40 protein-coding genes (1 of these 40 cut by a window edge) are annotated in these 44,282 nt (G+C 69.7%); 19 read left to right on the top strand and 21 right to left on the bottom strand.

What is annotated here, in order from left to right; translation table 11 throughout:
- Positions 1–179 precede the first annotated feature (179 nt).
- A complete protein-coding gene (locus LZ199_RS21495; RefSeq protein ID WP_253995599.1) occupies positions 180–1,544 on the top strand; it encodes an IS701 family transposase in 1,365 nt (454 codons plus the stop codon).
- Positions 1,545–2,146: 602 nt separating this feature from the next.
- Here the strand turns inward: LZ199_RS21495 and LZ199_RS21490 are convergent.
- Together LZ199_RS21490 and LZ199_RS21485 are read right to left on the bottom strand one after the other, a co-directional pair.
- Positions 2,147–3,601 (bottom strand): metallophosphoesterase, encoded by a 1,455-nt coding sequence (locus LZ199_RS21490; RefSeq protein WP_253995598.1) that lies wholly within the window; start codon positions 3,599–3,601, stop codon positions 2,147–2,149.
- Between the two features lie 288 nt (positions 3,602–3,889).
- Complete coding sequence (locus LZ199_RS21485; RefSeq protein ID WP_253995597.1) at positions 3,890–5,266, bottom strand: hypothetical protein; 1,377 nt, start codon at positions 5,264–5,266, stop codon at positions 3,890–3,892.
- A gap of 276 nt (positions 5,267–5,542) precedes the next feature.
- Between LZ199_RS21485 and LZ199_RS21480 the strand changes: the two genes are divergently transcribed.
- From LZ199_RS21480 to LZ199_RS21465, 4 genes are all read left to right on the top strand, one after another.
- Positions 5,543–6,571, top strand: coding sequence for an AAA family ATPase (locus LZ199_RS21480; RefSeq protein WP_163864002.1), 1,029 nt, complete (start codon positions 5,543–5,545; stop codon positions 6,569–6,571).
- Between the two features lie 6 nt (positions 6,572–6,577).
- Positions 6,578–7,456 carry a DUF58 domain-containing protein gene (locus LZ199_RS21475; protein WP_253995596.1) on the top strand — a complete coding sequence of 293 codons (879 nt, stop codon included), beginning with the start codon at positions 6,578–6,580 and terminating at the stop codon, positions 7,454–7,456.
- Complete coding sequence (locus tag LZ199_RS21470; RefSeq protein ID WP_253995595.1) at positions 7,453–9,555, top strand: BatA domain-containing protein; 2,103 nt, start codon at positions 7,453–7,455, stop codon at positions 9,553–9,555. Before LZ199_RS21475 ends, LZ199_RS21470 begins: the two co-directional genes overlap by 4 nt.
- A 146-nt stretch (positions 9,556–9,701) precedes the next feature.
- The gene (locus LZ199_RS21465; protein WP_253995594.1) at positions 9,702–10,457 is read left to right on the top strand and encodes a hypothetical protein; all 756 of its coding nucleotides are present in this window, start codon (positions 9,702–9,704) and stop codon (positions 10,455–10,457) included.
- 91 nt (positions 10,458–10,548) lie between these two features.
- Here LZ199_RS21465 and dbpA read toward each other — a convergent pair whose 3' ends face one another.
- Together dbpA and LZ199_RS21455 are read right to left on the bottom strand one after the other, a co-directional pair.
- Positions 10,549–11,931 carry an ATP-dependent RNA helicase DbpA gene (gene dbpA / locus LZ199_RS21460; protein ID WP_253995593.1) on the bottom strand — a complete coding sequence of 461 codons (1,383 nt, stop codon included), beginning with the start codon at positions 11,929–11,931 and terminating at the stop codon, positions 10,549–10,551.
- A gap of 88 nt (positions 11,932–12,019) precedes the next feature.
- Positions 12,020–12,415 (bottom strand): DUF488 domain-containing protein, encoded by a 396-nt coding sequence (locus LZ199_RS21455; protein ID WP_253995592.1) that lies wholly within the window; start codon positions 12,413–12,415, stop codon positions 12,020–12,022.
- 265 nt (positions 12,416–12,680) lie between these two features.
- On the opposite strand from LZ199_RS21455, the gene nagZ reads away from it, so the two are divergent.
- Entirely contained in the window at positions 12,681–13,745 is a 1,065-nt protein-coding gene (nagZ, locus tag LZ199_RS21450; RefSeq protein ID WP_256569313.1) for a beta-N-acetylhexosaminidase, read from the top strand.
- A gap of 167 nt (positions 13,746–13,912) precedes the next feature.
- On the opposite strand, the gene LZ199_RS21445 is transcribed toward nagZ, so the two are convergent.
- From LZ199_RS21445 to LZ199_RS21430, 4 genes are all read right to left on the bottom strand, one after another.
- Positions 13,913–14,398: a hypothetical protein gene (locus LZ199_RS21445; RefSeq protein ID WP_253995590.1), complete on the bottom strand. Its 486-nt coding sequence runs from the start codon at positions 14,396–14,398 to the stop codon at positions 13,913–13,915.
- A gap of 99 nt (positions 14,399–14,497) precedes the next feature.
- A complete protein-coding gene (locus LZ199_RS21440) occupies positions 14,498–14,992 on the bottom strand; it encodes a hypothetical protein (RefSeq protein WP_253995589.1) in 495 nt (164 codons plus the stop codon).
- A 376-nt stretch (positions 14,993–15,368) separates the two neighbouring features.
- A complete protein-coding gene (bcp, locus tag LZ199_RS21435) occupies positions 15,369–16,514 on the bottom strand; it encodes a thioredoxin-dependent thiol peroxidase (RefSeq protein WP_253995588.1) in 1,146 nt (381 codons plus the stop codon).
- 58 nt (positions 16,515–16,572) lie between these two features.
- Positions 16,573–17,067, bottom strand: a complete 495-nt coding sequence (locus LZ199_RS21430; protein WP_253995587.1) for a hypothetical protein — start codon at positions 17,065–17,067, stop codon at positions 16,573–16,575.
- A 56-nt stretch (positions 17,068–17,123) separates the two neighbouring features.
- Between LZ199_RS21430 and LZ199_RS21425 the strand changes: the two genes are divergently transcribed.
- Positions 17,124–17,771 (top strand): hypothetical protein, encoded by a 648-nt coding sequence (locus tag LZ199_RS21425; protein ID WP_253995586.1) that lies wholly within the window; start codon positions 17,124–17,126, stop codon positions 17,769–17,771.
- Positions 17,772–17,826: 55 nt separating this feature from the next.
- Here the strand turns inward: LZ199_RS21425 and LZ199_RS21420 are convergent, their stop codons facing one another.
- A complete protein-coding gene (locus LZ199_RS21420; protein WP_163864013.1) occupies positions 17,827–19,155 on the bottom strand; it encodes a response regulator in 1,329 nt (442 codons plus the stop codon).
- Between the two features lie 114 nt (positions 19,156–19,269).
- Here LZ199_RS21420 and LZ199_RS21415 point away from each other — a divergent pair, with 114 nt between their 5' ends.
- The 6 genes from LZ199_RS21415 to LZ199_RS21390 all read left to right on the top strand — a co-directional run bounded on the left by LZ199_RS21415 (position 19,270) and on the right by LZ199_RS21390 (position 25,041).
- Positions 19,270–19,635 (top strand): MXAN_6627.5 family MYXO-CTERM protein, encoded by a 366-nt coding sequence (locus LZ199_RS21415; RefSeq protein WP_253995585.1) that lies wholly within the window; start codon positions 19,270–19,272, stop codon positions 19,633–19,635.
- Positions 19,636–19,646: 11 nt separating this feature from the next.
- On the top strand, positions 19,647–20,690 hold the full coding sequence (locus LZ199_RS21410) for a methyltransferase (RefSeq protein WP_253995584.1): 1,044 nt from the start codon (positions 19,647–19,649) through the stop codon (positions 20,688–20,690).
- A gap of 83 nt (positions 20,691–20,773) precedes the next feature.
- Positions 20,774–22,219 (top strand): UbiA family prenyltransferase, encoded by a 1,446-nt coding sequence (locus tag LZ199_RS21405; protein WP_253995583.1) that lies wholly within the window; start codon positions 20,774–20,776, stop codon positions 22,217–22,219.
- A gap of 13 nt (positions 22,220–22,232) precedes the next feature.
- The gene (locus LZ199_RS21400; RefSeq protein ID WP_253995582.1) at positions 22,233–23,624 is read left to right on the top strand and encodes an FAD-binding oxidoreductase; all 1,392 of its coding nucleotides are present in this window, start codon (positions 22,233–22,235) and stop codon (positions 23,622–23,624) included.
- 24 nt (positions 23,625–23,648) lie between these two features.
- Complete coding sequence (locus tag LZ199_RS21395; protein ID WP_253995581.1) at positions 23,649–24,386, top strand: SDR family oxidoreductase; 738 nt, start codon at positions 23,649–23,651, stop codon at positions 24,384–24,386.
- Positions 24,387–24,450: 64 nt separating this feature from the next.
- A complete protein-coding gene (locus tag LZ199_RS21390; RefSeq protein ID WP_253995580.1) occupies positions 24,451–25,041 on the top strand; it encodes a Uma2 family endonuclease in 591 nt (196 codons plus the stop codon).
- Between the two features lie 124 nt (positions 25,042–25,165).
- On the opposite strand, the gene LZ199_RS21385 is transcribed toward LZ199_RS21390, so the two are convergent.
- The gene (locus LZ199_RS21385) at positions 25,166–26,281 is read right to left on the bottom strand and encodes an aldo/keto reductase (RefSeq protein WP_253995579.1); all 1,116 of its coding nucleotides are present in this window, start codon (positions 26,279–26,281) and stop codon (positions 25,166–25,168) included.
- 90 nt (positions 26,282–26,371) lie between these two features.
- On the opposite strand from LZ199_RS21385, the gene LZ199_RS21380 reads away from it, so the two are divergent.
- Positions 26,372–27,283, top strand: a complete 912-nt coding sequence (locus LZ199_RS21380; protein WP_253995578.1) for a LysR family transcriptional regulator — start codon at positions 26,372–26,374, stop codon at positions 27,281–27,283.
- Between the two features lie 110 nt (positions 27,284–27,393).
- On the opposite strand, the gene LZ199_RS21375 is transcribed toward LZ199_RS21380, so the two are convergent.
- Positions 27,394–27,957, bottom strand: coding sequence for a regulatory protein RecX (locus LZ199_RS21375; RefSeq protein ID WP_253995577.1), 564 nt, complete (start codon positions 27,955–27,957; stop codon positions 27,394–27,396).
- A gap of 105 nt (positions 27,958–28,062) precedes the next feature.
- Entirely contained in the window at positions 28,063–29,775 is a 1,713-nt protein-coding gene (locus tag LZ199_RS21370) for an alkaline phosphatase family protein (protein ID WP_253995576.1), read from the bottom strand.
- 106 nt (positions 29,776–29,881) lie between these two features.
- Here LZ199_RS21370 and LZ199_RS21365 point away from each other — a divergent pair, with 106 nt between their 5' ends.
- Both LZ199_RS21365 and LZ199_RS21360 read left to right on the top strand, forming a co-directional pair.
- On the top strand, positions 29,882–30,814 hold the full coding sequence (locus LZ199_RS21365) for a LysR family transcriptional regulator (protein ID WP_253995575.1): 933 nt from the start codon (positions 29,882–29,884) through the stop codon (positions 30,812–30,814).
- A gap of 86 nt (positions 30,815–30,900) precedes the next feature.
- On the top strand, positions 30,901–32,256 hold the full coding sequence (locus LZ199_RS21360) for a hypothetical protein (protein ID WP_253995574.1): 1,356 nt from the start codon (positions 30,901–30,903) through the stop codon (positions 32,254–32,256).
- A 5-nt stretch (positions 32,257–32,261) separates the two neighbouring features.
- On the opposite strand, the gene LZ199_RS21355 is transcribed toward LZ199_RS21360, so the two are convergent.
- Together LZ199_RS21355 and LZ199_RS21350 are read right to left on the bottom strand one after the other, a co-directional pair.
- Positions 32,262–33,371 (bottom strand): MBL fold metallo-hydrolase, encoded by a 1,110-nt coding sequence (locus LZ199_RS21355; RefSeq protein ID WP_253995573.1) that lies wholly within the window; start codon positions 33,369–33,371, stop codon positions 32,262–32,264.
- Between the two features lie 96 nt (positions 33,372–33,467).
- Positions 33,468–34,511, bottom strand: a complete 1,044-nt coding sequence (locus tag LZ199_RS21350; protein WP_253995572.1) for an SDR family oxidoreductase — start codon at positions 34,509–34,511, stop codon at positions 33,468–33,470.
- A gap of 89 nt (positions 34,512–34,600) precedes the next feature.
- Here LZ199_RS21350 and LZ199_RS21345 point away from each other — a divergent pair, with 89 nt between their 5' ends.
- Positions 34,601–35,242, top strand: a complete 642-nt coding sequence (locus LZ199_RS21345) for a TetR/AcrR family transcriptional regulator (RefSeq protein WP_253995571.1) — start codon at positions 34,601–34,603, stop codon at positions 35,240–35,242.
- A gap of 6 nt (positions 35,243–35,248) precedes the next feature.
- On the opposite strand, the gene LZ199_RS21340 is transcribed toward LZ199_RS21345, so the two are convergent.
- The 5 genes from LZ199_RS21340 to LZ199_RS21320 form a co-directional block, all read right to left on the bottom strand.
- A complete protein-coding gene (locus tag LZ199_RS21340) occupies positions 35,249–36,346 on the bottom strand; it encodes an NAD(P)/FAD-dependent oxidoreductase (RefSeq protein ID WP_253995570.1) in 1,098 nt (365 codons plus the stop codon).
- 150 nt (positions 36,347–36,496) lie between these two features.
- Positions 36,497–38,209 carry a fatty acyl-AMP ligase gene (locus tag LZ199_RS21335; RefSeq protein ID WP_253995609.1) on the bottom strand — a complete coding sequence of 571 codons (1,713 nt, stop codon included), beginning with the start codon at positions 38,207–38,209 and terminating at the stop codon, positions 36,497–36,499.
- Positions 38,210–38,253: 44 nt separating this feature from the next.
- The gene (locus LZ199_RS21330; protein WP_163864032.1) at positions 38,254–38,532 is read right to left on the bottom strand and encodes an acyl carrier protein; all 279 of its coding nucleotides are present in this window, start codon (positions 38,530–38,532) and stop codon (positions 38,254–38,256) included.
- On the bottom strand, positions 38,525–39,100 hold the full coding sequence (locus LZ199_RS21325; RefSeq protein ID WP_253995569.1) for an isoprenylcysteine carboxyl methyltransferase family protein: 576 nt from the start codon (positions 39,098–39,100) through the stop codon (positions 38,525–38,527). The genes LZ199_RS21330 and LZ199_RS21325 overlap by 8 nt, the downstream gene beginning before the upstream one ends.
- Positions 39,094–40,179 (bottom strand): type III polyketide synthase, encoded by a 1,086-nt coding sequence (locus tag LZ199_RS21320; RefSeq protein WP_253995568.1) that lies wholly within the window; start codon positions 40,177–40,179, stop codon positions 39,094–39,096. The genes LZ199_RS21325 and LZ199_RS21320 overlap by 7 nt, the downstream gene beginning before the upstream one ends.
- Before the next feature lie 263 nt (positions 40,180–40,442).
- Here LZ199_RS21320 and LZ199_RS21315 point away from each other — a divergent pair, with 263 nt between their 5' ends.
- The gene (locus LZ199_RS21315) at positions 40,443–41,588 is read left to right on the top strand and encodes an energy transducer TonB (RefSeq protein ID WP_253995567.1); all 1,146 of its coding nucleotides are present in this window, start codon (positions 40,443–40,445) and stop codon (positions 41,586–41,588) included.
- A gap of 86 nt (positions 41,589–41,674) precedes the next feature.
- Here LZ199_RS21315 and LZ199_RS21310 read toward each other — a convergent pair whose 3' ends face one another.
- Both LZ199_RS21310 and LZ199_RS21305 read right to left on the bottom strand, forming a co-directional pair.
- Positions 41,675–43,201, bottom strand: a complete 1,527-nt coding sequence (locus LZ199_RS21310) for an MXAN_6640 family putative metalloprotease (RefSeq protein WP_253995566.1) — start codon at positions 43,199–43,201, stop codon at positions 41,675–41,677.
- Positions 43,198–43,998, bottom strand: coding sequence for an HmuY family protein (locus LZ199_RS21305; protein WP_253995565.1), 801 nt, complete (start codon positions 43,996–43,998; stop codon positions 43,198–43,200). The genes LZ199_RS21310 and LZ199_RS21305 overlap by 4 nt, the downstream gene beginning before the upstream one ends.
- 116 nt (positions 43,999–44,114) lie before the next feature.
- On the opposite strand from LZ199_RS21305, the gene LZ199_RS21300 reads away from it, so the two are divergent.
- A protein-coding gene (locus LZ199_RS21300) for a siderophore-interacting protein (RefSeq protein ID WP_253995564.1) crosses the window boundary here: on the top strand, positions 44,115–44,282 show its beginning. The gene runs 540 nt beyond the window's last position; the window shows 168 of its 708 coding nt (coding positions 1–168); its start codon is at positions 44,115–44,117; the stop codon falls past the right edge of the window.

The raw sequence follows: 44,282 nt of genomic DNA, 5'->3' as shown, positions 1-44,282 counted from the left end.
ACGGCTCGATAAGGGCCCACTGCTCGTCCGTCAGGTCGCTCGGATACGGCGTGCGCGAGGGCATTGGGAGGTCCGGCATCTTGTTTCTTCAACGCCCTGGCTGGCTCGCTCCATTTCAACAGGCTCTTAGTACTACCCGGTCACTTGAATCCAGGTGGCGGTCATGATCTACGGTCGGGATGACACCCGCACATCTGCGCAAGCTGGATGAGGCACTGAGCGCCTACCTCGATGAGATGGTGGTCGGCATGGGACGGCTGGAGCGGCGCCGGGCCATGGAGGCCTATGTGACGGGCCTGCTGCTGGACGGGGAACGCAAGAGCATCGAGCCGATGGCGTCCCGACTGGTCGAGGACGCCCGCGAGGTGGAGGCGATGCGCCAGCGGCTACAGCAGTGCATCTCGCAGGGGACGTGGAGTGACGAGGCGCTGCGAGAACGACTGGCGAGGAAACTGGAAACCGAGGTGCCGGAGTTGGAGGCCCTGGTGGTGGACGACACGGGGTTTCCCAAGAAGGGGCAGCACTCGGTGGGGGTGGCCCGGCAGTACTCGGGCACGTTGGGGCGCACGGACAACTGCCAGGTGGCCGTCAGCCTGCATCTTGCGGGGCCGCGAGGCAGCGGATGCATCGGCATGCGGATGTACCTGCCCGAGGAATGGGTGACGGACACGGCGCGGCGCAAGGCGGCGGGTGTCCCGGAGACGGTGGGAGCAGCGCGCAAATGGGAGCTGGCGCTGGAGCAGTTGGATGACGCACTGAGATGGGGCGTGCGGCGGCACGTCGTCCTGGCGGATGCGGGGTATGGCAACTGCCGAGAGTTCCGCGAAGGACTCACGGCCCGGAGACTGCCCTACCTCGTCGGCGTGCCAGGGCAACACAAGGTATGGCCTCCAGGAGCTGCGCCGCACCTGCCCGTGAAGAAGGAGGGCGAGTACGGGCGCCCCCGGACGCGCTTCGTCACCGACAGCGGCGTGCAGCCCTGGACGATTGAAGAGCTGGCGCGCCAGTTGCCCGAAGAGGAGTACCGCCGTGTCAGCTGGCGCGAGGGCAGTCGTGGCACGCAGTCGTCCACCTTCGCCGCGGTGCGAATCCAGGTCGCCGAAGGCCACGTCGCCCGCAAAGCACCAGGCACTCCCGAATGGCTGCTGTGTGAGTGGCCGCAGGGGGAAGTCGCGCCGACGAAGTTCTATCTCTCGTCATTGCCGGCGGATACGCCTCTCAAACGCCTCGTCACCCTGGCAAAGCTGCGCTGGCGCGTGGAGCGGGACTACCAGGAGATGAAGGGCGAAGTGGGGCTGGACCATTTCGAGGGCCGCACCTGGAGAGGCTTTCATCACCACGCCACGCTGTGCATGGTGGCCCACGGTTTCCTCGCGCTCCGTCGAGCGCTTTTCCCCCCGGAGCAAGACGCCGTGGACGCTGCCCCAGGTTCGACGTCGCCTTCAGCACCTGCTGTTGCGCCGCATCGGCCATTGCCCGCTGTGCCTCCGCAGACTCGGAGCTCGCGCTCCTCCTCTCGGGCCATCCCGCATCTGATCAAGTAGTATTAGGCCTGCTCAGCGGCTACACGTCGAAACACTCATACCTGCGCCCCGTGGTTTCCTTGCAGATGCACACACCAGGCCTGGAACTGCTGAAACAGCAATCCACCCGCGCCCCAGTCGTGCTGCAAGTCCTGCTCGCATAAGCAGAGCACCGAGGCAGGGAGTCGGAGCAAGCTGGACTCGCCACACATGGGTAGAACGTCCCGTCACACGTCACTCCGACATTGTTGGTCGCGGAGCAGGAAGTCGTCGAGGCCGGACAACTGACCGTGCCCGTGGGACACGTGGCCGAACACGCCGTGAGCTCCTCGGAGGATACCGCGAGCTCCTCACCAGCGACGTCACCTACCGCGCCACCACAGCCGAACCACGACAGACCGACGAACGCAGCCATCATCACCAGGACACGACGCATCAGTGAACCTCCAGACCGAAGTTGAGCACCCCTCTTCGGCCCGGGCTGTGGTTCGTGGAGAGTCGCCGTGCGAGGTGCGTCTCCATCATTCCCCGACAAGGTGCGGGACCGCCAGCACTCCCTCCCTGGCGGCGGGACGACGGCTCCGCGGAAGGGGCCGACCTGCTCCGCCGGCCCCTTCGCTTCGTCAGCGCACCCAGTTCACGTTGGAGATGGTGAACTTCGTCCCATCCTGCTTCTCCACGTTGGTGTACGGCAGGTACACCCGCGAGGAGAACGTGTTCGCCGCGGTATCAATCTCGATGAGCCGCGTCGGGTTCGACGACCCGTCATGGTACGTGGTCAGCATCTGGTAGATTTTGTTCCCCTGCGTGCCCGTGACTTCGCTGTACGCCGCCGTGCCCACGTGCCCGGAGAAGATGAACCGCACGTTGGCGTACGGCTTCAGCGCGGTGTCGAACACGTACTGCGGGCTGTTGTTTCCATACCCGCCATTGCCCTGCTCGATGCCGCCTCCGCTCGTCTGGTGCGAGTGCGTCAGCACGATGACGTTGTGACGCGGGTGCTGCTCCACCACGCTCTTCACCCAGTTGACCGCGTTCGTCCGCGCCCAGAGCTCCACGTTGATGACCAGCCAGTTCAGCCCGCCCGCCACAAACGTATGATAGGCATTGTCGCACTTGCCCGCCTCGAACACGCCCGCCAGCGCGCGGAACCGCGTCGTCGGGAAGTACGTGTTGAACGTGGTGGTGTTGCGCAGGTTCGCATTCACGTTGCCAGGGCACGCGCTGCCACCGGGGCACGTCGCCGCGGTGTCATGGTTGCCAATGGCGATGGCATAGGGAATCTGCGCGGCATCCAGCTTCTGGAACGCGTTGCTCGCGCGGACGTACTGGATGTGGTCCGCCGTGTCCCAGTTCGCCATGTCTCCCGTGTGGCCCACGAAGCGGATGTCGAGCGCGTTCTTGTTGTCCGCCAGCCACTGCATCCGGTGGTCAATCAGCGTGGACTGCGTGACGAGCTCGTTCTGCGTGTCCGGGATGATGACCAGGGTGAACTTCGTGTCCACGGGCTGCGCCGTCGTGGGCGCCGCGTGGAACTTGATGCCCTCGTCCACCCAGCCCGCCGCGCTCAGCGCCGAGCGCTCCGCCGCCGTCGTCGCGAAGCGGTGCTTGCGGAGCGTGTCATTCGCATAGCGGTAGACGGGCACCAGGCACGGCTCCGCCGTCGTCGACGCGAAGAAGCCCGTCCCCTCGTCCGTGGTGAACCCGCCCTGCGTCGCGAGCTGCTGCTTCTCCGCCGCGTCGATGGTCCAGAAGTGCTCGTTCCGGCTCGGGCTGTACAACCGATACACCGGGGACAGTCCCGTGCCCGGGATGCCGGAGGCTCGGAAGGCCACGCCCCGGTCATCGGTGTAGCCGTAGTTCGTCGCGGCGTTGGCGGCCTCGTTCGCGTTGAGCGTGTAGAGGCTGTCGCCGTTGCTCACCCGGATGCGGTGATAGACGGGCGTGCTCAGGGCGGCGCAGTCCAGCGCGGCCTTGCTGGAGGCTGTCTCGGAGACCTCTTCGGGCAACGGACCGCCGCCACAGGCTGACAGCACGCCCCACAGCGACAGGGATGCAACGACTCTCAAGGGACTCATGGTGTCTCTTTCCAGGATGGGATGAAAACAGGGCTCGTCGGCTTCGATTCGGCTTTTACCTCGAAATACCGAATTCCAGCCTGAGCTATCACTCAAGCTCCATCCCAGGAACTCCATGTGTCCGACTGCGAGCAACACACCACACCGTCACGACGGAACAGCGAGCAATGTCTCTCGAATTTTACACAAACATCCGAGCAACCCCGAGCGTGTTGCACGGCGCCTGGGTCTGCTTCGGATTGATACGAAGACGTGGAGGGACGCTCGCCGACGAACGTCCGGGCCCGCTCACTCCGGTGTCACCACCCGCAGGAACGCATCCTGGTTCCACGTGTCCCCGGCGCCATCGCGTTGCCAACCGGCGACCGCCAGTCCGCGCCCGGGCACCACCGCCAGCCCCGTCACCGCGAGCGAGCACTGTCCGCTCGCGCAGCCCTCCACCGGGACCTTCCGCTCGCCCTGCTGCGTCCCATCCGCCGCGTAGCGCGTGAGCACGTCACCGCACGCCGCCGTCACCGCGCCCGCGTCATCCACCGCCGCCGCGACGCCTTCCTGGGCCTGCTCGCCGCACTCCGGCTGCTTCAGCCAGCGCACCTCACCCTCCGCGCCCACGCCGAGCACGAACGGCCCCTGCGTCCCCAGCGACGTGCCGCCCCACACCAGCAGGCCCGCGAAGTCGCCCGCCACCGTCACCGCGCCGTCCGGCCCCACCGCCACCGAAGACACCCTCCCCTTCGCGCCCGGCAGCTCGCGCCCCCACACCAGCTTCCCGGCCTCGTCGAACGCGAGCACCACGAAGCCGCGTCGGCCCTTCGCGCCGAACGACTCGCCATCCACCTCCAGCGTGTCGGAGAGCTGCCCCGCGAGCACCGTCCGCCCCGACGGCGCCAGCGCCACCGCGTGCAGCGCCGTGCCCTCTCCCGTGCCGGTGAAGCGCCGCGTCCAGCGCACCGAGCCGTCCGCCGCGTAGTGCGTCAGCACCGGGTCCTCCACCTGGCCCTCCCACTCCTCCCCCGCCACCACCACGCCTCCGGCCGGGTCAGCGGCCACAGCGTGCGCCTTCTGCCCCACGCGCTGCTGCCACGTCGCGCGCCCGTCCCCGTTGAAGCGCACCACGAAGCCGTCCTGCGTCGCCCCCAGCCCGAAGTTCGCCGGGTAGAGGAACGCATTGCCGGTGAGGAACACCGCGCCGTCCGTGCCCGGCGACGCCGCCACGCGCAGGTCCGACAGCCGCTCCCGGGGGAAGTCCTGCACCCAGCGAGACGTGCCCTCCGGCGCATACCGCGCCAGCTCCACCCCCAGCAGCTCCCCCTCCACCGGCTCGCGGTCCGAGTCCTGCCGGGGTGTCTGGGACACCACCATCACCACGTCCCCGCCACGGCCCACGGCGACACCGGTGGGCGTGTCGTCCTGAGGGCCTCCCACCCGGGTCTCCCAGAGGGTGCCCTGGGGCAGCACCCCGTCGGACGGCGAGGTCGACTCCGTGGGGGGCGCTCCGGGCCCGGAGGGCGACACCCCGCCGGGGCCCGGTGGGGCGGTCTCCTCGGAGGAGGGCTCGGGGGCGTCCTGCTCCGAGCCACACGCCAGCCCGGCCCCCCAGAGGAGGGCCACGGGCCCCAGCACCCGCCAGCCGTGGAACCAACGCCCCGCTCGCCTTGACCGCATGCGACCTCCCCGGAGCCGGCCGCCTTCCGTCGGAGGCCGGATCTCCGGAGACGGTAAGCAGCATGTCCTCGAAGCGGCATTCCCCCTGTCCCTCGGGGGCCTGGCCCTGCTCGGGGGGCGTGCAGGCGCGAGGGCCAAAGGCCCCGGGCGGCCTGATTCGGAGTGTGTGACAGCGGAATAGCCCCCCGCTCCAACGGTTGCCACCTCACGACTCGGCTGCTCGGAAGGAGGAAACCGTTGGTCCGGGCGCCGCCCGCGAATTAAGAGACTCCTTCCATGGAAAGCGCCGCCCCCGCCCCACGTCCCGTGCCCGACCCCTCGAGCGACGACCTCCGCGCAGTCGAGGAGCTCGCCGAGGCTCGCAACGCCATCGTCGGCCAGATTGAGAAGCGCGTCGTCGGCCAGCGGGAAGTCGTCGAGCACCTGCTCATCTCGCTCTTCAGCCGAGGCCACTGCCTCTTCGTCGGTGTGCCGGGCCTCGCCAAGACGCTGCTCATCTCCACCCTGGCGGACGTCCTCAACCTCTCCTTCAACCGCATCCAGTTCACCCCGGACCTGATGCCGTCGGACATCACCGGCACGGACATCCTGGAGGAGGACCGCAACACCGGCCGCCGCAACTTCCGCTTCGTGCAGGGGCCGCTGTTCGCCAACATCATCCTCGCGGACGAAGTGAACCGCACGCCGCCCAAGACGCAGGCCGCGCTGCTCCAGGCCATGCAGGAGTACCGCATCACCGCGGGCGGCCGGACGTATCCGCTCGACTTGCCCTTCCTCGTGTTCGCCACCCAGAACCCGATTGAGCAGGAGGGCACGTACCCGCTTCCGGAAGCGCAGTTGGACCGCTTCATGTTCCTGGTCGACGTGGGCTACCCCACGGCCGAGGAAGAGGTGCAGATCGTCAAGAGCACCACGGGCGGCGAGCAGCCGAAGCTGGAGAAGATTCTCTCGCCCGAGCGCATCCTCGCGCTTCAGGAGCTGGTGCGGCGCGTGCCGGTGCCGGACCACGTGGTGCGCTTCGCGGTGGAGCTGGTGCGCAACACCCGTCCCAAGGAGCCCGGCGTGCCGGACTTCGTGGCGAAGAACGTGTCCTGGGGCGCGGGGCCTCGCGCGAGCCAGTACCTGGTGCTCGCGGCCAAGGCGCGCGCGATTCTCCACGGCCGCTTCGTGGCCACGGTGGAGGACGTGCGGGCGCTGTCGAGGCCGGTGCTGCGCCACCGCGTGCTGCCCAACTTCACCGCGGAGAGCGAGGGCATCACCTCCGTGAAGCTCATCGACCAGCTCCTCACGGTGGTGAAGGGCTAGCGCCGCGTGCTGCTCGATGCCCAGACCCTGGCCCGCCTCAAGGGCGTGAAGCTGCGTGCCCGCGCGGTGATGGAGGGCGTGCTGTCCGGCCTCCACAAGAGCCCCCACCAGGGGCAGAGCGTGGAGTTCGCCGAGCACAAGGAATACGCCCCCGGCGACGAGCTGCGCCACCTGGACTGGAAGGCGTACGGCAAGTTCGACAAGTATTACGTGAAGCGCTTCGAGCACGAGACGAACCTGCGCTCGGTCATGGTCGTGGATGCGTCCGCCTCCATGGGCTACGGCAGCGGCGCGATGAACAAGCTGGAGGTCGCCACCACGCTGGCGGGGGCGCTGTGCTACCTGCTGGTGCGTCAGCAGGACGCGGCGGGGCTGGCGCTGCTCACCGGCGGCAAGTGGAAGGACGTGCCGCCGCGCGCGTCGGCGGGTCACCTCAACGTGCTGCTGGAGACGCTGGACGCCACGTCACCGGGCGGAGGCACGGACCTGGGCAGCGCGGCGGACCACCTGGCGGAGGTGCTGCCCCGCCGGTCCACCGTCATCGTCCTGTCGGATTTGCTCGACGAGAAGCAGGACGCGCTCAAGCGGGTGCTCGCGCTGCGACAGCGAAAGAACGACGTGTCGCTGTTCCATGTCGTGGACCCGGCGGAGCTGACGTTCCCCTTCGATGACCCCACGCTCTTCCTTGACATGGAGGGCGAGGGCCGCATCGAGGTGAACCCGCGCGAAATCAAGGAGAGCTACCTGGAGGAGTTCCACGCCTTCCTGGCCAGCGTGAAGGCCGCGTGCGCGGAGGCGGACGTGGACTACGAGCTGGTGCGCACCGACGAGAAGCTGGATGACGTGCTGCTGCGCTACCTGGGGCGACGCGGGAGGCGCAAGTGACGTTCGGCAATCCGTGGATGCTCCTGGGCGCGCTGGGCGCCTTCATCCCCCTGCTGGTGCACCTGTTCGACCGGCGTCGGCCGCGTCCCCATCCGTTCGGCCCGCTGGCCTTCGTGCTGCGCAGCCAGAAGCGCACCGCCAGCCGCCTCAAGCTCAAGCGCCTGCTGCTGTACGCGCTGCGCACGCTCATCCTGCTGGCCATTCCGATTGCCCTCGCCCGGCCGGAGCTGAGCCGCGACGCGCAGGCCGCTCAAGTCGTGAAGGGCCCGGCCGCCACGGCCATCATCCTGGATGCGTCGCTGTCCATGCGCTGGACGGACGGGACGTCGCTCTTCGAGCGAGGTCGGGACGAGGCGCGCGACGCGCTCAAGGACCTGCTGCCCGAGGAGCCGGCCACGGTGCTGGTGTGCACCAGCTCTCCCGCCGCGCCTCCGCCGCCGGGGTTCGACCGCGCGCGGTTGCGGGGCCTGGTGGATGAAGCGAAGCCGACCTACGGGGCGGCGGACCTGTCGCGGTGCATGGAGATGGCGTCGCGTTCGCTGGAGGAGAACCCCATGGCCGCCAAGCGGCTGGTGGTGGTCTCCGACATGGCGGCCTCGGCGTTCCGGCTGGAGGCACCGCCGCCCACGGTGAAGGGCCCCACGGGCGCGCCGGTGAAGCCCGAAGTCGTGCTGCGCGACGTGGCCGAGGGACGCGAGGCGCTCAACAACCACGCGATTGTGGACCTGAAGGTGGAGCCCGCGCTCCAGGCGGGGCCGCGCTCGTTCCAGTTCACCTTCACGGTGCGCAACTTCGGGACGGAGGCGGCCAAGGACCTGGAGGCCGCGGTGCGCACGGGCGAGACGACGCTGGCCAAGGGCTTCGTCGACGTGCCCGCGGGTGGCACCACGCAGAAGGCGCTGACGGTGCGCTTCCCGCAGGGCGGCACGGTGGTGGGTCAGGTGACGTTGGCGTCGGACTCGCTGGTGGAGGATGACCGACGGGCCTTCGTGCTGCCGGTGCCCAAGGCGCTGAAGGCGCTGGTGGTGAATGGCGCGCCCCACGCGACGCGCTACCGCGACGAGGCATTCTTCGTGGACGCGGCGCTGACGGCGCCGGGCTCGCCGGTGGAGGTCGCCGTGCGGGACTCGGAGGTCGGCCTGCGCGAGGACTTCACCGCGTACGATTTGGTGCTGCTGTTGAACGTGCCCGCGCCGAACCCGGAGGAGGCCGCGCGACTGGAGGCCTTCGTGGAGAACGGCGGCGGCCTGTTCCTGAGCATGGGCGACCGGGTGAACACGGAGGACTACAACCAGCGGTTGGGAGCGGTGCTGCCCAGGCCGCTGCGCGTGGTGCGCACCAGCGCGGAGCGCGAGACGGACCCGGAAGCGGAGACGAAGGCGGCGCGACTGGCGCAGGTGAAGCAGGAGCACGTGCTCTTCTCGCCCTTCACGGGGCGGGCGGAGGAGGGCCTCATCGGCGCGCGCTTCTACCGGTACATGCTGCTGGAGGCGGACAACCCGGCGTCGCCCGGCGCGAGCCAGGTGCTGGCCACGTACGAGGACGGGGCGCCCGCGGTGGCGGTGATGCGCAAGGGCAAGGGCCGCGTGGCCATGTTCACCAGCACGGTGGACCGCGACTGGAGTGACTTCGCCATCCGCACCAGCTTCCTGCCGTTGATGCAGCGCTTCGCGGCGTATCTCACGGGCTCACTGGAGGAGCGCGAGGAGGTGCGCGTGCGCGTGGGCGAGCTGGTGACGCTGCGGCCGGAGGGCGCGCAGAAGGTGACAGCAGTGAAGGCGCCGGACGGGAGCGAGCTGCCGGTGAAGGAGCAGCCGGACGGCTCCGTGGTGGCGGGGCCGGTGCTGGAGCCGGGGGCGTACTCGGTACTCGGCGCGGACGGGAAGATGCAGCCGGCGCTGTCCTTCGCGGCGATGCTCGACCCGGCGGAGAGCGACCTGACGCGCGTGCCGCAGGACACGCTCACCGCGTACTTCGGCGAGGAGACGGTGAAGGCGTCCAGCGGCGACGAGGACCGACCCACCGTGCCGCTGTGGACGTGGCTCATCCTCGCCGCGTGCGTCGCGTTCTTCTTCGAGGGGACGCTGCTGCGCAAGTAGGCTGAAGGGCCATGATGCCCGGCCCTGATGTGATTCTCGCCTGCACTCACTGTGGCGCGCCGCACCGAGCGCCCACGCTGGCGACATTCAATACGCTGGGAGTGAGTTGCTGGACGGATGGCTGGTGCGACGAGCCCCCATCATTCATGGTGCCCCCGCTCATCTCACGCTGTTCCGCCTGCCGAGAGTTCTTCTGGGTCCGCGACGCGCGGCGCCTCGTGGAGAAGCCCATCGCCGTCGAGGAAGCAGTCACCCAGGTCACCCAGATAACCCTCGAACACGCGGGCAGGCAGCGCACCGCGGTGTCACACCTGCTGAGCCGTGAACTGGGGAAGACGGCGACGAAGGCGAAGCAGGTGCTCGACGGACTTCCGGTCCGACTCGGAGCATGGAGTCCGGAGGAGGCGGAAAAGCTCGCGGCGCGCTTCGAGGCACTGGGAGCCCGTGTCTCGCGGGAGTCCAGCACGGCCCGGGTGATGCGCTCGACGCGGCCCCTCGATTGGAAGGAGGCCCCCAGGCTCGAACGGCCGAACAAGGCCGCGCTCCTCCTCCTGCTGCGCAAAGGCTTTGCCCAGGAACCGATGCGGGAGTGGGAACTCCGTCAGCAGCTTTGGTGGATGAGCAACGCGCCTCATCATGAGGGCGCGCCATGGGTCTCGTTCCGGCTGCGCACGAGGGCCGCGATGGACAACATGGACGTGGTGGCGACGCTGCGCGCGTCCGACTCGGACGAGCACCGGCTGCTGCGGGCAGAGGCCCAACGTGAGCTGGAGAACTTCGACGAGGCCCTCGCCGTGCTGGACGAGGCACCCTTTCCCGCGCCCCTGAGCAGAGTCGCCGACTTCGTGCGAAGGCTTGCCCGCGAGCACCTCGCAGAGGTGCGCAAGCTCCCGCTCTCCTGAGAGGCAATGCCTCTCCGCCAGACGTGGCTGTGTCACGCCGCCATCGGCGGCACTGCTCCCTGAAGTGGGCCGACGCCCATCAACCGGGCGGCTACTTCACGCGCTCAATCTTGTGCTTGCGGCCCTTGATCTTGCCCTCGCTCAAGTGCTGGAAGGCCTTCTTCGCCACGCGGCGCGCGATGGCGACGTAGGCGATGTGGTCCTGAATCTCAATCTTGCCGACGTCCGTGGCGGCGAACCCACCCGCCTCGCCCGTGAGCGCGCCGAGGATGTCTCCCGGCCTCATCTTGTCCTTGCGCCCGGCGGAGATGTACAGCGTCTCCCACTCCGAGCCGAGCGAGCCCGGCTTCGACGCCGCCGCCTCCAGCTCCGCCGCGTCGCCCACCTCCAGCTTCAGGCCCAGCGACTGCTCAATCTCCTCCACCTTGCGCTTGTCGTTCGGCGCCACCAGGGCGATGGCGAGCCCCGTGAGCCCCGCGCGTCCCGTGCGGCCAATGCGATGCACGTACGGCTCCGGCTGGAAGGGCATGTCGAAGTTGATGACGGCGTCGAGCGCCTCCACGTCGATGCCTCGCCCCGCGACATCCGTGGCGACGAGCACCCGCGTGGTGAGGTTGCGGAACTTCGCCATGACGCGGTCCCGCTCGAACTGCTCCAAATCCCCCTGGAGCCCGTCCACACTGACGCCCGCGTCTGAGAGCGCCTTCGTCAGCTCCACCACCGTCGCCTTGTGGTTGCAGAAGACGATGGCGGAGGCCGGCTGGTAGAGCCGGAGCACGCGCAGCAACTGCTGGGTCTTCTCCTCGGGCTTCGTGTCGTAGCGGACTTGACGAATCGCGGGCGTGGCCTCGGTGTCCTCCACCGTCACGCGCACGGGGTCCTTCTGGAACGCGCGGCTCAGGGCCGCGATGTCCGGCGGGAAGGTCGCGGAGAAGAGCACCGTCTGACGCCGGGAAGGCATCGCGCCGATGATGCGCTCCATGTCGTCGCGGAAGCCCATGTCGAGCATCCGGTCCGCCTCGTCCAACACCAGCGTGCCCAGCCGCTTCGTCTCCAGCGCCTCGCGCTCCAGCACGTCAATCACCCGGCCCGGCGTCCCCACCGCGATGTGCGCGCCCTTCTCCAGCGCCTCCAACTGCGGCCGGATGGGCTGCCCGCCCGCCAGCACGAGCACCTGGAGCCCCGGCAGCCGACGCCCCAGCTTGCGAATCTCGCCCGCCACCTGCGCGCACAGCTCACGCGTGGGGCAGAGCACCAAACCCTGGAGCCGTCGGTCCTGGAGCTGGACCTGACGCAGCATGGGCAACGCGAAGGCCGCCGTCTTGCCGCTGCCGGTGCGCGCCTGGCCGACCAGGTCCTTGCCCTGGAGCAGCACGGGGATGCTCTGCGCCTGGATGGGCGTGGCCGACTGGAAGCCCAGCTCGGCGAGGACTTGGAGCAGGGGTGGAGACAACTCGAGCGCGGCGAAATCCATCAGGGCCTCGATTGAACGGAGGCGCGGAAGGTGCCTCGGAATCCCGGGGCCCTTGTAGCAGCCGTCCGTGGCGGAACAAGCCCCTGTGTCAATGCACCGTCGGGCGCCGACGCGCATGACGCCTGGCTGGACGCAGCCCGCGCTCCAGGTACTCCTTCAGGGCCACGGCGCTGTTGTGGGCCTCGTCCCGCGCGCTGTACAGCAGCGTCACGTCCCCTCTCCGGGCCGCTTCGACGAGCGGATCCAGCGCCTCGCGGTGCTCGCGCAGCTCCTGGGCGTACCGGCGCTGGAACTCCTCCCAGCGCGCGGGGTCGTGGCCGTACCACTTGCGCAGCTCCGCGCTGGGCGCCACGTCCTTGAGCCAGCCATCCATCTTCAGGTGGGTCTTCTTGATACCTCGGGGCCACAGCCGCTCGACGAGGAAGCGAGCTCCCTCCGAGTCGCCCGGCTCCAGGTGGTGGTAGACACGCTCGGTTTGAATCATCGTCCCGTGCTCCCCCGGCTGGTGGGCGGGTGGGCGCGGAGGGCCCTTCCGCCGCGCTTCAACGTAGCGATGCGGGGGGGCGGCGACACCCGCCCGAGGGTGGCCCTCCGGGTGGCGCCTGGCGGACACGACCGCCCTGGGAGGTGACGGGCAGACGACGCCCGGTGCGCCTCGCGAAGGAACGGAGTCCAGCTTGGGCCCGGGTTCTGCGACACTGCGCGCCGTGACTGCCTCCGCCCTCTACCGCGACTGCGCCCGCCTCTTCATGGTGGGCTTCCCTGGGACTCGCATCGACGCCGACCTGGCGGCGCTGATGGATGACGGCATCTATGGCGCCATCCTCTTCAAGCGCAACGTGGGCACCGCCCAGGAGACGGCGACGCTGTGCCGCGAGCTGAAGCTGCGCGCGGGTCGGCCCTTCATCCTCTCGGTGGACCAGGAGGGAGGCCGCGTCGCTCGGCTGCGCGGAGCCCCGTTCACCGCCCTGCCCCCCATGCGCGAGCTGGGACAGCGCGGAGATGCCCGACTGGTGGAGCGCGTGGGACGGCTGCTCGCGCACGAGTTGCGCGCGGTGGGCTTCGACTGGGATTTCGCGCCGGTGCTGGATGTGGACACCAATCCGGCCAACCCCGTCATTGGAGACCGGAGCTTCAGCCGGGACGCGGAGGAGGTCGCGCGGCTGGGCGTGGCGCTCGCGCGCGGGCTGGAGGCAGGTGGCATCGCCTCCTGCGGCAAGCACTTCCCCGGGCATGGCGACACGACCACGGACAGCCACCTGACGTTGCCCAGGCTCGCGCACGACCTGGAGCGGCTGCGGCGCGTGGAGCTGGTGCCCTTCCGGGCGTTCGCGCAGGCGCGGCTGGCCTCGCTGATGACGGCGCATGTCCTGTTCGACGCGTTGGACAAGGGCGTGCCCGCGACGATGAGCGAGCGCGTGCTCACCGGGGTGCTGCGCGAGGAGCTGGGGTTCGACGGCGTGCTCGTCAGCGACGACCTGGAGATGAAGGCCATCGCGGACCACTACACGGTGGAGGAGGCCGCGGTGCAGGGCACGCTGGCGGGCGTGGACCTATTCCTGGTGTGCCATCAGGCGGACGTGCAGCGCCGCGCCATCGAGGCCGTGGTGAAGGCGGTGGAGTCCGGACGGATTCCGCGCGAACGCATCACCGAGGCCCACCGCAGGCTCGACGTGCTCGCCTCGCGCTTCGCGCACCCCGCGGAGGACCGGCTCGCCACGCTGGGCGGCGCCGAGCACCACGCGCTCGCCAAGGGGCTCGACAGCGCCTTCGCGGGCAAGGACCCCACCGAGGTCATGCTCGCGTCTCGCTGAGCGGGACGGCACCGCGGGGTATGCGCCCCATGGACGGAGCGAGGTCATGCTCGCGTCTCGCTGAGCGGGACGGCACCACGGGGTACTCGCCCCATGGACGGAGCGAGGTCATGCTCGCGTCCCGCTGAGCAGGACGACGACCCGGGGCACATGCCCCGTGGACCAGGTCAGTGCGGTACTTGTGAGTCCTCGCGAGGCGGAGCATCTCCGGGCTTCGGGCTCGACACTCCGTCCGGTGGCTCGTTCGCGGGCGGAACTCCCGGCTTGGGCGCGGACTGTTCGTCCTGCGCCTGCTGCTGCTCCTGCTCGCGCTGAATCGCTGTCGGCGAGCCCGCGGCGATGCCGGGCTCCACTCGCGGAGGGACATTGCCCACGGCGGTGGGCGGCAGGTTCGCGCCCACGATATCCTGCACGGGCGCGATGTTCGGCGTGTCCGAGCCGCCAGTACCCGAGCCGCCGGTCCCCGAGCCACCCGTCCTTGGGCCGAAGCTGCTCAAGGGCTGCGAGTCATTGGCGACGCCCTGGTACGGACCGCCCGTCCTGGGTATCTCCCGACGGATGCGCTCCTCGTCGCGCTCGCACCCCGTGCCCAGCAACGAAGCCACCGCCAGCGCGCCGGGTAGAAGCCAGCGGCGAATGTTTCCCTGGTTCATGTTCCATCCCTCCGGCGAGCCACTCAGGCCCCAGAGGGATGGATACCCATCCTCGGGCACGGGCGACGGCAGGGAGCCGTCCGTCCGCCCGACACCGACCTAGCGCACCAGCCTGCCGTTGCGGTCCTGCCAGCCCATCGGGCGGTAACCCCAGCCGTGGTTGTAGTCCGTCGTGCTCCCCACCACCGCGCCATCCTCACCACCGAGGCCCTGGGACGCCGGAGCGTAGGTCGCGCCACCCTCGATGCCATATCGGTCCTGCATCATCTTCCCCTTGTCATCCCAGAGGGAGTTGTTCTGCTTCCCCTCCAGCCTGGGCGTGCGCGGGTCGATGCTGGAGCCGATGTCCTTGATGGTGCCGTTGTGCCCACGGTCCGCGACCATCAGCCACGGCGGGGACTTCTCCGGGTGCACGTTGCCCTGCATGTCCAGGAGGGCCTCCGGCTGGACGCCGCGCTGGGCGAACGGGCCGCCACGGCTCTCGCCCGGCTGCTTGCCACCCGTCTCGGGAAGCCCACCACAGCCCACCGCGCCCATGACTCCCAACGTCACCGCCGCCACCTGAACCCACCGTCGGAAATTCCGCTCGCGCATGTCCACTCCTCGGATTGTCTGTCTTCAAGTTCCCCGCATCCCTGGAGAATGGGCACGCCTGGTGTCCACACCACGAAACGGGTACACGGCGGCCTCTCGGGCCGCTTGCTCAGTTAAGCCCTCGGCCGTGCTCGCGCACAGTCTTCTTCGCTGACACTGTGGACTGAGGCTTCTTCGCGACAGAAGCAGACGGCTCGCCGCAAACTTTGCGCGACGTGTGCACGGCTTGCGCGGAGGAATCCGAGCTCGAGCACTCGCCGCATGGAGAGCGGGAGGGAGCCGTCGAGTTGGAGAGAGGGGAGGAGCTGACGTGGACGAGGCTGGATTCGCCGCGTCCACGCCCTTCGGGAGTGGCCTACTTCACGACAGCCGTCCGCTACTTCCGCTTCGCGGCGGACTTCTTCTTCGCGGGAGCGGACTTCTTCGCCAAGGCCCCCTTCTTCGCGGATGCCTTCTTCACGGGCGCGGCCTTTTTCGCGGACGTCTTCTTCGCTGCGGACTTCTTCACGGGCGCGGACTTCTTCGCGGCGGCCTTCTTCACGGGCGCGGCCTTCTTCGCGGACGCCTTCTTCGCGGGCGCCGCCTTCTTCGCCAAAGGCCCCTTCTTCGCGGACACGGCCTTCTTCGCCGAGGCACCCTTCGTCGCGGGCGCTGCCTTCTTCACGGACGTCTTCCGCGCGGGAGCGGCCTTTTCAGCAGACGCTGCCTTCTGCGCGGACGCCTTCGTCGCGGGCGCGGCCTGTTCCACGGGCGCGGCCTTCTGCACAGCCGCCTTCGTCGCGGGCGCGGCCTTCTTCACGGGCGCCGCCTTCACCTCGACGTCCTCGGTGGCCACGGCCTCATCCTGTGACGCGGGCTTGCTCGCCGGAGCCTTCGTCGCAGCGGACTTCCGCTTCGAGGGCTCGAACTTCGTCACCCGCGCCGGCGCCGTCAACGGCGTCCCCGAGAGCGGAGTGAGGTCATCCGCGGCCCTCTCCGAGCCCCTCACGTACGCCGCGGACAGCTCGGGCGCCGCCGCCTCCTCCACCTCTAACGCGGACCCTCCCGCCACCGGAGCACTCGGCTTCGCCCCCAGCGCGGCGAGCACCTCCACCACATGGCCGTTCACCTTCACCTTCGGCCACACCTGCTTCACCTTGCCATCCGTCCCAATCAGGAACGTGGCGCGGTTGATTCCCAGGAACTTGCGTCCATACAGCGACTTCTCCCCCCACACGCCATAGGCGTCCGACACCTGGTGCTCGGTGTCCGCCAGCAGCGGGAAGGGAAGGTTGAACTTGGTCGCGAACTTGCGATGGCTCGCGGTGCTGTCCGCGGACACGCCGAGCACCACCGCGCCGGCGGCCTCCAGCACCGAGTGCTCGTCGCGGAAGGCGCACGCCTCCACGGTGCATCCGGGAGTGTCATCCTTCGGATAGAAATAGAGGACGACGTTCTTCCCCGCGAGCTGCGAGAGCGTCACGGAGTTGCCGTCCTGGTCCTGAAGCACGAAGTCGGGAGCCGCGTCACCTGCTTGGGGCATGGGCATGCGCGCTCCATAGCCACAAACCCGGCGCGTTCTCAATCATCCGTGAGCAACGTCAATGCGGCTCACCACCGTGCTCGTGGCCCTCTTCACCCTCCGGGTGGCTCTTGGCTTCCAGCTTGACCAGGTCCGCGTGGCACTGCGCCAACGCCGTGCGCAATGGCTCGCGCGCCGCGGCATCCGTCGCCTGTCCCAGCTTCTTCGCCAGCGCCTCGCACGCGGCGCGCTTCACGTCCGCCTCGCTGGTGCCCGGCCCCGTCGCGCCAGGGGTCGCCAGCGGACGGGGAGGCAGGCTTCCCCGCAGGCCCCGAATGGCCGCGAGGCGCTTGTCCGCTTCCGGACGCGAGCGCGAGCCCTCGGGCACCTTCTCCAGGGACGCCACGACCGCGTCCCACGCCGGGTCCGTCGGCGGCACGCCCTTGTCCACCAGCGCCTCGTATTGCGCATTGGCTTCCTGGAATTGCTTCTTCCCTGAGTCACACCCGGAGAAGAGGACCCAACAAAGCCCGAGCGAGAGCACGGTCGGCAGCGGTCGGAAGGCAGTCCACATGACGCGTAGGTACCTCTTGCTGGCCTCCGGAGGGAAGCGCGGGTAGGGTCCGCGTCGTGCAGCCCATTCTCCTTGCCTTCCTGCTCGGTCTGTCCCAGGGCCTGCTCCACGCCGTGGGGCCGGACCATTGCGCGGCCGTGGCCACGCTCGGAACCCTGAATGGGGGCCGGCGCCGCGCGGCCATCGCCACCGCCTTCCGCTTCGCGCTGGGGCACGCGGCCATGCTGGGCGGCATCGCCTCCCTGTGCCTCCTGGCCGGCGTGGGCCTGTCCGAGACCTTCGAGCGCTGGGCCGAAATCTTCGGCGGCGCCGTGCTGGTGGCCCTCGCCGTGACGGCGCTGCTGTTCCCCAACAGCCTGAACCACGGCCACCCCCACCTGCCCAATCACTCCAAGGAGCCGCACGAGCACGTGCACACCGTCAGCACCGCCGCCGGCGCGCTGATGGCCGTCAGCGGCGTGCGCTCGCTCTTGCTCGCCCTGCCCCCGCTGCTCGTGGGCGGCAGCATGAGCCTGGCCGCGTGGACGTACCTGCCCGGCTTCGCGCTGGGCATCCTCATCGGCATGGGCACCGTGGGCCTGCTCTTCGCCGAGGGCATCACCCGCCTCAACGACCGCATCACCATGTGGGTGCAGCGCGGCGTCGCCCTGGGCTCCGGCGCGCTCGGCCTGTTCTGGATTGGCTCCCGCCTGACGGGCGGCTGAAACCCTCGCGACACCGGGCGCCACCTGCAGGCGCCCGCCCGGCGACCCGGCCGCGCTACGAGCGCTTGTCCAGGATGCCCAGCGACATCATCGCCACCAGGAAGCCGTAGACGACGTGCTCGGGGCGGTTGGCGAACGCCAGCAGCTCCGCGACGGTGCGGTTGCCGTCAATCTTGGGCAGCAGCTCCGCCTCCCACCGCTCCAGCTCCACTTCATTGAGCTGGTACGCCGGGGCCACCGCGGGGATGAGCCGGTCCTCCGGCTGCAGCAGGCGGCGCAGGCGCTCCGGCTTGTAGAGCTTCTTGATGCCGCGGACGATGAGGTTGCCCGGGTGCACGTCCAGCTTGATGGACTCCGCGCTGGCCTTCTCCCGGAAGCTCATCACGTACGTGCCGTCCTCCCACGCGAAGAGCGAGTAGATGACGGCCTTCACCTGCTGGCCCACGTAGTACAGCCGCTCGGTGTCCTTGAGCAGGCCGCGCTCCACCAGCACGTCACCGGTGCGCCGGTTCGTCGCGCCCGCGACGGCGGAGGCGTCCTGGAGCTGCTCGGGCTTGATCTTGCCCACGCGGACCAGGAACTGACCGAAACGGTCCGCCAGCAGGTTGGAGAGGGCGAACACCGGCATGCCCTTCTCGAAATAGACGACCTTCTTCACCTTGCCGCGCTGGATTCCCAGCTCACCCGTCTCGCGCGACAGGTAGTAGGCGGTGAGCAACGAGGGCAGGTTGTCCTTCAGCTCGCCCCGGCGGCTTCCCGGCGCTCCCGAGCCCGCGGGCGGAGGGTCCGGCGGACGGCCCGGCGTGGGCGGACGCACCTGGGTGGCCGGCACCTTCTGCATGGGGCTGGCGGTGAGGTTGGCGCCGCGAATCTCCGCGGTGATGTTGCCGCCGCCCGTCACCTTGATGCGGCCCGTCAACTCCATCACGTCCTGCGGGCCCTCCTCCTCCACGTCGATGTCCAGCTCCACCTCGAAGGCGTCCTGGAGGGAGCCAGCGGGCGGGGCCTTCTTCTCCGGAGCGAGGACCTTGGTGACGGCCTCCAGCAGCTTCTGTGCCTCGAAGGGCTTCTCGAAGTAGCCGGCGGACTGGTACTTCTGGCGGGCCTCCAGCGCGTGCTTGCCGCCCTTGAAGACGCCGGTGATGAAGAGCAGCGGGAGCTGGGCGTTGTCCTTCCGCAGCGCGTCCGCCAGGTGGTAGCCCATCATGTCCGGCAGCAGGATGTCCAAGACGGCCGCGCCCGGCGGATTGGCGCGAGCCACTTCAATCGCCTGCCTGCCGCGGCTGGCGCCGACGACCTCGTAGCCCGCATCCTCGAAGAGCTGCGTGAGGAGGGAGAGAAGCTCCGGGTTGTCATCGACGACGAGGATTCTGGGGGCGGCCATCGCGGGTCGTACGCTACCAGATGAAGGCGGAGGGGTGGGACAATCTGCCCCCGACTTCCGGTTTCCACGGTGGATGCATCTGTGCGGCCGGACGGTTAGGGTGACGACCCCGTCATGTCCTTTCGTCACCTCGTTCGCGCCCAGGGCCTGTCCCTGCTGGCCTGCCTCCCGCTCCTGCTGCCCGCCGTCGCGCTCGCTCAGTCGTCCAGCGACGGAGGCATCATCATCCCCCTGCCGGACGCCTCCACCGGAGAGGGCGGACCCGACCGGGACAACCCGGAGGGAGAGGACGGGACGGGGCGGGTGAACACCGTCTGTCGCAGCAGCGGAGACTGCTCTCCGCGCTTCTCGTGTGAGGACGGCACCTGCCGCTACACGGGCGTGCGCAAGGCGGAGCAGGTGGGCTGTCTGATGGGCGCGGAGGCCGCGCTGGTGATGGTGGGGCTGGCCGCCCTGGCCCTCCCCCGGAAGAAGCGTTAGGGGGCGAGCGCATGCGGCTGGGGCTCAAGGCGGACAACCTGCTGGAGCGTGTGGCGGACTGGTTCAACCTGGCCCCCCAGCCCCTGGCCCACGCCTTCTTCGGTATGATGGCCTCGCGCACGCTGATGGCGGGCGTGCGGCTGGGCATCTACGCGGCGCTGGCGGACGGCGCGGCCACGTCGGAGGCCCTGGCGGCGCGGCTGAAGCTGTCGCCGGAGGGAACGCGCTCGCTCCTGGAGGCGCTGGTGGCGTGCGAGGCGGTGGAGCGCCAGCGCGACGGCCGCTACCGGCTGGCGTCGCGCTCGAAGCGGTGGCTGGACCCGCGCTCGCCCAAGTACGTGGGCGCGTTCCTGGAGTTCAACTACGCGCAGTGGGATTGGTGGACGGGGCTGGAGGGCGTGGTGCGCTCGGGCGAGGCGGTGGACATCCACGACTTCGCCCCCGAGGACCCGCGCTGGCGCGACTACATCCACGCCATGCACCAGCTCGCCCGGCTGGCGGCGCCGGAGGTCGTGGGCGCCATCCCCCTGCCCCGAGGCGCCAAGAACCTGTTGGACCTGGGGGGCGCGCATGGCTGGTTCGCCGCGGAGCTGTGCCTGCGCCACCGGGGCCTGAAGGCCACGGTGCTGGATTTGGAAGGCAGCGTGCGCGTGGGGCGGGACATCATCGCCTCCGCGGGGCTGAGCCACCTCGTCACGCACCAGGCCGGGGACATCCTCACCGCGGAGCTGGGCGGCCTCTATGACGGCGTGCTGTTGTTCCAGGTGATGCACCACCTGACGCCCGCGCAGAACGTGGCGCTCCTGCGCCGCATCCGCGCCTCGCTGGCGCCCAAGGGGACGCTGGCCGTGCTGGAGTACCTGCGCGAGGACATCCAGGACCCGACCAGCTCCGCGCCCCTCATCGGCCTGCACTACTTCGTCACCTCGGGCGCGGACGCCTACACGCCCGCGGAGGTGGAGGGCTTCCTCGACGACGCGGGCTACCGCATCGAGAGCAGCCGACCCATCCGAAACCTCCCCCTCCAGACGCTGTTGATCGCCCGACTCGACTGAGCGGTGCCCTGGCGGGCGGAGGGCCATGCGCCCTTCCCGCGCCCGGAAACAGTCCGACAGGGTAGCCTCCGCCTCCGCTTCCCATGCTTCCAGAGACACCCCTCTCCGCAGACTCGCCAGACGTGGCGCTCGCCGTCGACCTCGACGGGACGCTGGTGCGCACCGACACGCTGCACGAGAACCTGCTCGTGCTCTTCAAGCGCGCGCCCTGGCTGCTCCTGCTGCTGCCCCTGTGGGTGCTCAAGGGCAAGGCGTACTTCAAGGCGGAGGTCGCGCGGCGCGCGGGGCTGGATGCCACCCAGTTGCCGTACAACGAGGAGCTGCTCGCGTTCCTCCACGAGGAGAAGAAGCGAGGCCGCAAGCTGGTGCTGGCCACGGCGGCGGACCAGCGCATCGCCCAGGCCGTCGCCGCGCACCTGGGCCTCTTCACGGAGGTCCACGCCAGCGACGGCACGGTGAACCTGTCCGGCGCGCGCAAGCTGGCGAAGCTGAAGGCGGCGCTGGGCACGTTCGACTACGCGGGCAACGACGCGGTGGACCTGCCGCTGTGGCGCGAGTCGCGGCACATCGTGGTGGTCCACGCGCCCGCGGGCGTGCTGGAGAAGGCGCGAGGGCTGGGGCGCCACGTCCACCGCGTCTTCGACAAGCCCGGGGTGGGCCCGCGCGTCTGGGTGAAGGCGCTGCGCGTGCACCAGTGGGCGAAGAACGCGCTCGTCTTCGTGCCGGTGCTCGCCGCGCACAAGGCCGCGTCTCCGGACCTGCTGGCCCAGGCGGTGCTGGCCTTCGTGGCCTTCAGCCTGTGCGCCTCCAGCGTGTATGTGCTCAATGACCTGCTGGATTTGGACGCCGACCGGCGGCACCCGACGAAGAAGAAGCGTCCGTTCGCGGCCTGTGCGCTGCCGGTGAGCGTGGGCGTGGCGCTGGCGCCAGTGCTGCTGCTCGCGGGAGCGGCGGTGTGCCTGCTGTTGCCGCCCGCCTTCTCCGCGCTGCTGGCGACATACTACGCGCTGACGCTGGCGTACTCGCTGCGGCTCAAGCAGGTGGTGATGCTGGACGTGCTGGTGCTGGCGGGCCTGTACACGGTGCGCATCTTCGGCGGCTCGCTGGCGGTGGGCGTGCCCACGTCGAGCTGGCTGCTCATGTTCAGCATGTTCCTCTTCCTGTCGCTCGCGCTGGTGAAGCGGCTGAGCGAGGTGCGCAGGCTGCGGCTGTCCAACGAGACGACCGCGCACGGGCGCGGGTACCTGGCGCAGGACTACGAGCAGCTCGCCAGCCTGGGCGCGGCGGCGGGCCAGGTGTCCGTGCTGGTGCTGGCGCTGTACATCACCTCGAAAGAGGTGACTGTCTATTACGACCACCCGGAGCGGCTGTGGCTGTTGTGTCCGGTGATGCTCTACTGGGTGGGCCGCATCTGGGTGCTGGCGCATCGCGGGCAGGTGAACGAGGACCCGCTCGTCTTCGCGCTCAAGGACAAGGTGAGCTACGCGGTGGGGCTCGTCTCCGCCCTGGTGCTGTGGGCGGCCACGTGAGAGGGCTTCCGCGATGAAGTCACTGGAGTCCTGGGGACGCTATCCCCAAGTCGAGCAGAGCACGCAGGCACTGACGTGGCGCTCGGACGCGCTGCCGCAAGTCTCCGGCTCGGTGCTGCCGCACGGGCTGGGGCGCAGCTATGGCGACTCCTGCCTCAACGGGGGCGGGACGCTGCTGCTCACCTCGGGGCTGGACAAGCTCATCGCCTTCGACGCGGCCACGGGCGTGGTGCGCTGCGAGGCGGGCGTCACGCTGGACACGCTGTTGCGACTGGCGGCGCCGCGCGGCTGGTTCCTGCCGGTGACGCCGGGCACCAAGTACGTGACGGTGGGCGGTGCCATCGCCAACGACGTGCACGGGAAGAACCACCACCGGGGCGGGACGTTCGGCCGCTACGTGCGCCGCTTCGAATTGGTGCGCTCGGATGGCAGCCGCCGCGTGTGCGCGCCGGACGAGAACCCGGACTGGTACGGCGCGACGATTGGCGGCCTGGGGCTCACGGGGCTCGTCACCTGGGCGGAGGTCCAGCTCAAGCCCATCAGCAACCCGTACGTGCTTCAGGAGACGGTGCCCTTCGGCAACCTGGACGAGTTCCTCGTCGTGGCGCGCGAGTCCGAGGCGGACCACGAGTTCACCATGGCGTGGGTGGACTGCCTGGCGCGCGGCAAGAAGCTGGGCCGGGGCCTGTTGTACCGGGGCAACTTCGCGCCGCCGCAGTTCGACGGGCTCCCGCTGGCGAAGAGCCACCTGTCGCACGGCATCGGCCTCGCGGTGCCGATGGACATGCCAGCGTTCTGCCTCAACCGGCTGTCGGTGTCGGCGTTCAACTGGCTCTACTTCCACCGGCAGAACGGCAAGCCCAAGCAGCGGCTGACGCACTACGACCCGTTCTTCTATCCGCTGGACGCCATCTACGCGTGGAACCGCATCTACGGCAGCCGGGGCTTCCTCCAGTTCCAGTGCGTGGTGCCCTACTCCACCGCGCGCGACGCGCTGAAGGACATCCTGGAGCGCAGCTCTCGCGGCGGGCTGCCCAGCTTCCTGTCGGTGCTGAAGACCTTCGGTGACATCCCCTCGCCGGGGTGGATGTCCTTTCCGCGCCAGGGCGTGACGCTGGCCATGGACTTCGCCAACCGGGGGGAGAAGACGTACCGGCTGGTGGAGGAGCTGGACCGGGTGACGCGCGAGGCGGGCGGCGCGGTGTACCCGGCGAAGGACGCGCGGATGAGTCCGGAGAGCTTCGCGGCGTACTTTCCGCGCCGCTCGGAGTTCGCGGGCTACATCGACCCGGCGTTCTCGTCGTCGTTCTGGCGGCGGATGCATCCGGTGGCCATGCCCTTCTCGCTGGAATCGGAGCGCGCTTCCGGAGCGCCGCATCCCAAGTCCCTGCTTGCGCTTCGCTGACCTCTCTCCGAGATTGCCGACCCCATGAAGAAAGTGCTCGTCCTCGGCGCCACCAGCGCCATTGCCCAGGCGACGGTGCGGCTGCTCGCCGCGCGCGGTGCCTCGCTGTACCTCGTGGGCCGCAACGCGGAGAACCTGGACGCGGTGGCGAAGGACGCCGCCACGCGGGGCGCCGCGAAGGTGGAGTCGAAGGCGGTGGACCTGAACGACTTCGCCGTGCACGAGGCGCTGGTGGACGGGGCGTTCCAGGCGCTGGGCGGGCTGGACGGCGTGGTGCTGGCGCACGGCGTGCTGGGAGACCAGGCGGAGGCGCAGCGCTCGTGGACGGCGACGGAGGCGGTGCTGCGCACCAACTTCCTGAGCGCGGCGTCACTGTTGACGGTGCTGGCCAACCGGTTCGAGGCGCAGAAGGCCGGCACGCTGGTGGTGATTTCGTCGGTGGCGGGAGACCGCGGCCGGCAGAGCAACTACGTGTACGGCACGTCGAAGGGCGCGCTGACCGTGTTCCTCCAGGGCCTGCGCAACCGGCTGGCGAAGTCCAACGTGGCGGTGGTGACGGTGAAGCCGGGGTTCGTGGACACACCGATGACGGCGCACCTGCCGAAGAACAAGCTGTTCGCCTCGCCGGAGAAGGTGGCACGTGGGCTGCTCAGCGCCGCCGATGCGCGCAAGAACGAGGTCTACGTTCCCAGCATCTGGGCCATCATCATGCTCATCATCAAGAGCATCCCGGAATCCGTGTTCAAGAAGTTGAAGCTCTAGCTGTAAACGGACGCCGTCAGCGGCGCTGCTTGTCAGGGGGCTTTGCTATCCCCAGACTCGGGGCATGGCCTACGGCAAACGCGAAACAGAGGGTGTCGCGACCCTCGCCGATATCGAGGCTCTGCCCGAGGGCGTCGTGGGCGAGGTCATCGAAGGAACGTTGTATGTGCATGCCCAGCCACGTGCTGGGCATATGGACTCCATTGGGGCGCTGATTACCGCCCTCCGAGACCCCTTCCAGAAGGGGCGTGGCGGGCCTGGGGGTTGGTGGATTCAGGTGGAGCCCGGCATCCGGTTGGAGGGCTCACCGGAGTTCATCCCGGACCTCGCGGGCTGGAGGAAGGACCGGGTGGCACGGCTACCCACGGGTTCCTGGCTCGTAGCACCCGACTGGGCCTGCGAAATCCTGTCACCCTCGACACGTGCGTATGACCTGCACATCAAGCAGCCGTTCTATGCGCGGATTGGCATCAAGCACCTGTGGTTCATCGACGTGGACGCACGCACCCTCACGGTGAGCGAGCTGCGCGACGGACACTGGCTCGTGCTGGGGACGTATGGCGAGGATGACGTCATCCGCGCCGCTCCGTTCGACGACATCGAGCTTCAGCTCGGTGAGCTGTGGCCACTCGTGGAGACACCCGACACCGAGTAGCCGCCTCCACGCGGCTTGTCAGCGGCGTTCCACCCTTCGAGGACCTGGAGCTGCGCTGGGGCTGGCTCTGGCGCGCTCTTCAACAACGCACCGACTGAGCCAACCTCCAGCGCGAGCCTGATACTCAGCGCACCGCCGGACGGAACCACGTCGGCTCGGCGCGCACGGACGTCCCGCCAGTGAACATGCCGCTGGTGAAGAAGGCGTTCTCGAAGAAGATGTACGGGTGCACCAGCTCCGGGCGACCAGCGGCGTCCAGCTTCGCTGACTGCGCCTCCGGAATCTCCACGTCCAGCGCACGCAGGTTCGCCTCCAGCTGCTCCAGCTTCGTCGCCCCGATGATGGTGGACGCCACCCCCGGCCTCCGGGTCACCCACGCCAGCGCCACCTGCGCGGGCGGCTTGTCCAGCTCCCGAGCCACCTCCATCAGCGTGTCCACGATGCGCCAGTTCTTCTCCGTGAAGAGCTTCGCCATCCCCGGGTTGCCACTCGCCTGGATGGCCGGCAGTCGCCCTTCCCCCTTCGCGAAGACGCCCTCTCGCGTGTACTTGCCCGACAACAACCCCGACGCCAGCGGGCTCCACGGAGTGATGCTCGCTCCCAGCGCCAGCGCGGCCGGGATGTGCTCCCGCTCGATGTTGCGCTCCACCAGCGAGTACTCCAACTGCAACGCGACGACGCGCTCCCAGCCCTCGCGCTCCGCCAGCGTCTGCGCCCGCGCGAAGTACCAGGCCGGCACGTCGGACAAACCGATGTAGCGAATCTTCCCCGCCCGCACGAGGTCCGTCAGCGTGCTCATCACCTCCTCCATCGGAGTGATGCCATCCCACGCGTGCATCCAGTACAGGTCCAGGTAGTCCGTCTTCAGCCGGCGCAGCGACCCCTCCACCGCGCGGTGGATGTTCTTGCGGCCGTTGCCTCCCGCGTTCGGGTCTCCAGGCGATGTATTCACGGTGAACTTCGTCGCGATGACGGCGCCGTCACGCCCGCCCTGCTTCGCGAAGTAGTCCCCGATGAACTCCTCGCTCGTGCCGTTCGTGTAGCCGTCCGCCGTGTCGAGGAAGTTGCCCCCCGCCTCCAGGTAGCGGGCCAGCAGGCGGTGCGCCGTGTCCTTGGGGCTGCCCCAGCCCCACTCCGTGCCGAACGTCATGGTCCCCAACGCCAGCGGGCTCACCCTCAACCCCGAGCGCCCCAGCAGGTGGTAGCGGGAAAGCGAGTCGATGCGGTTCGTCGTCGTCATGCGTGCCTCCGTGAATGACCTCAAATTGCCGCCCGAGGCCTTTTCGGAGAAGAGGCACGATTCGAAAGCACTGTTTAGGATGGCTTCATAATGGCACTGACCCCACTGAACGAGCTGGCCGTGTTCGTCTCCGTCGCCCGGCACAAGAGCTTCACCCGGGCCGCGAAGGAGCTGGGTGTCTCCACCTCCGCGGTGAGTCAGTCCGTGAAGCTGTTGGAGGAGCGCGTCCACCAGGCGCTGTTCTTTCGCACCACGCGCAACGTGTCGCTCACCGACGCCGGCCAGCGACTGCTGGAGCGCGCGGCCCCAGGACTGGAGTCAGCCCTCAACGCGCTCGAGCACCTGTCCGCCGATGCCATGCAGCTCACCGGCACCCTGCGTCTCACCGTGCCCGGCATCGCCCTGGCCAGCGTCATCGAGCCGGTGCTGCCTCGCTTCCTCCGGGAGAACCCCCACGTCCACGCGGAGGTGCGCGTGTCGGACAGGCTCGTGGACATCGTCGAAGAAGGGCTCGACGCGGGACTGCGGCTCATGGAAGCCGTGGAGAAGGACATGGTGCAGGTGCGCCTCACACCCGCCTTCCGCTTCATGGTCCTCGCCTCCCCGGCCTACCTGAAGCGCCACGGCACTCCGATGTGCCCCGAGGACCTGGCGAAGCATGACTGCATCACCTACCGCGCACCCACGACGGGACTGCCCTATCACTGGGAGCTGGAGCGAGGACGCAAGGAACTGCGTGTCCAGGTGAAGGGCCAGCTGGCCACGGACAATGCCGAGGTCATGTTCCGCATGGCGGTGGCGGGCGTGGGGCTCACCTATCTGGCGGAACTGCAGGTCGCCCCCGCCCTGCGCGCGGGGACCCTCGTGCCGGTGCTGGAGGACTGGGCGCCCTCCGTGCCGGGCATCTTCCTGTACTACCCCCACCGCGCCCGCGCCTCGCTCCCGCTGCGCGCATTCATCGCCCTGGCGCGCAAGCTGCTCCCCACGAAGGGCCTCGGCTGAGCGGACAGCTCACGAAGCCGACGACGGCTCCGCGAGGAACGCCAGCGCCGTGCGCTCGAAGTCCTCACGCTGCTGCTCGCCATTGATGCGCCGGGCCTGACATCGCGGCGCTAGTCGAGTACTCCGTCGATGATCTTCTTCGCGACACCGAACGAGAAGCCCGCGCGAGCCAGCGACGCGAGGTCGCGTTTGCGATTCTCGTCTCGCTTCGCCAGGTCCTTGCGGAAGGGGCCCAGTCGCTTCTTCCGGGCCCAGATGCGCGCGGCGTCCTCGTCGGAGACCTCCGCGGTGGCCAGCGCCACCTTGCGCTGCACCAGGTCCGCGGCCACGCCCTTCATCCGCAGTTTCTGGGCAATCATCCGCGTGCTGCGACCGGAGGCGCGCAGCGACTGCGCCTTCATCCCCGCGTAGGTGTCGTCGTTGATGAGGTTGTTGCGGACGAGCTTCTGCGTGAGCGCGTCAATCCACCCGAGCGCCTCGGCGCGGTCTCCGCCGTGCTCCTTCACCGAGCGGTCCACCCGGCGCACCAGCACGCGCTTCAACTGACTCACCGTGGAGGCGTAGCGCTTGAGGTAGTGGAGCGCCACGTTCTCCAGGTAGCGGGCGGACACCTTCCGGGGCCGCTTCTGCTTCCTGGGGGGCCTGCTGTCCTGTCCGGTCCGGTCGTCGTCCACGAGGCCCCCTATCTACCAGGGGCGTCTGACCCGGATGCGAAACAAGAGCCGACAGGTCCCCAACACCGAGCGGGCGGCCGAGCGGCGCTCTCGCCTCCTCGCGACTCAGTGAGTTGGAGCGGCACAGCTCGCGGGCACGGGAGTGCCGGGCGCCAGGGCCTCGCAGAGCGGACTCCCCGAGGCGTCCGGCAACGTCACCCCCAGCCACGTGGCCAGCGTGGGCGCCAGGTCCAGCGGCGTGACAGGCCGCCCCTGACGCACGGCGGGGAGCCCCTGGCCGAAGAGGACGAGCGGCACGTGGATGTCGTACTCGTATGGCGTGCCGTGGGTGCTCGCGTGCTCGTCGTCCGGAGCCAACAGCACATGCGGGTCCGCGATGATGACCAGCTCTCCGGACCGCTCCGGCACGTACTCGCCGCGCACCCTCCGCGCGAAGCCCTGCTCACGGCCCACGCGCACGTCCTCGGCGGAGACGACGTCGGCGATGCCCGGCAGCGCACGGACCGCCTTACGAGCCACTTCGACGGCCTCTTCCAGCCGCACCTTCCGTGCCTTCAGTCGCGCCTGCCGCAGATACAGGTGCGGCGTGCTGAAAGCCTCCACCCAATCGTCCGGTCCGAACGCCTGGTCCAGCGCCGCGTCCACCGCGCGCGTCACGAACGCACCCGACATGCGCTGCTCCGCCCGAGCCGGCGCGGGCGCCATCCCATGGTCCGCGCTCAAGGCCACCAGCACCTTCGACAAGCCCAGCTCTCGCTCCAATGACTCCAGGAACGCGGCCAGTGCCCTGTCCAGCCTGAGCAACATGTCCACCGTCTCGTGGCTCTCCGGGCCAAAGCCGTGGCTCACCACGTCCACGCTCGACATGCCGATGGCCAGCAGGTCCCTGGCACCAGGGCGCTTCCCCAGCGCTTCGGCGCGCAGACCCGCGAGCGCGAACTCGAACAGCTTCTCCGCGCCCAGCGGCGTGTAGAGGAAGGCGTCCTCCGTGGTGAGCGGATGCGGGAACGTGCGTCCCAGTCCCTCGGGTGGACGCTCGCGCGCATCGTCATCCGGCCCCAGGGCGGCGTATGTCGCCACCTCCGCGCCGCGCGCCCATGCTCCTCCCTTTTGCGAGACCTGGGCCGCGTTCCAGGTGGAGACCCAAGGCGGCAGATGCTCCGCATGGTGGCGGCTCGTCGTGAAGCCCTTCGTGCCCCACCAGTACGCCTGTCCCCGGTGGCCTCCCAACATGATGGCGGCGCGGTCCTTCAGCGAGACGGACAGCACGCGCGAGGAAGCCCCATGCGTCGCGAGCAACCGGTCTCCCAACGTCGACACCTTCAGCCGACCGGGTGACACGCCCTTCCCCTTCGGGTCATCCAGCGGAGGGCTCGCGGAGTCGCGCACACAGCTCACCTCCGCGCCGGACTCCCGCTCGTACCACTCGTTGGAGATGATGCCGTGCACACCCGGCAGCGCCCCGGTCGCCAGCGTGGCATGTCCCGGACACGTCTTCGTCGTCGCGTAGGGATAGCGCGCGGAGTCGAAGACGGTGCCGCCCTCCAGCAACCTGCGGAAACCTCCCGGCCCCATCCGATGACGCCAGCGCTCCAGGTCGTCGTAGCGCAGCCCATCGAACACCAGGAACACCACCAGCGACGGACGCGCCACCTCCACCGAAGACGCCACGGCCCGCGCGGCCCCTACTGGGACAGGGGCCACCACGCGCGAGCCTGGCTTGCCCGAGGACACCTCCTTCGCCACTCCCGTGGCTGCCCCCAGCGCCACCCACAACCAGCCACACGAAACGAGTGCCCGCTTCAACGAACCCGTCATGACTCCACCTCCGACACCGCGCATCCCGCGATGTGGCGGGCATCCTGCGAGCGCCCTGCTCCATCAATCCAATGGATAGACTGGATGAAGCCTATAGAATCCTTCGATGGACCTGGACCCTCGCTACCTGGAGACCTTCCTGACGGTGAGCCGCGAGCGGGGCTTCAGCCGCGCGGCCACGGTGCTGCACCGGACGCAGCCGGCGGTGAGCTACCAGATTCATCAACTGGAGCAGCAGCTCGGCACCGTGCTCTTCGACCGTACGACGCGGCGCCTCACGTTGACCGATGCGGGCACGAGGCTGCACGCGCTCTGTGAGCGCTTCTTCGACGACTTCGGTCAGCTCGCGCGCTCCTTCAAGGAAGGTGACATCAAGCCGGCGCCACTGCGCATCGCCTCCGTGAGCGGCTTCGGCCGCTATGTGCTCTATCCCCTCCTCTCGCACGAGCTGGCCGCGTCGCCGTACTCGCTCCGCTTCCCCACCGCGGACCAGGTCTTCGCCTCCCTGGAGGACGGCGCCTGCGACGTGGGCTTCGTCTACCTGCCCCACGTGTCCAGCCGACTGCTCACCACTCCCGTGTGGAGAGAGGAATTGGTGCTCGTCGGTCCGCCCCAGGCGCGGGGACGCGCGTCCCCCCAGCTCGCGGACTTCGAGGACCTGGCCTTCATCACCTATGACGAGTGCGAGTACGTCTTCGGCAAGTGGTTCGAGGGCCACTACGGGCGACAGCCGCGCTCCGTGCGGGGCACGTACCACTTCGAGGAGCTGGAGGAGGTGTTGGGCACCGTCGCTGCCGGTCACGGCTGGTCCATCCTCCCCGACCACTGTGTCGCCCAGGCCGCGCGACAGGGCACCGTCGTCGTGCCTCCCGCACCGAGCCGCCAGCCGGTGGTCAATCTCATCTATGCCGTGCAGCGAGCCAGCGCTCCGGAGAACCCCCTGGCCCACCGAATCATCGAAGCCCTGCGCATCCGGAGCGAGCAGCGTGGACACGCCTCCAAGCCGCGACGGAAGGCGCCTCGACGCACCGCGCGATAGGCGGCCCTGTTCTCACGCCGTCACCGGGCAACCCGGGTTTGAGGCACGAGCCGCTCACTGACTACGATTGAGCGCCAGAGCCCGCCATGACCACCGCCACCCCTCTTGCCTCCGAACCAGGGCCCGTCGCGCCAGTGCCCGTGGCCCCCGTCACCGCGGCGCCGGAGCCCGCCCCGTGGCGCCTGGCGACGCGCGTCGCGTTCCGCTTCGTCTTCGCCTACGTCCTCCTCTACAACTTCGCCTTCCCGTTGGACACGCTGCCCCTCATCGGCACGCACCTGTCCACGGCCATCTCGGGCTTCTGGGAGTTCGTCGTGCCTTGGGTCTTCAGGCACGTGGTCGGCGGGCCCGAGCTGTCCACCGCCATGTCCGGCAGCGGGGACAAGGCCTTCGACTACGCGCAGACGGGCCTCTTCGTGGCGCTCGCCGTCATCGCGGCGTCCGTGTGGTCCGTCGTCGACCGGCATCGCGCGCGGTACGCGAAGGCCCACGACGTCCTGCGCGTCTACGTCCGCTACATCCTGGCCGTGGCCATGCTGTCCTATGGCTTCGCCAAGGTCTTCAAGTCGCAGTTCCCCTTCCCGTCCATGGACAAGCTGACCCAGCCCATGGGCGAGTTCTCCCCCATGGGGCTTCTGTGGGCCTTCATGGGCTACTCCCCCGGCTACAACCTCTTCACCGGAGGCGCGGAGGTGCTGGGCGGGCTGCTGCTCTTCTTCCGGCGCACCACGACGCTCGGCGCGCTGGTCGTCATCGGCGTCATGTCCAACGTGGTGGCGCTCAACTGCTTCTACGACGTCCCCGTCAAGCTCTACTCCACCCAGCTCCTCCTCTACGCCGTCCTCCTGTTGCTGCCAGACCTGCGACGCCTGGCCGACGTCCTCGTGCTCAACCGCGCCACGCAGCCCGTCGCGCTCGCCACGCCCTTCACCTTCTCCTCTCGCACCACCTGGGCGCTGCTCGGCGTGAAGCTCCTCTTCATCGGCTGGATGCTCCACTCCCACACCAGCCGGACGAGGGAGGCGTACTCGACGTGGGGCGAGGGCGCGCCCCGTCCTCCGCTCTACGGGCTCTACGAGGTCGAGTCCTTCACGAGGGAGGGCGCGGTGCTGCCTCCGCTCCTGGGCGATACGACGCGCTGGCGCGGCTTCGCCATCAGTCGCGGGAGTTGGATGACGCTCCGGAAGATGGATGGCTCCAAGCAGTACTTCCAGCTGACGGGGAGCGTGGAGGACCGGGCGCTCACACTCGCCGAGGGGCGCGGTGAGGACGCGAAGAAGACGACCCTCACCCTGGAGCAGCCAGACGCCGAGCACCTGGTCCTCCAGGGCACCTTCGAGGGCGCCGCCATCGACGTCCGCGTGCGCAAGGTGGACACGTCGAAGCTCCAGCTCCTCAACCGGGGCTTCCACTGGGTCCAGGAGGCGCCTTTCAACCGCTGACGTGACTAATCGACGGCCACCGTGTCCTGGTGGCAGAGCCCCGCCAGGGCGGCGGCCGTCTCTGGCAACGGCTCCACATAGCGTCCCTCGCCAAAGCCGAGCGCCCAGAAGCGCGGGCGCACCTCTTCACGCGCGAGCAGTCGCAGCAGCAGGAACTTCGCCTCGTCCTGCCCGTCGAAGGCCATGGGGAAGGTGTTGTGGTGCATGGCCACGGACGTGGAGGAGCTCAGCACCTTGTGCGCATCCAGGGCCTCGCGCGGCCCCATGTGCACCGTGTGGATGATGCGCGGACGGAACGCACCAATCGGCAGCACCGACAGCCGCATGGGCCCGAAGCGCGCGGCCACCATGGAGAAGTGCGGCCCGAAGCCCGTGTCCCCCGCGAAGAGCACCGGCCCTCCCGTGGTGGAGACGACGTAGCCCGCCCACAGCGTCTCCGACAGGTCCGTGAGCCCCCGGTTGGAGCGGTGCTGCGCGGGCACCGCCGTCACCTTCACCTCCGGCGTCACGTCCGTGGACTGCCACCAGTCCAGCTCCTCCACGTTCTGGAAGCCCTCGCCCTTCAGCAGCGCCTTGTTGCCCAGGCCGACGATGAAGCGCGGATGGTGCGCCTCCTCCAGCCTGCGCAGCGTGGGCAGGTCCATGTGGTCATAGTGGTTGTGGCTCACCACCACCACGTGGATGGGCGGCAGGTCCTCGAAGCGGATGCCCGGCGGATGCACGCGCTTGGGCCCCACGAAGGGCACCGGGCTGGGCCGGTCCGAGTAGATGGGGTCCGTCAGCACATTCACCCCATCCGCCTGGAGCAGCACCGTGGCGTGGTTGATGAGCGTCACCTTCAGCCTGCCCGGCCCCACCCGCTCCGGAGGGGGCCTGCCCGGCGTCAGCTCCTCGTACTCCCGCCACGCGCCGCGAGGCTCCTTCAGCGCCGCCTCCACCAGTGCCGTCGCCTTCAGCTCCGGCGCATCCCCGATGTTGTGGAACTTCTCTCCGTCGAAGTGCGCCAGCGGAGGCCCCTGGTGACTGGGGCCCGCGAAGACGCAGCCACCGAGCAGCGGCGCGCACAGCAACAGGAACAGAACCGTCGAGGTGGGGGACTGGCGGTCCAGAGGCATGGCGACGATGCTCCATCGAGGCGACACACGCACCCTCCGGCCAGGGCGCGGCTGGGGACCCATCGTAACGGCAGGGGGCACGACGCGCAGGACTCTTCAGGGGGACGTGGCGACCTGGGACTTCTTGGCGACGGGCGCCGCTCCGAGCTTGTGCTCGCGCAGCCACGCCACCGTGTCCCGCAGCGTCTCCTCCAACGGACGGAACGACGCCCCCAGCTCCCGCCGCGCCTTCGTCGAATCCACGCGAAGCTTCGCGTGCATGGTGCGCACGCCCTCCACCGTCAGCGACGTCTCTCCTCCCGTCAGCCGGGCCCACGTCTGCCCCGCCACCCCCATGGCCACCGCCAGCGCATGCGGCAGCGTCCGGCGCGGCCCCTTCACCCCTGTCACCCGCTCCAGCGTCTGGGAGAGGGTGGACAGGTCCACGAACTCGCCGCCCACCAGGTACCGCTCGCCCGCACGGCCCTTCTCGGCCGCCACCACCGTGGCCTGGGCCACGTCGCGCGCATCCACCAGCGACCCGCCTCCGTCGAGCAGCGCCGGCATCTTCCCCGCGAGGAAATCCAGCACGAACTGGCCCGCGCCCGTGGGGCCCGAGTCCCAGGGCCCGAACATCCACCCCGGCAGGACGTAGACCACCTCCATGCCCGAGCGCGCGCCGAAGGCATTCAGCTCCCGCTCCGACTCCACCTTGCTCTTGAAGTACAGGTTGGCGGAGCCCACGGGCGCGGGCGGCGTCTGCTCATCCCCGGCCGAGCCGTCCGGCTTGGTCCCCACCGTCCCCGACGAGCTGATGTCCACGAAGCGCTTCACCCCGCGCCGGTGCGCCTCCTCGGCCAGCTCCACCGTGGCCTTCACGTTGATGGCATACAGCTTCGGCCAGTGGTCGCCGGCCGCGTAGTATTCGCGGAAATAGGCCGCCGTGTGGATGACCACGTCACACCCTTCCAGCCCGGCCGCGAAGCCCTTCACGTCCTGCATGTCCCCTTCCACCACCTCCACTCCCGCAAGGCCCCCCAGCACCTTGCGCGCCTTCGACGGCGAGCGGGCCAGCGCCCGCACCGTGTGCCCTCCGGCCACCAGCGCCCGCACCACGTTGGTCCCCAACAGGCCCGTGCTTCCCGTCACGAATGCGCGCATCCCGCGCCTCCAGTCAATATGAACACCGCTCAGATAAGAGTCGGTCTTAACGGTGTCAAGATGAACGACGCAGGAAGGGAGCAGGGGCGATGACGACCCGGGGCGTGAAGAAGCCGGCCGCGCCGCGACGGCGGGCCTACCACCATGGGGACCTGCGCCAGGCCCTGGTGGACGCGACGTTGAAGCTCATCGCGACGGAGGACGTGGGCGCGGTGTCGCTGCGCGAAGTCGCCCGGCGGGCCGGAGTCACGGCGGCGGCGCCCTACCACCACTTCCGGGACAAGGATGCGCTCCTGGCGGCGGTGGCGGAAGAGGGCTACCGGGCGCTCAACCAGCGGATGGACGAGGCGCTGTCGAGCATCCGGGCTCCTCGCACCGACAGCCAGCTGCGAGCGCTCGCCCGGTGCTACGTGCGCTTCGCCGTGGAGCACCCCGCGCACTACCGCGTCATGTTCCGACCCGAGTGGAGCGACGAGGAGAAGTACGCGAGCCTGCACACCGAGGGCATGCGCGCCTACGGGCGGCTCCAGGCGCTGGCCCAGGAGGCGAAGGAGGCCACGGGCGACAAGGTGGACATGGACACGCTGGCCTTCACCATCTGGGCCTGGGTGCACGGCCTGGCGGCGCTGTGGAACGAGGGGCCGCTGCGCAAGAAGTCCCGGAGTGACTCCATCGAGCCGCTGCTGGAGCGCTCCACGGAGCTGTTCGTCGGGTGGGTGATGGCGAAGTAGCGCCCGTCACGCCACGACGGCGTGGAGGATCTTCTCGAACATCCAGGGGTTTCGCCCCAGCAGCCGGACGATGGGGCGCCGCAGCCCGGGCCTTCGCGCCAGCATGAGCAGCGCGCGCGTGGCCCAGGCGTACTTGCGGAACACCTGCTGGAAGCGCTGCTCGTAGGGGCGCAGCACCTGACTCGTCGCGCCCTTCGTCAGCGCGTCCGGCAGCAGCGTCCCCAGCGACTCCGCGCACGCGAAGGCCAGCGACAGGCCCTCGCCCGTCAGCGCGTCCACGTAGCCCGCGGCGTCCCCCACCAGCGCGAAGCGGTCCGCCACGCGCACCCGCGCCACCCGGGCCAGCGGCCCCGCGCCGCGCACCTGCGAGTCCGGCGCCGCGATGAGCAGCCGCTCCTGGAGTCGGGGGAAGCGCGCGAGCAGCGCGTCGAAGCCCACGCGTCCTTCGACTCCGCCGTCTTCCCACAGGAAGGCCAGGCCCACGCGGCGCGCGCCGGCGGGCGTCACGTATGCCTCCACGCCATCGGCGAAGTGCACTTCGACATAGGGCGTCCATGGGGCCAGTTGGAAGTGCCTGCGCAGCCCGAAGCGTCGAGGCCACTCCGTGTCCACCTCCAGCCCCTCCGCGCGCCGCAGCGGCGAGGCCAGCCCGTCCGCGGCCACCAGCATCCGCGCCTCCACGGGCCCCTCCGCCGTCTCCAGCGTCACCCCGTCGTGCCCGCGCCGATGCGACAGCACCTGCGTGCGCTCGCGCAGCTCCACGCCCACGTCCCGGGCCCGCGCCACCAGCGCCGACGCGAGCGCCACGCGCCGCACGCCCAGTCCTCCGGGGCCCGGCAGCAGGCCCTCCGCGGTGCTGCCGTCCTCCTGCACGTAGCGGATGCCCACGAAGGGCGAACTCTCCGCGCGGTCCAGGTACGCCAGCGCGCCCAGACGCTCCAGCGCCGCGAGCCCGGAGGGCATCAACCCCTCGCCGCAGGCCTTGTCCGCGGGCAGCGTCGCGCGCTCCAGGACGACGGTGTTCAGCCCGCGCACCGTGGTGTGGATGGCCACCGCCAGTCCCGCCGGCCCTCCGCCCACCACGGCCACGTCATACCGTCTCACGTCGCGTGCTCCGCTCCGGCCATGGCCAGCGCGCCGCGCTCCATCTCCACCGCCATGTCCACCATGCACCGTCTCACGTCTCGCGCTCCGCATGAGCCATGGCCAGCGCGCCGCGCTCCATCTCCACCGCCATGTCCACCATGCACCGGCTCACGTCTCGTGCTCCGCCCGAGCCATGGCCAGCGCGCTGCGCGCCATCTCCACCGCCATGCCCACCATGCCCACCTTCTTGGGCGGCGTCAGCTCTTCGGCCAGGTAGCGACGCAGCGCCTCGCCCCGGCGCAGCTTGCCGCTCGACGTCCGGGGCAGCGTCCCCGGCTCCAGCAGCTTCACCGTGTGGGGCCTCACACCCGTGGCCTCCACCACCGCCGCGCGGATGCGCTCCTCGACGTCCGCCGCCTCCTCCTCGCCGCCGCGCTCCGCGAGGATGAGCAGCGCCTCGTCCTGGCCGCCCTCGGGCGTGAAGCCCAAGGCCACCGCGCAGCCCGTGCGCACGCCCTCCACCGCCTGGAGCGGCTCCTCGAAGGACTGCGGCGCGTGGTTGGCGCCCCGGATGATGACCACGTCCTTCGCGCGACCCGTCAGGTACAGCTCGCCATCCGCGATGAAGCCCTGGTCTCCCGTGTCCAGCCAGCCGTCCAGCGTCAGCGCGCGCCGCGTGGCGAGCGCGTCACCGAAGTAGCTCTCCATCAACGAGGGGCCTCGCGTGAAGACAGCCCCCACGCGGTTGTCCGGAAGCACGGCGCCTTGCGCGTCGCGCACCTCCACCTCGAAGCCCGCCACCGGCGAGCCCACGCTCACCAACTGTCGCGAGCCCTCCGCCACCCGCCCCTCACACGCCAGCACCGTCGGGTCCACGCCCATCGAGCGCGGCCCCCGGCCGTCCGGCGGGAAGGTCACCGCGAGCGACGCCTCCGACAGCCCGTACACCGGCCGCAGCGCCCTCGGAGAGAAGCCCCAGCGCTCGAAGCGCTCCGCGAAGCGCCGCAGCGTCTCCGCCGACACCGGCTCCGCGCCGTTGAGCGCGTGCTTCCACGACGACAGGTCCACACCCTCCATCTCCGCGTCCTTCACCCGCTTCAAGCACAGGCCATAGGCGAAGTTCGGCGCGGGGGAGATGAAGCCCCGGTGCCGCGACAGCGCGCGCAGCCACAGCGCCGGCCTCGCCAGGAAGACCTCCGGCGGAATCAGCACCAGGTGCCCGGGGTAGTGCAGCGCCGACAGCAGACAGCCGATGAGCCCCATGTCGTGGTACAGCGGCAGCCAGCTCACCCCTACGCGCGGCGTGTCGGTCTCCGGTGGCAGCGGCATCGCCACCTCCAGCGCCATCACCTGCGACAACAGCGCCCCCTGCGTCAGCGCCACCGGCTTCGGGTCCACCGTGGAGCCGGAGGAGAACTGGATGAGGCCCAGCGCCGCCGGGCCCACCGCCACCTCGCGCTCGTCATCGCCTCGCGACACCTCCTCCACGGTGTGGCAGCCCAGGCGAGGACGGGACCTCTCCACGCTGGGCCCCAACAGCAGCCTCACGCGCGAGTCTGTCAGGACGAGGCTTGCCCCCGTCACCTGGAGCATCCGCGCGGTGGCACGGTGGTACTCCTCCAGGCGCCCCAGCCGCACGGGCGGATACAGCGGCACCGGCACCGCGCCCGCGAGCAGCGTCCCGAAGAAGGCATCCATGAAGCCCGGCGAGGTGGGCAGGAGCAACGCCACCCGCTCCCCCTCGCGCACGCCCAGCCGCGAAAGCCCCGCGGCCGTGCGCCGCGCGCGGCGGTACACGTCGCCCCAGGGCAGCGACTCCTCGCGCTCGGCCGCGTCGACGAACGTCAGCTTGAAGGGCGTCTGCCCGGCGGCCGCGAGCATCGCGTTCACCGTGGGGAAGCGAACCTTCGGCAGCGTGGGCCCCCTCACGAGCGGACCTCCGTGGGCGGGCGCGCCGTCGAGGCGACCCGGCGCACCACCAGCTTCGCCAGGTCCGACACCGTGCGCACCCCCTGCGCGTCCTCCTCCGACAGGCGGATGCGGAAGCGGTTCTCCAGCCCCACCGCCAGCACCGTCAGCCCCAGGCTGTCGAGCTGCAAATCCCTGACGAGGTCGTGCTGGGGCTCCACCACGCCCTTCCACTCCAGCTCATCGGCGGCGATGCGACGAATCTCCGCCACGACTTCCAGTTCGAGTTCAGCCACGGGGCACCTCGGGGAGGAAACGGGGACGGTGGGAGAAGGCGCGCGCGTACGCGTCCCCCAGCGCCGCCTCCTCCGCGCGGATGCGCACGGAGAGCAGCACCAGGTTCCCCACCGAGAAGAACACGGCCGTCCACCAGGCACCGTGGATGAGCGGCACGCTCGCCAGCTCCAGCACCACCGCGACGTAGTTGGGATGGCGCAGGAAGCGGTACGGCCCGCCCACCACCGGCGGCAGGTCCGGCACGACGATGATGCGCGAGTTCCAGCGCGGGCCCAGCGTGGTGATGGCCCAGTAGCGCAGCCCCTGCGCCGCCACCGCGCACCCCAGCGCCACCCAGCTCCACACCCCCAGGAAGGGCCGGTGCAGGAGCAACACCTCCGCCAGGCACGCCACCAGGAAGAGCGTGTGGAACACCACCATGAAGCGGTAGTGGGGCTGCCCCGTCTCCACCCCGCCCCGCGCGAAGGCCCAGTCGGCGTTGCGCTTGGAGAGCACCAGCTCCACCAGGCGCTCCACCCCGAGCAGGCCCATGTAGCCCAGGAAGACGGCCTGTGTGGCGGTCACCATCGCAAGAGCACCATCTCCGCGCAGAACCCAGGGCCCATGGCCATCATCAATCCGTACTCGCCGGGCTTCGCCGCCACCTGCTCCAGCGTCTCCCCCAACACGAACAACACCGAGGCCGACGACAGATTCCCCACTTCGCGCAAGGACGCCCAGGAGCGCGCCAGTGCGTCCTTGGGCAGCTCCAGCGCCTCCTCGAAGGACTCCAGCACCTTGGGCCCTCCCGTGTGCGCCACCCAGTGACGGATGTCACCGCGCTTCAACCCCTGCGTCGCGAGGAAGCCGTCCACGTTGCGCTGGATGTGGTCCTTCACCAGTTGGGGCACCTTCGCTGACAGGACGACCTTGAAGCCCGAGTCCACGACGTCCCAGCCCATGATGCGCTCGGAGTCCGGATAGAACACCGAGCGCGAGGCCACCACCCGGGGCCCCTTCGCGCCGGGAGCATCGGCGCCCCTGAGCACCGCGCAGGCCGCGCCGTCGCCGAAGAGGCCGGAGGCGATGATGTTGGGGATGGACAGGTCCTCGCGCTGCAGCGTCAGCGAGCACAGCTCCGCGGAGAGGACGAGCGCGGTGTGCGTGGGGAAGGCGCGCAGGTAGTCCGCCGCCCGCGCCATGCCCGCCGCGCCCGCGACGCAGCCGAGCCCGAAGATGGGCGTGCGCTTGAAGTCCTCTCGGAAGCGCAGCCGGTTGGCCAGCCGCGCCTCGATGCTGGGCGTGGCGATGCCCGTCACGGTGACGAAGAAGACGTGGTCCACGTCCTCCGGCGTCAGCGCCGCCCGCTCCAGCGCCTGTCGCACCACGACTTCACCGAGCGCCGTGGCCTCGCGAATCCAGGCGTCGTTGCGCTGCTGGAACGTCACGAGCGCCGGGTACGCGTCGATGGGCAGCGCCAGGTAGCGGCCTCCCACCTGCACGTTGCGGTGCAGGTCCTCCAGCCGCTCCAGGTTGAAGTGGCGTTTGGCCCACAGCTCCCGGAAGGCCGCGATGAGCTGTTCCTGCGAGGCATAATGTGGCGGGAGCGCCCGACCCACCGAACGAATGAAGGGCGCGCTGCTGTCCTGGCCGGATGCGCTGTGCATGAAGGTCTCGGGTCCGTGCGGCGGTCAGGACCCCACGCTTAGCTGGAACTCGGGACAGACGCGATATGGCTCGCGGGGACTTGAACGAGTCCTGACGCCGGGCGCCCCTCACACTGTCGCGCGGTCGACGGCGAACTCCCCCCTGGGCAGGAGGGGCTGGGACTCCCTGTCACACGTCGGACAGCGCTCGTACGACCCGCAACCTTGGACACGCCTTGGGCAAGGCTTCTCCGGGGGGCCAGGGGCCGCTAGCGTGCGCGCCGATGCGTCCTCTGCATGTCGTTCTCTGTTCCCTGCTGCTCGGGGCCACCGCCTGTGGCCACTCCTCCCGCGTTCCCTCGCTGCCCGCGAGCCACGGCCACCTGTCGCGCGCCATGGCGCGCTACCTGGACCCGATGGTCGAGCACGAAGAGGCTTTCAGGGGCGGGGCCGGCCCGCTCTATGACTCCGCGCCGACCGTCGTCGTGGAACCGGCCCAGGCTCGGGCCATCTTCGCCGAAGCGGTCCAGGTGCTCTCGGGCACGGCCACCGAGGAGCAGGTGAAGCAGGCCGCCCAGGACCTCAGCGCGGCCTGTGACGCGGAGCTGGAAGAGGCGTGCACGTACCAGCGCGAGCAGTACCAGCGCCCGACGAAGCTCGAAGGCAAGCCGCCCGAGATGACCCGGGAGGCCCTGCTCAGGAGAGCCATGGCCGTGGCGGTCGTCTCCTGTCGCCTCGGGACGGACGGTATCGTCCGGGACCTCCAGGTGCTGGAGGCCGCGCCCTATGGGCTCACGGAGGCCCTGCTCACCGCGCTGCGTGGGGCGAAGTACCAGCCGGCGATGCTGGCGGGACACCCCATCGAGATTCCGTACACCTTCCAGCTCAACGCGACGTTCAGCCACGTGGACCTCACCTCGCATCAGGAGCTGGAATGGGCTCGGGCCCGAGCGCGGAATTTCCCCGCCAGCCCGTCCGCCTGGGCGCACCTGGCGCGGGTGCTCGCGAGGGATTTGCCCGACGACCCCTGGTATGCGAACGCGCTGCGCTACCTGAACCTCACCTCGCCCACGTACTGGTGGGCCGCGACGGAGCTGGCGTGGCTGCATGCCAAGGCCGGCCGTTACGCGGAGGCGGAGCCGCTGGCGCGCATGGCACGAAGGTCCAAGCCCCAGAACCCCTACGTGCTGGAGACGGCGGCGCTGGTGGCCTTCCACCGGGGCCAGTGCAAACGGGCCGTGCTCGACCAGCAGCGCGCCGTCGCGAAGCTCCCGGCCGAGTGGCCCCAGGAGGAACAGGCGCGCTTCAAGAGCGCGCTGGCGGAGTACCAGCGCCAGTGCCCGCCGGACACGCCCGCGCCAGCAATCCCTCAGGCCCCCGCGGCCCCGGAGCCAGCGCCCCAGCAGGACACATCCACCCAGGGCTCCTGACTCGACTCAGGAGCGCACGCGGCATCGACCTCGCAGGGCGCAACGCTCGCGCCCCCGGCTCTGACGCCTTCGCCCAGGCAAGCCCTTCAGCGAGGCGAACGAGTCCGCGCGGCGTCGCGGCGCACCACGACAGCTCGTGGCGCCTGCTTCGGACGTGCACCGAGCACAAGCAACGCCAGCACCAGCGCAACCCAGCCCAGGCCGCTCGGCGCCGCGCTGCAGCCCCCGTCATCGTCCTCCGGGTCCTTGGGGCCGGGCGTCACGTCGACACATGGCGCGCCCGTCGCATCCGCCGTGAGGCAGAGCGTCCCGTAGCGGCCCACGCCCTCATGGCGGCCATCCACCACCGCGATGATGACCTGGCTCGCATCCGACGCATCCACCTTCGCGGACAGCGTGCCGGAGCCCTCCGCGCGCGACACGCGCAGCACCTGCGTGTCCGTCACCGCCGCCACCAGCAGGTGCAGCTTCGCGGGGTCCTCGCCGGCCCTGAGCGTGTACGTGGCCAGCACCTCCGCCGAACCGCCGGGCACCTCGAAGTAGCGCGTCGACGCGGTCGTCACCCGGACATCCGCCTCTTGCGAGGGCAGCGTCCTGGCCGACGGCGCCAGCCCGTCATACCCGCCCCCTCGCGCATAGCCCTGGTCGACGCGCGCCCGCGCGCCCGTGGAGAGGTTCCACTGCGAGAACTCGGTGAAGGCCGCGTCGAAGTCCGCGCCCCACTCGCGACGCAGCACCGTGTCCAGCAGGACGTACCAGGGCGCCGTCGGCGACACGAGGCTCTCCTGCCACAGCGCCAGGATGGCCCTGTCTCCAAAGCGCTCGCCCAGGTACTGGAAGAACACCCCCGCGCCATAGCTGAACGACGCGGCCGGCCCCGTCGGGTCCAACACGAGGCCACGATCCGTCCGGGAGAGATACGACGAGGAGAACTGCTCCAGGTCATCGAGCGACGCGTCGAAGCGCTCGCTGGCCCACACCGCCGACCCCTCCGACGCCACGCTGCCCAGACCCGGCCGGTAGGCCGCCTGCACCGCGTGGAAGAACTCGTGGCTGGCCAGGATGCTCACCGCGGCTTCGAACGAGGGGTAGTCGTACCCGGCGAAGTCGTTCTCCTGGAGCATGTGCCCCACGCACTTCCGGTCCTCTTCCTCGCACCCATCCAGCCGGAAGGCACCATCCGCCCGGCCCGCGAAGTCCACGAGGTACACGTCGAACAACCCATCGCCGCCGTTGTCCTCGCCCACCGCCGCATCGCTGCCCGGCAGGAGGAACCCCAGCCCGACATAGAAATCCGCGACGCGCTCGTAGGCCTGCCCGACGACCTCCGCCGCGTCGGGCACGCCATTGCCATCCGCGTCCGCCGGCGACACCGCGTTGAGCCCGACGCGCGAGAAGTGCACCCGGAAGCGCCCCTTCGGGGACACCACCGACTCCACCTGCTCGCCCGCGCCGAAGTTCGGCGGCATCGCCTGGGGTGAGGTGGGGCGCGCTCCCGCCTGCTGCCCCGCTCGCGCCTCGCCGAGCGGCTCGGGAAGCTCGTGCGGCGCCCGCGACATCTGCACGGGGCCACATCCCAGGGGAAGCAGCAGGAGCCACGCCCCCAGTCTCATGGCAGGAACGCCCACTTGATGCGGATGGAGCCCGAGCCGCTCGGCTGCGGCACCGAGTGCGTCTCGTTGCACACCTGCTGCGCGGAGGGCTCGTAGTACCCCGTCACCTCCAGCTTCACGTGACGGCCGTCCGCAAGGCGGACGATGAAGATGCGGCCCGTCATCTCCACGCAGCTCTGGTACGTCCAGAAGCCACCCAGCAGCGTCGCGGGGCCACCCAGACCGGAGTCGTCGGGGATGAGCGTGCAGGACGCGTCGAACCACGCCTCCGTCTTGAACTCCCCGGCGGCCGCGCTCTTCGACGTCACCGAGGCGAACGTCGTGCCCTCGGGCGTGTTCGCCACCGCGACGCAGGACGGACCGGACGTGCCGCTGTTGACGCGCATGGTGTAGCGACGCACCGCGATGTCCCAGTCCGTCGACGCGAGCGCCGCCTGGTCATGCACCTGCACCTGCGTCAGGCCCGTCGGCGTGAACCGCAGGTACGTATAGGACATCGTCGGCGTCAGGCCACCGGCGCGCGAGTCCACGAAGGTGTGGAACTCACCGGCCGTCGTCCCCTCCTCGCGAACCTCGCCCGTGGAGACCGTGGACAGCAGGCTCAGCCGGTCGATGGTCTGCTCGGTGCACGTCACCTGGCTCGCCTCACAGACCTGCGGCTCCGGCTCGGGCTCCACCTTCGGCTCGTCCTCGCCACAGCTCACCAGCAACGCCAGCGACATTCCCACGGCGACCAGGACCCACAGGCCCTGCTGTCCGGCGCGCTTCGGCAGCGCCTCCTCGGTATGGCTCATCATTCGTGTCTCCCTCTCCCTGGGCACACTGCCCACTCGACAGGCCGACAGGGTACTTGATAACGATTCTCATTTTCAATATTAAAGATTCTACACCACAACCCGAGACGGAGACCCCCATGCCGGAGATGCCCGCGGTCATCGCGAACACCTTGATGCCCTGGTTCGCGAAGCCCTCGCAGGTCTCCCGGGTGGAGGCGCTGGCGCCTCGGCTGCGGCGGGTGCGCTTCGAGGGAGAGTCCCTGCGTGGGGTGGCGTACGAGCCCGGGCACGAGGTGGAGTTCCGC

The sequence above is a fragment of the Myxococcus qinghaiensis genome, from assembly GCF_024198215.1.
In the GTDB taxonomy this organism is placed as follows: domain Bacteria; phylum Myxococcota; class Myxococcia; order Myxococcales; family Myxococcaceae; genus Myxococcus; species Myxococcus qinghaiensis.
The sequence above is the reverse complement of the archived record's forward strand: the minus strand, read 5'-3'. Positions and strand labels throughout refer to the sequence as shown.

Bases quoted from the DNA above. Each gene is read 5' to 3' on its own strand.
- LZ199_RS21320 (WP_253995568.1), bottom strand. From the start codon at position 40,179: ATGCACAGCGCATCCGGCCAGGACAGCAGCGCGCCCTTCATTCGTTCG.
- LZ199_RS21430 (WP_253995587.1), bottom strand. From the start codon at position 17,067: ATGTGGACTGCCTTCCGACCGCTGCCGACCGTGCTCTCGCTCGGGCTT.
- LZ199_RS21345 (WP_253995571.1), top strand. From the start codon at position 34,601: ATGACGACCCGGGGCGTGAAGAAGCCGGCCGCGCCGCGACGGCGGGCC.
- LZ199_RS21310 (WP_253995566.1), bottom strand. From the start codon at position 43,201: ATGAGACTGGGGGCGTGGCTCCTGCTGCTTCCCCTGGGATGTGGCCCC.
- LZ199_RS21360 (WP_253995574.1), top strand. From the start codon at position 30,901: ATGACCACCGCCACCCCTCTTGCCTCCGAACCAGGGCCCGTCGCGCCA.
- LZ199_RS21390 (WP_253995580.1), top strand. From the start codon at position 24,451: ATGGCCTACGGCAAACGCGAAACAGAGGGTGTCGCGACCCTCGCCGAT.
- LZ199_RS21445 (WP_253995590.1), bottom strand. From the start codon at position 14,398: ATGAACCAGGGAAACATTCGCCGCTGGCTTCTACCCGGCGCGCTGGCG.
- LZ199_RS21325 (WP_253995569.1), bottom strand. From the start codon at position 39,100: ATGGTGACCGCCACACAGGCCGTCTTCCTGGGCTACATGGGCCTGCTC.
- LZ199_RS21495 (WP_253995599.1), top strand. From the start codon at position 180: ATGACACCCGCACATCTGCGCAAGCTGGATGAGGCACTGAGCGCCTAC.
- LZ199_RS21465 (WP_253995594.1), top strand. From the start codon at position 9,702: ATGGTGCCCCCGCTCATCTCACGCTGTTCCGCCTGCCGAGAGTTCTTC.
- LZ199_RS21315 (WP_253995567.1), top strand. From the start codon at position 40,443: ATGCGTCCTCTGCATGTCGTTCTCTGTTCCCTGCTGCTCGGGGCCACC.
- LZ199_RS21350 (WP_253995572.1), bottom strand. From the start codon at position 34,511: ATGCGCGCATTCGTGACGGGAAGCACGGGCCTGTTGGGGACCAACGTG.
- LZ199_RS21405 (WP_253995583.1), top strand. From the start codon at position 20,774: ATGCTTCCAGAGACACCCCTCTCCGCAGACTCGCCAGACGTGGCGCTC.
- dbpA (WP_253995593.1), bottom strand. From the start codon at position 11,931: ATGGATTTCGCCGCGCTCGAGTTGTCTCCACCCCTGCTCCAAGTCCTC.
- LZ199_RS21365 (WP_253995575.1), top strand. From the start codon at position 29,882: ATGGACCTGGACCCTCGCTACCTGGAGACCTTCCTGACGGTGAGCCGC.
- LZ199_RS21335 (WP_253995609.1), bottom strand. From the start codon at position 38,209: ATGCTCGCGGCCGCCGGGCAGACGCCCTTCAAGCTGACGTTCGTCGAC.
- LZ199_RS21355 (WP_253995573.1), bottom strand. From the start codon at position 33,371: ATGCCTCTGGACCGCCAGTCCCCCACCTCGACGGTTCTGTTCCTGTTG.
- LZ199_RS21410 (WP_253995584.1), top strand. From the start codon at position 19,647: ATGCGGCTGGGGCTCAAGGCGGACAACCTGCTGGAGCGTGTGGCGGAC.
- nagZ (WP_256569313.1), top strand. From the start codon at position 12,681: ATGGTGGGCTTCCCTGGGACTCGCATCGACGCCGACCTGGCGGCGCTG.
- LZ199_RS21440 (WP_253995589.1), bottom strand. From the start codon at position 14,992: ATGCGCGAGCGGAATTTCCGACGGTGGGTTCAGGTGGCGGCGGTGACG.
- LZ199_RS21420 (WP_163864013.1), bottom strand. From the start codon at position 19,155: ATGGCCGCCCCCAGAATCCTCGTCGTCGATGACAACCCGGAGCTTCTC.
- bcp (WP_253995588.1), bottom strand. From the start codon at position 16,514: ATGCCCCAAGCAGGTGACGCGGCTCCCGACTTCGTGCTTCAGGACCAG.
- LZ199_RS21385 (WP_253995579.1), bottom strand. From the start codon at position 26,281: ATGACGACGACGAACCGCATCGACTCGCTTTCCCGCTACCACCTGCTG.
- LZ199_RS21400 (WP_253995582.1), top strand. From the start codon at position 22,233: ATGAAGTCACTGGAGTCCTGGGGACGCTATCCCCAAGTCGAGCAGAGC.
- LZ199_RS21370 (WP_253995576.1), bottom strand. From the start codon at position 29,775: ATGACGGGTTCGTTGAAGCGGGCACTCGTTTCGTGTGGCTGGTTGTGG.
- LZ199_RS21415 (WP_253995585.1), top strand. From the start codon at position 19,270: ATGTCCTTTCGTCACCTCGTTCGCGCCCAGGGCCTGTCCCTGCTGGCC.
- LZ199_RS21485 (WP_253995597.1), bottom strand. From the start codon at position 5,266: ATGCGGTCAAGGCGAGCGGGGCGTTGGTTCCACGGCTGGCGGGTGCTG.
- LZ199_RS21490 (WP_253995598.1), bottom strand. From the start codon at position 3,601: ATGAGTCCCTTGAGAGTCGTTGCATCCCTGTCGCTGTGGGGCGTGCTG.
- LZ199_RS21305 (WP_253995565.1), bottom strand. From the start codon at position 43,998: ATGATGAGCCATACCGAGGAGGCGCTGCCGAAGCGCGCCGGACAGCAG.
- LZ199_RS21455 (WP_253995592.1), bottom strand. From the start codon at position 12,415: ATGATTCAAACCGAGCGTGTCTACCACCACCTGGAGCCGGGCGACTCG.
- LZ199_RS21395 (WP_253995581.1), top strand. From the start codon at position 23,649: ATGAAGAAAGTGCTCGTCCTCGGCGCCACCAGCGCCATTGCCCAGGCG.
- LZ199_RS21380 (WP_253995578.1), top strand. From the start codon at position 26,372: ATGGCACTGACCCCACTGAACGAGCTGGCCGTGTTCGTCTCCGTCGCC.
- LZ199_RS21480 (WP_163864002.1), top strand. From the start codon at position 5,543: ATGGAAAGCGCCGCCCCCGCCCCACGTCCCGTGCCCGACCCCTCGAGC.